Annotated in this window: 41 protein-coding genes and 1 other RNA gene (1 of these 42 running past the window's edge); 21 read left to right on the top strand and 21 right to left on the bottom strand. The window is 72.7% G+C overall.

Annotated elements, in window-relative coordinates; genetic code table 11:
- Positions 1–490, top strand: partial view of a ribosome hibernation-promoting factor, HPF/YfiA family gene (gene hpf / locus ACZ5GT_RS11135; protein ID WP_469018922.1) — the 3' portion only. Its footprint begins 203 nt before the window's first position; only the last 490 of its 693 coding nucleotides appear in the window; the start codon falls outside the window, past its left edge; its stop codon occupies positions 488–490.
- A gap of 204 nt (positions 491–694) precedes the next feature.
- The gene (locus ACZ5GT_RS11130) at positions 695–1,441 is read left to right on the top strand and encodes a response regulator (protein ID WP_469018918.1); all 747 of its coding nucleotides are present in this window, start codon (positions 695–697) and stop codon (positions 1,439–1,441) included.
- Between the two features lie 16 nt (positions 1,442–1,457).
- Here the strand turns inward: ACZ5GT_RS11130 and ACZ5GT_RS11125 are convergent, their stop codons facing one another.
- Together ACZ5GT_RS11125 and ACZ5GT_RS11120 are read right to left on the bottom strand one after the other, a co-directional pair.
- Entirely contained in the window at positions 1,458–2,654 is a 1,197-nt protein-coding gene (locus tag ACZ5GT_RS11125; RefSeq protein ID WP_469018915.1) for a winged helix-turn-helix domain-containing protein, read from the bottom strand.
- Positions 2,655–2,743: 89 nt separating this feature from the next.
- Positions 2,744–3,313, bottom strand: a complete 570-nt coding sequence (locus tag ACZ5GT_RS11120; protein WP_469018912.1) for a GNAT family N-acetyltransferase — start codon at positions 3,311–3,313, stop codon at positions 2,744–2,746.
- 278 nt (positions 3,314–3,591) lie between these two features.
- Here ACZ5GT_RS11120 and secA point away from each other — a divergent pair, with 278 nt between their 5' ends.
- Positions 3,592–6,405 (top strand): preprotein translocase subunit SecA, encoded by a 2,814-nt coding sequence (gene secA, locus ACZ5GT_RS11115; protein ID WP_469018905.1) that lies wholly within the window; start codon positions 3,592–3,594, stop codon positions 6,403–6,405.
- A 156-nt stretch (positions 6,406–6,561) separates the two neighbouring features.
- On the opposite strand, the gene ACZ5GT_RS11110 is transcribed toward secA, so the two are convergent.
- Positions 6,562–7,272, bottom strand: coding sequence for an Rv3235 family protein (locus ACZ5GT_RS11110; RefSeq protein WP_469018898.1), 711 nt, complete (start codon positions 7,270–7,272; stop codon positions 6,562–6,564).
- A 335-nt stretch (positions 7,273–7,607) separates the two neighbouring features.
- Between ACZ5GT_RS11110 and ACZ5GT_RS11105 the strand changes: the two genes are divergently transcribed.
- Both ACZ5GT_RS11105 and ACZ5GT_RS11100 read left to right on the top strand, forming a co-directional pair.
- The gene (locus ACZ5GT_RS11105; RefSeq protein ID WP_469018893.1) at positions 7,608–8,120 is read left to right on the top strand and encodes a DUF6912 family protein; all 513 of its coding nucleotides are present in this window, start codon (positions 7,608–7,610) and stop codon (positions 8,118–8,120) included.
- A gap of 43 nt (positions 8,121–8,163) precedes the next feature.
- Positions 8,164–8,829, top strand: a complete 666-nt coding sequence (locus ACZ5GT_RS11100) for an HAD family hydrolase (protein WP_469018888.1) — start codon at positions 8,164–8,166, stop codon at positions 8,827–8,829.
- A gap of 440 nt (positions 8,830–9,269) precedes the next feature.
- Here ACZ5GT_RS11100 and ACZ5GT_RS11095 read toward each other — a convergent pair whose 3' ends face one another.
- Positions 9,270–9,836 (bottom strand): DJ-1/PfpI family protein, encoded by a 567-nt coding sequence (locus ACZ5GT_RS11095; protein WP_324784184.1) that lies wholly within the window; start codon positions 9,834–9,836, stop codon positions 9,270–9,272.
- A 509-nt stretch (positions 9,837–10,345) separates the two neighbouring features.
- Here ACZ5GT_RS11095 and ACZ5GT_RS11090 point away from each other — a divergent pair.
- Positions 10,346–15,301, top strand: coding sequence for an NAD-glutamate dehydrogenase (locus tag ACZ5GT_RS11090; protein ID WP_469018881.1), 4,956 nt, complete (start codon positions 10,346–10,348; stop codon positions 15,299–15,301).
- A gap of 75 nt (positions 15,302–15,376) precedes the next feature.
- Here the strand turns inward: ACZ5GT_RS11090 and ACZ5GT_RS11085 are convergent, their stop codons facing one another.
- Positions 15,377–16,231, bottom strand: a complete 855-nt coding sequence (locus ACZ5GT_RS11085) for an ABC transporter ATP-binding protein (protein WP_469018878.1) — start codon at positions 16,229–16,231, stop codon at positions 15,377–15,379.
- On the bottom strand, positions 16,224–17,138 hold the full coding sequence (locus ACZ5GT_RS11080) for an ABC transporter permease (protein WP_469018874.1): 915 nt from the start codon (positions 17,136–17,138) through the stop codon (positions 16,224–16,226). Before ACZ5GT_RS11080 ends, ACZ5GT_RS11085 begins: the two co-directional genes overlap by 8 nt.
- 276 nt (positions 17,139–17,414) lie before the next feature.
- On the opposite strand from ACZ5GT_RS11080, the gene ACZ5GT_RS11075 reads away from it, so the two are divergent.
- Positions 17,415–18,041, top strand: coding sequence for a TetR/AcrR family transcriptional regulator (locus tag ACZ5GT_RS11075; protein ID WP_469018869.1), 627 nt, complete (start codon positions 17,415–17,417; stop codon positions 18,039–18,041).
- A gap of 27 nt (positions 18,042–18,068) precedes the next feature.
- On the opposite strand, the gene galE is transcribed toward ACZ5GT_RS11075, so the two are convergent.
- Positions 18,069–19,049, bottom strand: coding sequence for a UDP-glucose 4-epimerase GalE (gene galE, locus ACZ5GT_RS11070; RefSeq protein WP_469018865.1), 981 nt, complete (start codon positions 19,047–19,049; stop codon positions 18,069–18,071).
- Between the two features lie 287 nt (positions 19,050–19,336).
- On the opposite strand from galE, the gene ACZ5GT_RS11065 reads away from it, so the two are divergent.
- Positions 19,337–21,280: a glycosyltransferase family 39 protein gene (locus ACZ5GT_RS11065; RefSeq protein ID WP_469019012.1), complete on the top strand. Its 1,944-nt coding sequence runs from the start codon at positions 19,337–19,339 to the stop codon at positions 21,278–21,280.
- 46 nt (positions 21,281–21,326) lie between these two features.
- On the opposite strand, the gene ACZ5GT_RS11060 is transcribed toward ACZ5GT_RS11065, so the two are convergent.
- Positions 21,327–21,821, bottom strand: coding sequence for a MarR family winged helix-turn-helix transcriptional regulator (locus ACZ5GT_RS11060; protein WP_469018861.1), 495 nt, complete (start codon positions 21,819–21,821; stop codon positions 21,327–21,329).
- 120 nt (positions 21,822–21,941) lie between these two features.
- Between ACZ5GT_RS11060 and ACZ5GT_RS11055 the strand changes: the two genes are divergently transcribed.
- Positions 21,942–22,355 (top strand): organic hydroperoxide resistance protein, encoded by a 414-nt coding sequence (locus ACZ5GT_RS11055; RefSeq protein ID WP_469018856.1) that lies wholly within the window; start codon positions 21,942–21,944, stop codon positions 22,353–22,355.
- Between the two features lie 52 nt (positions 22,356–22,407).
- Here the strand turns inward: ACZ5GT_RS11055 and ACZ5GT_RS11050 are convergent, their stop codons facing one another.
- The 7 genes from ACZ5GT_RS11050 to ACZ5GT_RS11020 all read right to left on the bottom strand — a co-directional run bounded on the left by ACZ5GT_RS11050 (position 22,408) and on the right by ACZ5GT_RS11020 (position 34,826).
- Positions 22,408–23,973 (bottom strand): hypothetical protein, encoded by a 1,566-nt coding sequence (locus ACZ5GT_RS11050; RefSeq protein ID WP_469018851.1) that lies wholly within the window; start codon positions 23,971–23,973, stop codon positions 22,408–22,410.
- A gap of 79 nt (positions 23,974–24,052) precedes the next feature.
- The gene (locus ACZ5GT_RS11045) at positions 24,053–26,314 is read right to left on the bottom strand and encodes a bifunctional glycosyltransferase/CDP-glycerol:glycerophosphate glycerophosphotransferase (RefSeq protein ID WP_469018848.1); all 2,262 of its coding nucleotides are present in this window, start codon (positions 26,312–26,314) and stop codon (positions 24,053–24,055) included.
- 8 nt (positions 26,315–26,322) lie between these two features.
- A complete protein-coding gene (locus ACZ5GT_RS11040) occupies positions 26,323–28,554 on the bottom strand; it encodes a bifunctional glycosyltransferase/CDP-glycerol:glycerophosphate glycerophosphotransferase (protein ID WP_469018845.1) in 2,232 nt (743 codons plus the stop codon).
- Positions 28,555–28,708: 154 nt separating this feature from the next.
- The gene (locus tag ACZ5GT_RS11035; protein ID WP_469018841.1) at positions 28,709–30,994 is read right to left on the bottom strand and encodes a bifunctional glycosyltransferase/CDP-glycerol:glycerophosphate glycerophosphotransferase; all 2,286 of its coding nucleotides are present in this window, start codon (positions 30,992–30,994) and stop codon (positions 28,709–28,711) included.
- 152 nt (positions 30,995–31,146) lie between these two features.
- A complete protein-coding gene (locus tag ACZ5GT_RS11030) occupies positions 31,147–32,064 on the bottom strand; it encodes a carbohydrate ABC transporter permease (RefSeq protein WP_469018837.1) in 918 nt (305 codons plus the stop codon).
- Positions 32,061–33,413, bottom strand: coding sequence for a carbohydrate ABC transporter permease (locus tag ACZ5GT_RS11025; protein WP_469018834.1), 1,353 nt, complete (start codon positions 33,411–33,413; stop codon positions 32,061–32,063). Before ACZ5GT_RS11025 ends, ACZ5GT_RS11030 begins: the two co-directional genes overlap by 4 nt.
- Positions 33,414–33,455: 42 nt before the next feature.
- Positions 33,456–34,826, bottom strand: coding sequence for an ABC transporter substrate-binding protein (locus ACZ5GT_RS11020; protein ID WP_469018828.1), 1,371 nt, complete (start codon positions 34,824–34,826; stop codon positions 33,456–33,458).
- Between the two features lie 310 nt (positions 34,827–35,136).
- Between ACZ5GT_RS11020 and ACZ5GT_RS11015 the strand changes: the two genes are divergently transcribed.
- The gene (locus tag ACZ5GT_RS11015) at positions 35,137–36,111 is read left to right on the top strand and encodes an alpha/beta hydrolase (protein ID WP_469018822.1); all 975 of its coding nucleotides are present in this window, start codon (positions 35,137–35,139) and stop codon (positions 36,109–36,111) included.
- 149 nt (positions 36,112–36,260) lie between these two features.
- Positions 36,261–37,253, top strand: a complete 993-nt coding sequence (locus ACZ5GT_RS11010) for a helix-turn-helix domain-containing protein (RefSeq protein WP_469018817.1) — start codon at positions 36,261–36,263, stop codon at positions 37,251–37,253.
- A 238-nt stretch (positions 37,254–37,491) separates the two neighbouring features.
- Here the strand turns inward: ACZ5GT_RS11010 and ACZ5GT_RS11005 are convergent, their stop codons facing one another.
- Positions 37,492–41,031, bottom strand: a complete 3,540-nt coding sequence (locus tag ACZ5GT_RS11005; protein ID WP_469019008.1) for an FtsK/SpoIIIE domain-containing protein — start codon at positions 41,029–41,031, stop codon at positions 37,492–37,494.
- Positions 41,032–41,384: 353 nt separating this feature from the next.
- Here ACZ5GT_RS11005 and ACZ5GT_RS11000 point away from each other — a divergent pair, with 353 nt between their 5' ends.
- The 4 genes from ACZ5GT_RS11000 (at position 41,385) to ACZ5GT_RS10985 (ending at position 46,606) form a co-directional block, all read left to right on the top strand.
- Positions 41,385–43,088 (top strand): serine/threonine-protein kinase, encoded by a 1,704-nt coding sequence (locus ACZ5GT_RS11000; protein ID WP_469018812.1) that lies wholly within the window; start codon positions 41,385–41,387, stop codon positions 43,086–43,088.
- A gap of 203 nt (positions 43,089–43,291) precedes the next feature.
- Positions 43,292–44,524, top strand: coding sequence for a serine/threonine-protein kinase (locus tag ACZ5GT_RS10995; protein ID WP_469018808.1), 1,233 nt, complete (start codon positions 43,292–43,294; stop codon positions 44,522–44,524).
- 67 nt (positions 44,525–44,591) lie between these two features.
- Entirely contained in the window at positions 44,592–45,698 is a 1,107-nt protein-coding gene (prfB, locus tag ACZ5GT_RS10990) for a peptide chain release factor 2 (RefSeq protein WP_469018803.1), read from the top strand.
- 305 nt (positions 45,699–46,003) lie between these two features.
- Entirely contained in the window at positions 46,004–46,606 is a 603-nt protein-coding gene (locus ACZ5GT_RS10985) for a hypothetical protein (protein ID WP_469018800.1), read from the top strand.
- Positions 46,607–46,813: 207 nt separating this feature from the next.
- On the opposite strand, the gene ACZ5GT_RS10980 is transcribed toward ACZ5GT_RS10985, so the two are convergent.
- Positions 46,814–47,005: a hypothetical protein gene (locus ACZ5GT_RS10980; protein WP_016438128.1), complete on the bottom strand. Its 192-nt coding sequence runs from the start codon at positions 47,003–47,005 to the stop codon at positions 46,814–46,816.
- 311 nt (positions 47,006–47,316) lie between these two features.
- Between ACZ5GT_RS10980 and ftsE the strand changes: the two genes are divergently transcribed.
- From ftsE to ACZ5GT_RS10950, 6 genes are all read left to right on the top strand, one after another.
- On the top strand, positions 47,317–48,006 hold the full coding sequence (gene ftsE, locus ACZ5GT_RS10975) for a cell division ATP-binding protein FtsE (protein WP_110628513.1): 690 nt from the start codon (positions 47,317–47,319) through the stop codon (positions 48,004–48,006).
- Between the two features lie 41 nt (positions 48,007–48,047).
- A complete protein-coding gene (ftsX, locus tag ACZ5GT_RS10970) occupies positions 48,048–48,965 on the top strand; it encodes a permease-like cell division protein FtsX (RefSeq protein ID WP_469018793.1) in 918 nt (305 codons plus the stop codon).
- Between the two features lie 68 nt (positions 48,966–49,033).
- Positions 49,034–50,212, top strand: coding sequence for a S41 family peptidase (locus ACZ5GT_RS10965; RefSeq protein ID WP_469018790.1), 1,179 nt, complete (start codon positions 49,034–49,036; stop codon positions 50,210–50,212).
- 45 nt (positions 50,213–50,257) lie between these two features.
- The gene (gene smpB, locus ACZ5GT_RS10960; RefSeq protein WP_469018787.1) at positions 50,258–50,737 is read left to right on the top strand and encodes an SsrA-binding protein SmpB; all 480 of its coding nucleotides are present in this window, start codon (positions 50,258–50,260) and stop codon (positions 50,735–50,737) included.
- A 116-nt stretch (positions 50,738–50,853) separates the two neighbouring features.
- Positions 50,854–51,253, top strand: a transfer-messenger RNA (tmRNA) gene (ssrA, locus tag ACZ5GT_RS10955).
- A 305-nt stretch (positions 51,254–51,558) separates the two neighbouring features.
- Positions 51,559–52,539, top strand: a complete 981-nt coding sequence (locus ACZ5GT_RS10950) for an extracellular catalytic domain type 1 short-chain-length polyhydroxyalkanoate depolymerase (RefSeq protein WP_469018784.1) — start codon at positions 51,559–51,561, stop codon at positions 52,537–52,539.
- 57 nt (positions 52,540–52,596) lie between these two features.
- On the opposite strand, the gene ACZ5GT_RS10945 is transcribed toward ACZ5GT_RS10950, so the two are convergent.
- The 4 genes from ACZ5GT_RS10945 to ACZ5GT_RS10930 are packed head-to-tail and all read right to left on the bottom strand — an operon-like array spanning position 52,597 to position 57,658.
- A complete protein-coding gene (locus ACZ5GT_RS10945; RefSeq protein ID WP_469018781.1) occupies positions 52,597–53,607 on the bottom strand; it encodes a LacI family DNA-binding transcriptional regulator in 1,011 nt (336 codons plus the stop codon).
- Positions 53,607–55,856, bottom strand: coding sequence for an alpha-xylosidase (gene yicI, locus ACZ5GT_RS10940; protein ID WP_469018776.1), 2,250 nt, complete (start codon positions 55,854–55,856; stop codon positions 53,607–53,609). Before yicI ends, ACZ5GT_RS10945 begins: the two co-directional genes overlap by 1 nt.
- A gap of 12 nt (positions 55,857–55,868) precedes the next feature.
- Positions 55,869–56,693 (bottom strand): carbohydrate ABC transporter permease, encoded by an 825-nt coding sequence (locus ACZ5GT_RS10935; protein ID WP_469018771.1) that lies wholly within the window; start codon positions 56,691–56,693, stop codon positions 55,869–55,871.
- Positions 56,690–57,658 carry a carbohydrate ABC transporter permease gene (locus tag ACZ5GT_RS10930; RefSeq protein ID WP_469019005.1) on the bottom strand — a complete coding sequence of 323 codons (969 nt, stop codon included), beginning with the start codon at positions 57,656–57,658 and terminating at the stop codon, positions 56,690–56,692. The genes ACZ5GT_RS10935 and ACZ5GT_RS10930 overlap by 4 nt, the downstream gene beginning before the upstream one ends.
- Between the last annotated feature and the right edge of the window lie 13 nt (positions 57,659–57,671).

Raw genomic sequence — 57,671 nt, 5'->3', positions numbered from 1 at the left:
GATCCGGGCGGAGGCGGCGGCCAGCGACCCGTACGCGGCTCTCGACCTGGCCGCGGAGAAGTTGGACGCCCGGCTGCGCAAGCAGCACGACAAGCGGTTCTCGCGTCGTGGCGCACGCAGGATCTCGGCAGCCGAGGTCCCCGATCACGTCCCGGACGCGGCGACGCTCAACGGGAACGGCGGCACCGTCTACGAGGAGGAGTCGGACGGTGTGCCCACGAAGAAGATCGGCTCGCTGGAAGTGAAGGGGGAAGGACCCCTCGTCGTACGCGAGAAGACCCATGTTGCCTCCCCGATGACGCTCGACCAGGCCCTCTACGAGATGGAACTGGTCGGCCACGACTTCTATCTGTTCGTCGACTCCGAGACCAAGGAACCGAGTGTCGTCTACCGGCGGCACGCCTATGACTACGGCGTCATCCACCTCAACACCGACCCGATGGTCGCCCAGGCGCAAAACCCCGGCGCGGGCGGCACCGTGGGTGAGTGACCGCGCGGAAGAGCGGTGAACCGGTGCCCCTGGAGCGCGTGTGCGCCCCCAGGGGCACCTGCGTGCGACCGCTCCGCACCCTGCTGCGTCACCGCGTTGCCGCCCAGGCATGGAATCATGGCGGTAACGGCCCAACCGGTGGGCCGTTACCTTGGGTTGGCGATGGCACAGGACCACAGGCCTCAGCCTTCAGGGGGAGGAACGATGGCGGACAGCTTCGGACCGATGCATGACGAGGATGCCGACGACGGCGTCGTCGGCATGGGCCCGGACGCGGGCACTTCACGCAAGGAGCCGATCAGAGTCCTTGTCGTGGACGACCACGCCCTGTTCCGCCGTGGTCTGGAGATCGTGCTCGCCGCCGAGGAGGACATCCAGGTCGTCGGCGAGGCGGGAGACGGCGCGGAGGCCGTCGACAAGGCCGCCGACCTGCTGCCGGACATCGTGCTGATGGACGTCCGCATGCCGAAGCGGGGCGGGATCGAGGCCTGCACCTCGATCAAGGAGGTGGCCCCCAGCGCCAAGATCATCATGCTGACGATCAGCGACGAGGAAGCCGACCTCTACGACGCGATCAAGGCGGGCGCGACCGGTTACCTGCTGAAGGAGATCTCCACCGACGAGGTGGCCACGGCCATTCGCGCCGTCGCCGACGGGCAGTCGCAGATCAGTCCCTCGATGGCGTCGAAGCTCCTCACCGAGTTCAAGTCGATGATCCAGCGGACCGACGAGCGCCGGCTGGTACCGGCGCCGCGTCTGACCGACCGTGAGCTGGAGGTCCTCAAGCTCGTCGCCACGGGCATGAACAACCGGGACATCGCCAAGGAGTTGTTCATCTCCGAGAACACCGTGAAGAACCACGTGCGCAACATCCTGGAGAAGCTGCAGCTGCACTCCAGGATGGAGGCGGTGGTCTACGCGATGCGGGAGAAGATCCTCGAGATCCGCTGAGGGGCGGCAGCCGCGGTCAGCGCATGGCTGTGGCCAGGGCCCGGCTCACCTCCTTGGTGAGGGGCCCGAGCAGCTCGGGCGCGTCGACGCGCTCCACGCGCACGCTCGTGCAGTCCACCCAGCTCGCGGCCTCGACCAGTGCCTCCGCGACGGCCGGCACCGCCTTCGGGCCGTCCAGGGTGACCTGCTTGGCGACCAGCGTCGCGCCCTCCCGGGCGGGGTCCACCCGGCCGACCAGGCGGCCGCCGGCGAGCACCGGCATGGCGAAGTAGCCGTACACCCGCTTCGGTTTGGGGACGTAGGCCTCCAGGCGGTGGGTGAAGCCGAAGATCCGTTCCGTGCGCGCCCGTTCCCAGATCAGGGAGTCGAAGGGGGACAGCAAAGTGGTGCGGTGGCGGCCGCGCGGGGGCGTCTCGAGGGCCGCGGGGTCGGCCCAGGCCGGCTTGGACCAGCCCTGGACCGTGACCGGCACCAGACCTGAGTCCGCGATCACCGCGTCGACCTGCTCGCCCTTGAGGCGGTGGTAGTCGGCGATGTCCGCGCGCGTGCCGACCCCGAGGGACTGCCCCGCCAGGCGGACCAGGCGGCGCAGGCACTCCGCGTCGTCCAGACCGTCGTGCAGCAGCGGGCCGGGGATCGCGCGCTCGGCGAGGTCGTACACCCGCTTCCAGCCGCGGCGGCGCACGCACACCACCTCGCCGTACATCAGCGCACGCTCGACGGCGACCTTGGAGCCGGACCAGTCCCACCACTCGCCGGTCCGCTTCGCGCCGCCCAACTCGGTGGCCGTCAGCGGGCCTTCGGCCTGCAACTGCTTGATCACCCGGTCGTAGGCGCCGTCCGGGAGGGCGTGGTTCCAGTGCGGGCGGCCACGGTAGGCGCGGCGGCGGAAGGCGAAGTGCGGCCACTCCTCGACCGGGAGTATGCACGCCGCGTGCGACCAGTACTCGAAGGAGTGCGCCTGCACGGTGGGCGCGGCCCAGTAGGCCTCCTCGACGGTCCGGCGGCCCACCGCGCCGAGCCGGGCGTAGGGGATGAGCTCGTGGGAGCGGGCCAGGACGGAGATCGTGTCCAGCTGGACCGCGCCCAGGTGGCGCAGGATGCCGCGGACGCCGGCTCTCCGGTCGGGCGAGCCGAGGAGGCCCTGGGCGCGCAGGGCGATGCGGCGGGCCTCGTCGGCCGAGAGGTCGGTGGAGGGGCGCGGGGTCGTCATGGTCCGCACGATAGGGGCCGGCACTGACAGCGCGGCGCGAACTGCGGCTTCCGGCGAGGTACCGGGACCGCGCCGGTGGCGGGAAGGCGCTATGACCGCGCCGGGACGTAGGGGGCCGTGGACGGCAGCCCCAGGTCCGACGGGAGCAGGGACCCCACCCAGCAGTCGCGTCGCACCCCCTTGTTGTCGACGGCGGAGCGCAGGGTGCCCTCGATGGTGAAGCCCGCGCGCCGGGCCACCGCCAGGGAGGCGTCGTTGCCGACCTCCGCCCGCCACTCCACGCGGTCGACCGGCACGCGGGTGACGGCCCAGCGGGACGCGGCGAGGACGGCCTCGGTGACGTAGCCGTTGCCGCGGTGCTCCTTGGTGGCCCAGAAACCGATCTCGCCCACGCCCATGGAGCGCATCGTGATGCCGAGCATGCCGACCAGGGCGCCGTCGGGCAGGAAGACGCCGAAGGTGAACATGGAGCCGTTCGCCCAGCCGTCGGGTGCCGCCTGCCGGGTGAAGCTCCGCGCGTGCTCGGGCAGGTAGGGGGAAGGGATGGTGGTCCAGCGCTGGATGTCCGGGTCCTGCGCCGCGGCGTACACGGCGTCGGCGTCCTGCGGGCCGACGGTGCGCAGGAGGAGGCGGGGCGTCGTGAGCGTCACGGGTTCCATCGGCCGATTCTGCGGCTCAGCCGGCGAGGACGCCATCCATTTCCGTCCGTGAGCGGGTGATCACCATTCGCGCAATTCCTCGGCGTGGCGCGGCACCATCCGCGGGGCCCGGCCGTTGTTCCCTTTGAAGAAGATTTGAATCAGTCCGCCGAGCGGCGCCGAGTCGTCGTGGTGGCAGGCCTCCCGGCCCGGCCGTGTCCTCGCATACGATGGCCGTTGCTCAGTAAGTCAATGGAAACCGACCGTCCCAGGCCCGACCGGCAAGGAGACCAACCCCCGTGTCCGTCCTCTCGAAGATCATGCGTGCAGGCGAAGGCAAGATCCTGCGCAAGCTGCACCGCATCGCGGACCAGGTCAACTCCATCGAAGAGGACTTCGTCGACCTCTCCGACGCCGAGCTGCGGGCCCTCACCGATGAGTACAAGCAGCGGTACGCCGACGGCGAGAGTCTTGACGACCTGCTGCCCGAGGCGTTCGCCACGGTCCGCGAGGCCGCCAAGCGGGTCCTCGGCCAGCGGCACTACGACGTGCAGATGATGGGCGGTGCGGCCCTGCACCTCGGCTACGTCGCCGAGATGAAGACCGGTGAGGGCAAGACCCTGGTCGGCACGCTCCCCGCGTACCTGAACGCCCTTTCGGGGGACGGCGTCCACCTCATCACGGTCAACGACTACCTGGCCGAGCGCGACTCCGAGATGATGGGCCGCGTCCACAAGTTCCTCGGCCTGACGGTCGGTTGCATCCTCGCCAACATGACGCCGGCCCAGCGCCGCGAGCAGTACCTGTGCGACATCACGTACGGCACGAACAACGAGTTCGGCTTCGACTACCTGCGCGACAACATGGCGTGGGCCAAGGACGAGCTCGTCCAGCGCGGCCACAACTTCGCCATCGTCGACGAGGTCGACTCCATCCTCGTCGACGAGGCCCGTACGCCGCTGATCATCTCCGGCCCGGCCGACCAGGCCACCAAGTGGTACGGCGACTTCGCCAAGCTGGTCACGCGGCTGAAGAAGGGCGAGGCCGGCAACCCCCTGAAGGGCCTCGAGGAGACCGGCGACTACGACGTCGACGAGAAGAAGCGCACGGTCGCCATCCACGAGTCCGGCGTCTCCAAGGTCGAGGACTGGCTGGGCATCGACAACCTGTACGAGTCGGTGAACACGCCGCTGGTGGGCTACCTGAACAACGCCATCAAGGCCAAGGAACTGTTCAAGAAGGACAAGGACTACGTCGTCATCGACGGCGAGGTCATGATCGTCGACGAGCACACCGGCCGTATCCTCGCCGGCCGCCGCTACAACGAGGGCATGCACCAGGCGATCGAGGCGAAGGAAGGGGTGGACATCAAGGACGAGAACCAGACGCTCGCCACGATCACCCTGCAGAACTTCTTCCGCCTCTACGGCAAGCTCTCCGGCATGACCGGTACGGCGATGACCGAGGCCGCCGAGTTCCACCAGATCTACAAGCTCGGCGTGGTCCCGATCCCGACCAACAAGCCGATGATCCGCAAGGACCAGTCGGACCTGATCTACCGCACCGAGGTCGCCAAGTTCGAGGCGGTCGTCGACGACATCGCGGAGAAGCACGAGAAGGGCCAGCCGATCCTCGTCGGCACGACGTCCGTCGAGAAGTCGGAGTACCTCTCGCAGCAGCTCAGCAAGCGCGGCATCCAGCACGAGGTGCTGAACGCCAAGCACCACGAGCGTGAGGCGCAGATCGTGGCGCAGGCCGGCCGCAAGGGCGCCGTGACGGTCGCCACCAACATGGCCGGCCGTGGTACGGACATCAAGCTCGGCGGCAACCCGGAAGACCTCGCCGAGGCGGAGCTGCGCCAGCGCGGCCTCGACCCCGAGGAGCACATCGAGGAGTGGGCCGCGGCCCTGCCGGCCGCCCTGGAGCGCGCCGAGGCGGCCGTCAAGGCCGAGAAGGAAGAGGTCGAGTCGCTCGGCGGTCTGTACGTGCTCGGCACCGAGCGGCACGAGTCGCGCCGTATCGACAACCAGCTGCGCGGTCGTTCCGGCCGTCAGGGCGACCCGGGCGAGTCCCGCTTCTACCTGTCGCTGGGTGACGATCTGATGCGCCTGTTCAAGGCCCAGATGGTCGAGCGCGTGATGTCCATGGCGAACGTGCCGGACGACGTGCCGATCGAGAACAAGATGGTCACGCGCGCCATCGCGTCCGCGCAGTCGCAGGTGGAGCAGCAGAACTTCGAGACCCGTAAGAACGTCCTGAAGTACGACGAAGTCCTCAACCGCCAGCGTGAGGTCATCTACGGCGAGCGGCGCCGCGTCCTGGAGGGCGAGGACCTGCACGAGCAGGTACAGCACTTCATGGACGACACGATCGACGCCTACATCGCGGCGGAGACCGCCGAGGGCTTCCCGGAGGACTGGGACCTGGACCGGCTGTGGGGCGCGTTCAAGCAGCTCTACCCGGTGAAGGTCACCGTGGAGGAGCTCGAGGAGGCGGCCGGCGACCGGGCGGGCCTGACCGCGGAGTTCATCTCCGAGTCCATCAAGGACGACGTCCACGAGCAGTACGAGGCGCGCGAGACGCAGCTCGGCTCCGAGATCATGCGTGAACTGGAGCGCCGGGTCGTGCTGTCGGTCCTGGACCGCAAGTGGCGCGAGCACCTCTACGAGATGGACTACCTCCAGGAGGGCATCGGCCTGCGCGCGATGGCGCAGAAGGACCCGCTGGTCGAGTACCAGCGCGAGGGCTTCGACATGTTCCAGGCCATGATGGAGGGCATCAAGGAGGAGTCCGTCGGCTACCTGTTCAACCTGGAGGTCCAGGTCGAGCAGCAGGTCGAGGAGGTCCCGGTCGAAGACGCGGCCCCGGTCGACATGCAGAAGCAGGACGCGGTGCCGGCGCAGGCGGGCGGACGCCCGGAGATCCGGGCCAAGGGCCTGGACGCCCCGCTCCGCCGCAACCTGCACTTCTCCGCGCCCACGGTGGACGGCGAGGGCGGCACCATCGAGGGCGACTTCGCCGGCGACGACGAGCCCGTGCGCTCCGAGGCCGACGGCCTCACGCGCGCGGAGCGGCGCAAGCAGGCCCGGGGCGGCCGTCGCCGCAAGAAGTGACGTGACGGTGCCGACGGCACCGTAGCGGCTCGGAGGGCCGGGTCACCCTGGGGGGTGGCCCGGCCTTCGGCTTGTGCCGGCGCGTGCTGGCTTGTGCGGGCGCGTGCAGGGGCGCGTGCTCGGCGGTGCGGTCGGCGCGTCACCCGGGGTGTGCCTTCAGTGGCCGTCCCCGGCGGCCCGCGCCGGGCGTGGGCCGCCCATCTCCACCGCCGTGCAGCGCCAGCGCAGGTCGGGGCCCTGTTCCAGGCGGAAGGCCAGGGCCCGCAGCTGGTCCCCGGCTCCGATGCGGGCGAAGGCCTCGATGGCGCCCGGGCGGGGCACGAAGTAGCCGATGTCGCGGACGACGGGCCGGGTGCGGCGGGTGCGCAGCGGGCCGCGCTCGGCGAGCCTGACGAGTTCGTCGTAGGCGCGGCCCGCGGTGTGCCGGAGCATCCAGTGGACCGGCCGCTGTCCGCTCAGCACGGCGAGCAGACGGTCGGCGAAGACGTCCGTGGGGCGGGGCGGCACCGCGGGTGCGGTGGCTGGGAGCGTGCGGGGCGGCAGTGGGCCGCCGGCCGGGCCGGGGGCCGCGGCACGGGCGTCGGCAGCGGCACGGGTGTCGGCAGCGGCAGCGGCGCGGGCGCGGGTGCCGGACGCGGTGGAGCCCGGGGTTCTGCCGGGCCCCGGCGCGGGGCGGGCGTCGGCCGGCCCGCTGACCGCGGCGGGGCCGCTGCCGCGCGCTCCGGGCGGCCGGCCGTCGCCGGGCGCGGTGCGGCCCGGGCCGCCGCCGGGCGTACGGGGCGGGGCGCCGCCCGGGCGGCGGGAGTCGTGGCGGCCCGGCGGGCGGGCGCCCGGACGGTGCTGTGCCCTGGTCATGACCTTGTGCATGCGTCTCCCCGTTCCACGGGCCCCGGCGATACCGGGAGGTAACTTTGGCGGTGGGGCTCTTGTACGGCTCAGGGGACGGCAGGGGCAAGGAACCCGGACCACGCGTCGGGGCAGCGGGGAAGTTCACCTATCAGGGTGACCAGGGGCTGTCCCGGCCCGCCGCCACGGGGTCGGACCGGGTGAATTCCGGGACGGGGGTTGACGCCCGTGGGCGGCTGCGGAGGAACTCGAAAGGGGACCGCCGCACGTATCCTGAAGGCCCTCCGGGGACGCGGTGCGCCCTCGGGGACTCCAGCGGAGCACCGAGCCACCGACCACGAAAGAAGCGGCCGCCCATGCGCGTCTACGTCCCTCTGACCCTCCCCGGTCTCGCCGAGGCGTACAGGACGGGCGAGCTGGGGACCGCGCCCCTCGCCGCCTACGCCGTCACGCCGGCGCTGCGCGAGTGGTACCTCTCCGACGACATCGAGGAGCTGGAGTACGCCGCGCTGAACCGGGCCGCGCTCGCCTCGCTGCGCCTGCTCGCGGCCGACCCGGCGGCGCCGCGGCGCCGGGTCGTGGTGGCCGTCGACGTGCCCGACGGCACCGCCTCCGCCGACCCCGACCGGGGGCTCGACCCGGCGGCGCTCGGCGAGGTGCGGGTCGCCCGGGCCGTTCCGCTGGCGAAGGCGGCGTCGGTGCACGTCGACGCCGACGACGCGGAGGCGGACGTGACCGCCGCGGCCGGGGCGTTGCCGGCGGCGGACGACGGGGACGACGACGCCCAGTTCGTGGTGGACGGGGCCGAGGACCACGAGCTGCTGTGGTACGCCACGCAGGAGATCCCCAACCTGGTCGGCCTCGGCTGAGCTCGTGTCCGTGATTGTCAGCGGCGGCGGGTAGCTTTTTGGCATGGGGAAGCAGACTGGGGCGCACATCGTCTGGGACTGGAACGGCACGCTGTTCCACGACAACGACGCGATCATCGGCGCGACGAACGCGGCGTTCGCCGAGCTGGGGCTCGAGCCGATCACGATCGAGCAGTACCGCGAGCTGTACTGCGTGCCGGTGCCGAAGTTCTACGAGCGGCTGATGGGGCGGCTGCCGACGGACGCCGAGTGGGAGGTCATGGACGAGGTCTTCCACCGGTACTACGCCGAGCACCGGGTGCGGTGCGGGCTCACCGAGGGCGTGGTGGACCTGCTCACCGGGTGGCGGTCGGCGGGCCGCAGCCAGTCCCTGCTGAGCATGTACGTGCACGACGAACTCGTCCCGCTGGTACGGGGGTTCGGGATAGAGGCGCACTTCGTACGGGTGGACGGGCGGACCGGTCCGTCCGGGGGCAGCAAGGCCGAGCACATGGTGCGCCACCTCGCCTCCCTCACCGGTGTGGACCCCGCTCGCACGGTGGTGATCGGGGACGCCGCCGACGACGCGCTGGCCGCGCGGCACGTGGGAGCGCAGGCTGTGCTCTACACCGGCGGCTCGCACGGCCGGGCCAGTCTCGAGGCGGCGGGCGCACCGGTGGTCGACACGCTGGCCGAGGCGGTCGCGGAGGCGGCGCGGCTGGCGGCGTAAGCACGCCGCGGCTGCGGTGCACGCCACGCCACGCTGCGGCGCGCGTGTCGGCGCGGAAGGAACACCTCGTCCGGCGGGCGCGCCGCGCCTGGCGGGCCTGCCGCGTCCGGCGAACCTGCTGTCCCTGGCGGGCCTGCGGTGCCCGGCCGGCCTGCTGCCCCTGGCCGACCTGTTGTGCCGGCCGGGTCGGGGTCCTTGGCGCGCACCGCCGTCGGTCTGCTCCGGGACGGAGGCCGCCTGGTCGGACGCGTCGTCTCCGATACCCGGCGCCCCGGCGCCCCGGCGTGCGTGCCCGCGCGTCGGACCCACCGCGCGCCGACGGCGGGTGCGCCGTTCCGGGCACCCCGCGCCCGGCGCGCGCCGACGGCGGACGTGTCGCTACGACCACTCGCGCCCGGCGCACGTATGCCGCACGCACGTACGCGCGTGCGGCGGTGGGATCAGGTCACCGGTGCCTTCGCGCGCAGGACCGTGAGGAACTCCCGCATCCAGGCGGAGTGGTCCGGCCAGGCGCGCGAGGAGACCAGCGTGCCGTCGACGACCGCCTCGGCGTCCTGGAAGGAGGCACCGGCGGCCTGCATGTCCGGCTCCAGCGCGGGGTACGCCGTGACGCGCCGGCCCCGCAGGCCGTCCACCGCCGCCGTCAGCAGGGGGCCGTGGCAGATCTGTGCGACGGGCTTGTCCGCGTCGAAGAACGACTTGAGGATCTTGCGCAGCTCGGGATCGTTGCGCAGGTACTCCGGGGCCCGCCCGCCCGGGATGACCAGGGCCGCGTACTGGCCGGGCTCGACGTCGGCGAAGGCGAGGTCGGCGGGCCAGGTGTAGCCCGGCTTCTCGGTGTAGGTGTCGAAGCCGGGCTCGAAGTCGTGGACGACGAACCGCAGCTTCTTGCGGGTCGGGGCCGCGATGTGGACCTCGTAGCCCTCCTCGCGCAGCCGCTGGTAGGGGTACAGGACTTCCAGGGACTCCGCCGCGTCACCGGTGACGATCAGGATTTTGGCTGTCATGGCGGCAACCTGCCCCGCACGGGCCCGATTGCCAAGGGGGCACGCACGATTGCGCCGATTACGCCGTCTCGGCCGCCTTCGCCCTGTGCAGAACGTCAAACTTCCACCCCTGGTTTTGTACACATACGGCTCATGACGACCCCCCTGTGATGAGCGATAGCCTGGTGGCGTGATCAGCGCGATAGCTCGCGGGGGCAGCGTCGCCCCTGCCCTGAGCCCGGCGCCCACGGACGACATCCGTGGCCGGGCGGCCTCCGCTGGTCCGCGCGGGCGGGACGGGGGTGCGACAGTCCCCAGGGCGCCGCGCACACCCCGGGAGACGACGCGGCAGAGAGCAGCGTCACACCCGTCGGGAACCTCAACATTGACTCATATCCCCCCGCTCATCTCACCTTGCGGCATAGCGTCGGAGCAGACCGGACACCCCGCGTCGCGGCGTCACGTCACCGGGGAAGAGACCGTACTTCCTTCTACGTCACGCAACGGCGCGCGACAGGAGCCAGAGGACAATGCAGACCAAGCTGGACGAAGCCAAGGCCGAGCTGCTCGAGAGGGCCGCTCGGGTAGCTGAGAACAGCCCGGTCGGGGGGCACCTACCGACCGGGACGACGGAACAGGGCACGCCGGGCACCCCGGACAGTGAGACCGTGCTCGCGTTCCTCCAGCGCTACTACCTGCACACCGCCCCGGAGGACCTCGCCGACCGCGACCCGGTGGACGTCTTCGGAGCCGCCTTCTCGCACTACCGGCTGGCCGAGAACCGCCCCCAGGGCACGGCCAGCGTGCGGGTCCACACCCCGACAGTCGAGGAGAACGGCTGGACCTGCAGCCACTCCGTCGTCGAGGTGGTCACCGACGACATGCCCTTCCTCGTCGACTCCGTCACCAACGAGCTCACCCGGCAGAACCGCGGCATCCACGCGGTGATCCACCCGCAGTTCGTGGTCCGCCGCGACGTCACCGGCAAGCTCATCGAGGTGCTCAGCACGCCGCCGAAGGAGCCCCTGCCGCACGACGCGCACACCGAGTCCTGGATCCACGTCGAGATCGACCGCGAGACCGACCGCTCCGACCTCAAGCAGATCACCTCCGACCTGCTGCGGGTGCTGTCCGACGTCCGCGAGGCCGTCGAGGACTGGGAGAAGATGCGGGACTCCGCGATCCGCATCGCCGAGGAGATGCCCGACGAGCCGGTCCCCGGCGACCTGCCCGCATCGCAGGTCGAGGAGGCCCGTGAGCTGCTGCGCTGGCTGGCCGCCGACCACTTCACCTTCCTCGGCTACCGCGAGTACCAACTGCGCGACGACGACTCGCTGGCCGCCGTGCCCGGCACCGGACTCGGCATACTGCGCTCCGACCCGCACCACTCCGGCGACGACGAACACCCGGTCAGCCCGTCCTTCGAGCGGCTGCCCGCCGACGCGCGCGCCAAGGCCCGCGAGCACAAGCTCCTCGTGCTGACCAAGGCCAACAGCCGTGCCACCGTGCACCGGCCGTCGTACCTGGACTACATCGGCGTCAAGAAGTTCGACGCGGACGGCAACGTGGTCGGCGAGCGCCGCTTCCTGGGGCTGTTCTCCTCCGCCGCGTACACCGAGTCGGTGCGCCGGGTCCCGGTCATCCGCCGCAAGGTCGAGGACGTCCTGCAGCGCGCCGGCTTCTCGCCCCACAGCCACGACGGCCGCGACCTGCTGCAGATCCTGGAGACGTACCCGCGCGACGAGCTCTTCCAGACGCCGGCCGACGAACTGCAGGCCATCGTCACCTCCGTCCTGTACCTGCAGGAGCGCCGACGGCTGCGCCTGTACCTGCGCCAGGACGAGTACGGCCGCTACTACTCCGCCCTCGTCTACCTCCCGCGCGACCGCTACACCACCGGCGTGCGCCTGCGGATCATCGACATCCTCAAGGAGGAGCTGGGCGGCGTCAGCGTCGACTTCACCGCCTGGAACACCGAGTCGATCCTGTCCCGGCTGCACTTCGTCGTCCGCGTGCCGCAGGGCACCGAGCTGCCGGAGCTGTCCGACGCCGACCGGGAGCGCATCGAGGTCCGCCTGGTCGAGGCCGCCCGCTCCTGGGCCGACGGCTTCGCCGAAGCGCTCACCGCCGAGCTGGGCGAGGAGCGGGCGGCCGAGCTGCTGCGCCGCTACCACAACGCCTTCCCCGAGGGCTACAAGGCCGACCACACCCCGCGCGCCGCGGTCGCCGACCTGGTCAACATCGAGCAGCTCAGCGACTCCCACGACAAGGGCGGCAAGGACTTCGCGCTCAGCCTCTACGAGCCGGTGGGCGCCGCCCCCGACGAGCGCCGGTTCAAGATCTACCGCAAGGGCGGCGCCATCTCGCTGTCCGCGGTGCTCCCGGTGCTCAGCCAGCTCGGCGTCGAGGTGATCGACGAGCGGCCGTACGAACTGCGCTGCTCCGACCGCAGTGTCGCGTGGATCTACGACTTCGGCCTGCGCATGCCCAAGGCGCAGGTCGGCGGCGGCGACTACGCCGGCGACGACGCCCGCGGGCGCTTCCAGGAGGCCTTCGCCGCCGCCTGGACCGGCCGGGCGGAGAACGACGGCTTCAACGCCCTCGTGCTGAGCGCCGGCCTGACCTGGCGGCAGGCGATGGTGCTGCGGGCGTACGCGAAGTACCTGCGGCAGGCCGGTTCCACCTTCAGCCAGGACTACATGGAGGACACCCTCCGCAACAACGTCCACACCACCCGGCTGCTGGTCTCCCTGTTCGAGGCGCGGATGTCGCCGGACCGGCAGCGCGCCGGGCTCGAGATCGTCGACGCCCTCCTCGAGGAGGTCGACGCCGCCCTCGACCAGGTCGCCAGCCTGGACGAGGACCGCATCCTGCGGTCCTTCCTGACCGTCATCAAGGCGACCCTCAGGACGAACTTCTTCCAGCGGGCGACCGGCGGCAAGCCGCACGACTACGTCTCCATGAAGTTCGACCCGCAGGCGATCCCCGATCTGCCGGCCCCCCGCCCGGCGTTCGAGATCTGGGTGTACTCGCCACGCGTCGAGGGCGTGCACCTGCGCTTCGGCAAGGTCGCCCGAGGCGGTCTGCGCTGGTCCGACCGGCGTGAGGACTTCCGCACCGAGATCCTCGGCCTGGTCAAGGCGCAGATGGTGAAGAACACCGTCATCGTGCCGGTCGGCGCCAAGGGCGGCTTCGTCGCCAAGCAGCTGCCCGACCCGGGCGTCGACCGGGACGCGTGGCTGGCCGAGGGCATCGCCAGCTACAAGACCTTCATCTCGGCGCTGCTCGACATCACCGACAACATGGTCGCCGGAGAGGTGGTTCCGCCGCAGGACGTCGTCCGGCACGACGAGGACGACACCTACCTGGTGGTCGCCGCCGACAAGGGCACCGCGACGTTCTCCGACATCGCCAACGAGGTCGCCCAGTCGTACAACTTCTGGCTCGGCGACGCCTTCGCCTCCGGCGGCTCCGCGGGCTACGACCACAAGGGCATGGGCATCACGGCCCGCGGCGCCTGGGAGTCGGTCAAGCGGCACTTCCGCGAACTCGGCGTCGACACACAGACCGAGGACTTCACGGTCGTCGGCATCGGCGACATGTCCGGCGACGTTTTCGGCAACGGCATGCTGCTGAGCGAGCACATCCGCCTGGTGGCCGCCTTCGACCACCGGCACATCTTCATCGACCCCGAGCCGGACGCGGCCGTCTCCTACGCCGAACGCCGCCGCCTCTTCGAGCTCCCGCGCTCCAGCTGGGCCGACTACGACACCGCGCTCATCTCCGCCGGCGGCGGCGTGTTCCCGCGCACCGCCAAGGCCATCCCGATCGGCGGCCACATCCGCGAGGCCCTCGGCATCGAGGGCAAGGTCACCAAGATGACCCCGGCCGACCTGATGAAGGCCATCCTCCAGGCGCCGGTGGACCTGCTGTGGAACGGCGGCATCGGCACGTACGTCAAGGCGTCCACCGAGACGCACGCCGACGTCGGCGACAAGGCCAACGACGCGATCCGGGTGGACGGCGCCGACCTCCAGGTCAAGGTCGTCGGCGAGGGCGGCAACCTGGGCCTGACCCAGCTCGGCCGGATCGAGTTCGCCCTGCACGGCGGCAAGATCAACACCGACGCCATCGACAACAGCGCGGGCGTGGACACCTCCGACCACGAGGTGAACATCAAGATCCTGCTCAACGGCCTGGTCACGGACGGCGACATGACCGTCAAGCAGCGCAACAAGCTGCTCGCCGAGATGACCGACGAGGTCGGCGGCCTGGTGCTGCGCAACAACTACGCGCAGAACACGGCCATCGCCAACGCGCTCGCCCAGTCCAAGGACATGCTCCACGCGCAGCAGCGCTTCATGCGGCACCTGGTGCGCGAGGGCCACCTCGACCGGGCGCTGGAGTTCCTGCCGACCGACCGGCAGATCCGCGAGCGCCTCGGCTCCGGTCAGGGCCTGACCGGCCCGGAGACCGCCGTCCTGCTGGCGTACACGAAGATCACGGTCGCGGAGGAGCTGCTGCACACCTCGCTGCCGGACGACCCGTACCTGCGCGGCCTGCTGCACGCCTACTTCCCGACCGCGCTGCGCGAGCAGTTCACCGACCGCATCGACGGTCACCCGCTGCGCCGCGAGATCACCACCACCGTGCTGGTCAACGACACGGTCAACACGGGCGGTACGACGTATCTGCACCGGCTGCGCGAGGAGACCGGCGCCTCCCTGGAGGAGATCGTCCGGGCGCAGACCGTGGCCCGCGCGATCTTCCGCTCGGCGCCGGTGTGGGACGCGGTGGAGTCCCTGGACAACCGGGTCGAGGCGGGCGTCCAGACCCGTATCCGCCTGCACTCGCGCCGTCTGGTCGAGCGCGGCACGCGCTGGCTGCTGAACAACCGGCCGCAGCCGCTGCAGCTCGCCGAGACGGTGGACTTCTTCGCCGAGCGCGTCGAGCAGGTGTGGCAGCAGCTGCCGAAGCTGCTGCGCGGCGTGGACCTGGACTGGTGGCAGCAGATCTACGACGAGCTGACCGGCGCCGGCGTCCCGGACGAAGCGGCCACCCGCGTGGCCGGGTTCTCCTCCGCCTTCCCGGCGCTGGACATCGTCTCGGTGGCCGACCGCATGGGCAAGGAGCCGCTGGACGTCGCCGACGTGTACTACGACCTCGCCGACCGTCTGCACATCACCCGGCTGATGGACCGCATCATCGAGCTCCCGCGCGCCGATCGCTGGCAGTCCATGGCCCGTGCGTCCATCCGCGAGGACCTGTACGCGGCCCACGCGGCCCTGACCGCGGACGTGCTCGCCGTCGGCAACGGAACCTCGACTCCCGAGCAGCGCTTCGTGGCCTGGGAGGAGAAGAACGCGGCGATCCTGGGGCGGGCGCGCACCACGCTGGAGGAGATCCGCAGCTCGGAGACGTTCGACCTGGCCAACCTGTCGGTGGCGATGCGCACGATGCGGACGCTGCTGCGCACGCACTCGTAGGCGGCGAAGCCAGAGCGCCCCGGACCGCAGTGGTCCGGGGCGCTTTTGCCTGGGGGAGGCCGGGCCTGGGGGAGGTCAGGCCGGCACGGTCGTCTGCGGTGCCTTCGGCTTGGGCTTGGCCTTCTTCGCCGCCGCCTTGTCGCTCTTGTCGCCGGTGAAGGCCTCGTACTCCTTCAGGACGTCCTCGGTCGGGCCGTCCATGCGCAGCTCGCCGCGCTCCAGCCACAGCACGCGGTCGCAGGTGTCGCGGATGGACTTGTTGTTGTGGCTGACGAGGAAGACCGTGCCCGCCTGCTCGCGCAGCGCGCGGATCCGCGCCTCGGAACGCTTGCGGAAGGCCGCGTCGCCGGTGGCCAGCGCCTCGTCGATGAGCAGCACGTCGTGGTCCTTGGCGGCGGCGATGGAGAAACGCAGCCGGGCCGCCATGCCGGAGGAGTAGGTGCGCATCGGCAGGGTGATGAAGTCGCCCTTGTCGTTGATGCCGGAGAAGTCGACGATCTCCTGGTAGCGCTCCTTGACCTGCTCGCGGGACATGCCCATGGCGAGACCGCCGAGGAAGACGTTGCGCTCGCCGGTCAGGTCGTTCATCAGCGCCGCGTTGACGCCGAGCAGGGAGGGCTGGCCGTCGGTGAAGATGCGGCCGTTCTCCACGGGGAGCAGCCCGGCGACGGCCTTGAGGAGGGTCGACTTGCCGGAGCCGTTGGTGCCGATCAGGCCGATCGCCTCGCCCCGGTAGGCGACGAAGGACACGTTCTTGACCGCGTGCACCTTGCGCACGCCCGACGCCTTCTCGGCCTGCTTGCGGCGCAGCATGCGGTTGAGGGCGGCGGTCGCGGAGCCGCGTCCGGCGCCGGTGCCGTTGACGCGGTAGACGATGTCGACGCCGTCGGCGACGACGGTGGGGACCGTCTCGTTGGTGTGCTCAGCCACGGCCGTAGGTCTCCTCAGCCTTCCAGAAGTAGATGAAGCCGCCGACCCCGGCGAGCAGGGCCCAGCCCAGCGCGATCAGCCACACGTGCGGCGGCAGCTGGCTCGAGTGGAAGCTGTCGATCAGCGCGAAGCGCATCAGGTCGATGTAGACGGCGGCCGGGTTGGCCTGCAGCGCGACGGTCACCGCGTGCGGCAGGTGGTCGCGGCTGGTCAGCTTGTCGATGCTCCACATGACGCCCGAGACGTACATCCAGGTGCGCAGCACGAACGGCATCAGCTGCGCGATGTCCGGCGTCTTCGCCCCCATCCGGGCCATGATCATCGCCATGCCGGCGTTGAACGTGAACTGCAGCAGCAGCGCCGGGACCGCGAGCAGCCAGGAGGCGGCGACCGGCACGCCGAAGAACAGCAGGATGACGACCAGGGCGCACATCGAGAACAGCAGTTGCTGGAGCTGCTGGAGGCAGAAGGAGATCGGCAGCGCGGCCCTCGGGAAGTGCAGCGCGCGGACGAGGCCGAGGTTGCCGGAGATCGCGCGGGTGCCCGAAAGGATCGAGCTCTGCGTGAACGTCCAGACGAACACGCCCGTCACCAGGAACGGGATGTAGTCCGGCACGCCCCGCTTGGTGCCCAGCAGGATGCCGAAGATGAAGTAGTAGACCGCCGCGTTCAGCAGCGGGGTCATCACCTGCCAGACCTGGCCCAGCTTCGCCTGGCTGTACTGGGAGGTGAGCTTGGCGGTCGAGAAGGCGGCGATGAAGTGGCGCCGGGCCCACAGCCGGCGGACGTAGTCGGGCAGCGAGGGGCGGGCGCCGCTGACCGAGAGGCCGTGGCGGGCGGCGAGGGCCGCGAGGTCGCCGTCGGCGGAGGCCGACGTCGGGGGCGGTGTGTGGAGGACCTGGCTCACATCCGCTGCTTTCGCTCGGGGGGAGGGGGGTTGCGCCGGGGGTGCCGTGCGGTGGTGCCGCGGACGCCGTGTCCCGCCACCCGGCGTTTCCTTACGCTTCTCTTCACGTTTTCTTACGTCGGGACGGGACCGTATCGTCGCAACGTGAGCGTAGGCCGAGTTGGCGTCGGGACGCAACCGTTTCGTCGTGACGTGCGGCGTCGGGACGGGCCCGTTTCGTCGTGACGTATTGCGTGGGGACGGGACCGTATCGTCGCAACGCCCTATGCTGGTCGCATGACGACGAACGCCGACGAACCCCGGACGGGGACGCGCCGCCGGGCCCCCGCCGGAGCGGCCGTGCTCCGGGAGGACGTGACGGAAGCCATCCGGGCGGCCGTCTTCGAGGAGCTCGCGGCCGTCGGCTACGCGCGGATGTCCATCGAGGGGATCGCGCGCCGCGCGGGCGTCGGCAAGACGGCCGTGTACCGCCGCTGGCGCTCCAAACTGCACCTGGTGCTCGACGTGGTATCGGCGCTCGCGGTGCAGGGTCTGCCGGTGCCCGACACCGGCACCCTGGAGGGCGACCTGCGCCTGCTGTACGAGTTCACCTCCCGCGCCCTGCGCCACCCCGTGGCCTCGCAGATCATCCCCGATCTCCAGGCGGAGGCGGCCCGCAACCCCGACATCGCCGAGGCGATGCAGAAGGCGCTGCGCGAGGGGCAGGAGGGCGTCGCCAGCAAGATCGTCCTGGCGGCGCAGCGGCGGGGCGAGATCGGCCCGGGCTTCGACGAGGACCTGGCGCTCGACCTGATCTCGGGCCCCCTCTACTGGCGCTCCGTGGTGATCCGCGGCCCCAAGTTGCCGAAGGGATACCTGGACGCCCTGGCCCGAGCCACCGCGCAGGCGCTCAAGGCCCTGTGAGGGACGGCCTGCGATGAGGGGTCGTCCCTAGCCCCGCGCCGCCTCCGGGTGCAGGCGCAGCCAGCCTGCCCAGGCCGAGGTGATCATGTCCTGGACGTCGTGCCTGGCCTTCCAGGCCAGTTCGGTGGCGGCGCGGGCGGCGGAGGCGACGACGCGGGCCGGGTCGCCGGGGCGTCGCGCGGTGACCGTCGGGGGGCGGTCGTGGCCGGTGACGGCGTTGATGCGGTCGATCATCTCGCGCACGGAGACGCCCTCGCCGCGGCCGATGTTGAGGGTGAGGTCGCGGCCCGGCGACGCCGCCAGGGCGCGGGCGGCGGCCACGTGGGCCTCGGCCACGTCCACCACGTGGATGTAGTCGCGGACGCAGGTGCCGTCGGGGGTCGGATAGTCGTCGCCGAAGATGTGCGGCGGCGCGTTCTGCGTGAGCTTCTCGAACACCATCGGGATCAGGTTGTGGACGCCGGTGTCCGCCAGGTGCGGGGTGGCCGCGCCCGCCACGTTGAAGTAGCGCAGGCAGGCGGTGGACAGGCCGGTCGCCCGGCCCGTCGCCCGCACCAGCCACTCCCCGGCCAGCTTGGTCTCGCCGTACGGCGACAGGGGCGCGCAGGGCGTGTCCTCGGTGACCAGCTCCACGTCCGGCATGCCGTAGACCGCGGCGGAGGACGAGAAGACGAAGGAGGGGACACCGGCCGCCGTGACCGCCTCCAGCAGGACACGCAGGCCCTCGACGTTCTCCCGGTAGTAGTGCAGGGGCCGCGCCACCGACTCGCCCACCTGCTTCTTCGCCGCGAGGTGGACGACGCCGGTCACCGTGTGGTCGGCGAGCGCGCGCGCCACGCGCTCGGCGTCCAGGGTGGAGCCCACGACCAGCGGCACGCCCTCCGGCACCCGCGCGGCGTCGCCCGTCGACAGGTCGTCGTAGACCACGGCGCCGCCGCCCGCCTCGGTCATCGCCCGTACGACGTGCGCCCCGATGTAACCGGCGCCGCCGGTGATCAGCCAGGTCATGTGCGGCCGTCCCCTCGTTCCTGCCCTCGTGTGCCGCGTATCAGTGAAGCAGGCACCCGGTGGAGCGGGCCGCACGGCGGAGCGGGCCACGCGGACTTTCCGGCGTACGGGTGCCATCGGACCGTCAATCTCCGTTGACCGCCCGCCCACGGCACACAATCGGCTGCGTGGACAGCGAGGACGGCATGGACGGCGTGGGCAGCAAGGGCGGCGAGGGCACGGAGCGGGCGACGGGCCGGTGGTGGGTGCGGCCGGACGTCGTGGCGGTGGCGGTGCCCACGGCCGTGATGCTCGTCATCGGTCTGTGGGGCCTGGACCGCGGCGGCATGTGGGGCGACGAGGGCGTCACCTTCCTGGTCGGGCAGCGCTCGCTGCCGCAGATCTGGCGGTTCCTGCACGGCATGGACGCGGTGCACGGCCTGTACTACCTGTTCATGCACGCCGTCCTGGCCGTCCGTCCCGACGAGGTCGTGCTGCGTCTGCCGTCCGTGTGCGCGGCGGCCGCGACGGCCGGTCTGGTCGCGGCCCTCGGCGTCCGGCTGGCCCGCCCGCGGGTCGGGCTGTGGGCCGGTCTGCTGTACGCGGCCACCCCGATGGCCGGCCACTACGCGCAGGAGGGACGCTCGTACGCGCTCGTCGCTGCGGGCGTGGCCGCGGCGACGCTGCTGCTGGTGCGGGCGCTGGAGGAGCGGCCGCCGCGGTGGTGGCCGTACGGAATCGTCGTCGCCGTGACCTGTCTGCTGCACGAGTTGGCCGTGCTGGCCCTGTGCGCGCACGCCGTGACGCTGGCGCTGTTGCGGGTGCCGGGGCGGGTGTGGGCCGGCTGGGGGCGCGCGGCCGGCGCGGCGGGGCTGGTTCTGTTACCGCTGGTCTGGGCGTCGCGGCGGCAGTCGGCACAGGTGGCGTGGCTGGTGGTGCCGGGGTGGGAACAGGCCGGGCGGCTGGTGCGGGACTTCGCCGTCGCCCCGCAGGGCCTGGCGTTCTGGGCTGCGGTGCTGCTGATGGCGGCGGGGCTGGGCGCGGGCAGGACGGGAGCGGTCGCGGGTCCGTTGCTGTTGGTGCCGCCGGGCGTCCTGATGGTCCTCTCCCAGGTGCGGCCGCTGTACCACGAGCGGTACGTGCTCTACGCGCTCGCGGGCGCGTCGCTGCTGACGGCCGCCGGCGCGGACCGGTGCGCGCGGGCCATGGAGCGCCCACGACCGCCTCATCCGCGCCCGGCGCAGGCGTCGTACTCGCCGCCTCCGGTGCACACGCCGTACCCGCCGCGTCCGGTGCACGCGCCGTACCCGCCGCCTCGGGGGCACGCGTCGTACCCGCCGCCGCCTCCGGCGTACCCGCCGCGCCCGGTGCGCGGGACGGCGCAGCCGTCGTCCCCGCCTCCGGGCCCGGGCCCGACGTCGGGTACAGGCGCGTCGCCATCGCCCACGCGACCGTCGTCCGCGCGACCGTCGTCCGCGCTACCGGGTACGGGCGCGCCGTCGTCGTCCGCGCAGCCGCGCCCGCCCGCGCCGCGCCCGCCCGCGCCGCGCCCGCCCGCGCCGCGCGGGGCCGCGCGGTCGCGGGGCGCCCTGGCCGGGGTCGTCGCGGTCGCCGTCGTCTTCATGTACCACCTGCCCCTGTACCGGCACGACCGGTCCGCCGCACAGCGTCCCGAGAATCTCGCCGCCGTCGCCGCCCTCGCCGCCCGTGAGATCCGCCCCGGCGACCCGGTGCTGTTCGTGCCGTCGGTCTGGCGGCTGACGGCGCTGGCATACCCGCAGGGTTTCCGCGGGGCCCGCGACATCGCCCTGCTGGAGTCCGGGCCCAGGTCCGGGACGCTGAGCGGACGCGAGACCACGCCCGAGCAACTGCGCCAACGCCTCGCCTCGGCGGACCGCGTCTGGGTGCTCGCCGAGTCGCGTCTGCTGCAGACGCCCGCCGACCCGGGCGACCCGACCGAGCGCGCCAAGCTCGCGCTGGTCGGCGAGCAGTTCGAGCCCCAGGACCAGTACGTCAGCGGCCGCATCACCCTCCGCCTCTACGTGCGCCGCCCCGCCACCACAGCCACGCCGGACACGCCGACAGCCACGCCGGACACGACAGCCACGCCGGGCATGACGCCCACGCCGGGCACGACAGCCACGCCGGGAGCCACCCCGGACATGACAGCCACGCCGGGCGCCACGCCAGGCATGACAGCCACGCCGGGCACGACGCCCACGCCAGGCATGACAGCAACGCCGGGCATGTGAACCGCCGCCGCCGCCACCGCCACCGCCGCCACGGGCGCCGCCGGCGCTACCGGCGTTCCGCCTGCGCCCCCTGCTCGTCCTGCGCCCCCTGCGCCGCGGCCCTGTCCAGCGCGGCGGTGAGCCGGTCCAGGCGGAGGCGCAGGTCGCCGATCTCGTCGAGGTCGAGGCCGGTGGACTCCGCGATCCGGCGCGGCACCTCCAGCGCGCGCTCGCGCAGCGCGGCCCCCTCGTCGGTCAGCCGCACCTCCACCGAGCGCTCGTCGCGGACGCTGCGCTCGCGCCGGACGAGGCCGGCCGCCTCCAGACGCTTGAGCAGCGGGGACAGGGTGCCGGAGTCGAGGCGCAGGTGTTCGCCCAGCCGCTTCACGGGCAGTTCGCCGTGCTCCCACAGCACCATCATCACCAGGTACTGCGGGTAGGTGAGCCCGAGGTCCTTGAGCACCACGCGGTAGACGCCGTTGAAGGCGCGCGAGGCGGCGTGCAGGGAGAAGCAGACCTGCTGGTCGAGGCGGAGCCAGTCGGTGGCGGGAGTGGTGGCCATGCTCCGAGGATAGCCCTCCTCGCCATTCAGTTGCGCACAATTCAATTGCGTGCTCTACTTGTGGTCGTGAGGCGGCCGCAGCGAGGCCGCCGGTACGTGACTCGAGAGGGATGGTCTTCCATGGACGCGCTCTACACCGCCGTCGCCACCGCCACCCACGGCCGCGAAGGCCGTGCCGTCAGCTCCGACGGCAAGATCGACCTCCCGCTGTCGTTCCCGGTGGAGATGGGCGGCAACGGTCAGGGCACCAACCCCGAGCAGCTGTTCGCCGCCGGTTACGCCGCCTGTTTCGGCAGCGCCCTCGGTCTCGTCGGCCGCCAGGCCAAGGTCGACGTCACCGACGCCGCCGTCACCGCCGAGGTCGGCATCGGCAAGCAGGGCGAGGGCTTCGGCCTGAAGGTGACGCTCCGCGTCGAACTGCCCGACGGCCTGGACGAGGAGACCGGCCGCAAGCTGGTCGAGCAGGCCCACCAGGTCTGCCCGTACTCCAACGCCACCCGCGGCAACATCGACGTCGACCTCGTCATCGAGTGACGATCGGCTGACGGCCGCGAGGTGATCGGCTGACGCCGGAGGGGGCGGGCCCTCACCTCCCCGCCCCGACCCGTGCCAGCACCTCCCCGGTCCGCCGGCTCCGCGCCACCACCACCGCCTCCGCGGGCACCGGCCGGCCGCGCGTCAGCAGCAGCCAGCGCACGTGGTAGCGGCGGACCAGGGCGGCCCGCCGGGCGGGGGTCGCGTCGGGGGCGAAGTAGGCGCGGACGTCGGCACTGCGGCGTCCGCGCTCCCGCTCGTCCAGCGCGGGGTCCGGCCAGATCGGCGCGGCGAGGTTCGGGCCGTACCCGGCGATGAGGTGCGAGGCGGTGTAGTCGTCGGTGAGCACCACCTCGCCGCGCCCGATGTACCGCGCCGCCCAGCCGTACGTCGGCCAGCGTGGCGGCTGCTCGAACCCCACGGGGTCCAGCGCGCGCGGCACCACCGCGCCGGCGTGCACGGTGAAGAACCCCACGCACGCCCACACCGCCGCCGTCGCCCCCAGCACCTTCCGCGCCGTCCCCCACGGCCGGGGCGCCGCCAGTTCCACCGCGAGCGCGAACTGCAGCGGCACCAGCGCCGCCCACAACGCCCGCGCGTACGTGTAGTGCCCGCTCACCCAGCCGTACGCCAGCACCAGGCACCCCAGCGCGAACATCAGCACCAGCGGATCACGCGCCGAGTGCCGGGCCCGCCACCACAGCGCGGGCGCCCCGATCAGCGCCAGCCACGAGTTGCCCGCCAGGTGCTCGTACAGCCGCCGGTGCATCCCGTCCATGCCCGTGTCGCCGCTCAGCGACAGCACGTCGTAGTACGGCCACACCAGCGCGAGAGCCAGCGCCGACGCGGCCGCCAGCGCCCACCGGGCCGCGACCGGCGCCCGCCAGTCGCGCTGCCGCGCCGCCACGACCGCCACCGCGCCGGTCGCCGCGGAGACGGCCGTGACCGGATGGATCAGCAGGATCAGGCCGTACAGGGCGCCGATCCCGGCGTAGCCCCACCAGCCGCCGAGGCCGCTCGGACCGACGTAGCGGACCGGCGCCCCCCGCTCGCAGGCGCGCCGGCCGGTCAGCGCCCACGCCCAGAACGTCAGCCCGATCGCGAACGCCGACGGATAGCTGATGTTCGTCGTCATCGACATCAGGCCCAGATAGCCGCTCCACAGGATCCGCTCGGTGCCCCACAGCAGCGTCATCGCGGGCAGCGCCAGCACCGGAGCCCACGGGCGGGGCGTGAGCACCCGCACGAAACGGCCGACCCCGGTCAGCAGCACCGCCAGGTGCAGCGGACCCGCGAGCCGCAGGACCGCCCACCCGGACAGCCCCGTCAGCCGGGCGAACACGCCCTGCGCGACGGCGTACGGGCCGTAGTACGGGCTGCCCGTGCCCGGCAGGTCCGCCATCGAGTGGGCGGGGTGCAGCAGGTCGGCCCGCAGCCGCTCGACGACCGCCGCGTGCTGGCCGGCGTCGCAGCACAGCGGGATCCGCCAGAACGCCAGCGTCATCACCAGCCAGAACAGGCCGCCGAAGACCTGGTACGGGCTCGGCCGCCGGAGCCGGCCGACGGGCAGCGCCGTCGCGCCGCGCAGGGTCCGCCGGACGAGGACGCCGGCGCTCACAGGGCGGCCGGCCGGGCGAAGGTCTTGGGCATGGGCCGTATGTTTCCCGCCGGAAGCGACACCGTGGCCGTCCGTCACCTCAACGGGTGAGACGGTGTGTCGGGACCTCCCGGTCGCCTCCGGTGGCTGGGGCGGGGGCGGGGGCGGGGACGACGGGGGACGGCTCCGCGCCGGGCATCGGCTCGCCCAGCATCAGCGTCCGCACCACCCGCTCGGCGGCCCGGCCGTCGTCGAACTCGCAGAACCGCTCCCGGAACGCCGCCCGCAGCTTCGCCGACTCCTCGTCCCGCCAGCCGCCCGACGCCAGCAGCCACGCCAGCTCCCGGTAGGAGCGCGACACATGGCCCGGCGGCTCGGCCGTGACATCGAAGTAGACGCCCCGGCTCGCCGTGTACGCGCCCCAGTCGTCGGCGTGCACCACGATCGGCCGGTCCAGGTTGGCGTAGTCGAACATCAGCGCGGAGTAGTCGGTGACCAGCACGTCGGAGGCGAGCATCACGTCCTCGACGTGCGGCTCGTCCGTCGCGTCCACCACCACCCCCCGCCGGTGCAGGTCGGCCAGGCCCAGGCCGCGCGCGATGCCCGCGGCGAGCGAGGGGTGCAGCCGCACCACCAGGGTGTGGCCGGGGCCCAGATCGGCGGCGAACCGGGCCAGGTCGATCCGGTCCACATGGCCGCCGCGCCGGTACTCCCGCCGGGTCGGCGCGTACAGCACGACCGTGTCGCCGTCGGGGATGCCGAGCCGCGCGCGGACCGCACGGCCGCGTTCCGGATCGGGGGAGACCAGGACGTCGTTGCGCGGGCTGCCGGTGCGCAGCGAGGTGAAGTGACAGGGGTAGGCCCGCTCCCACGCCAGCTCGGAGTGGCGGTTGGCGACCAGGCTGTAGTCCCAGCGGTCGGCGCGGCGCAGCATCTGCGGCACGCTGAAACCGTGCCGGGCGCCGGGCTTGTCCAGCAGGTCGGCGCCCATGAACTTCAGCGGAGTGCCCTGGTGGGTGTGGACGTGGACGCTGCCGGGCCGCTTGACCAGGCTGCCCGGCCAGTTGACGTTGTTCACCCAGTAGGTGGCCCGCGCCATGACCGCGTGGTAGCGAGCCGAGCCCGGCGTCACGTACTCGATGCCCGGCGGCAGCGTCTCCACCGCGTCCTCCCGCACCACCCACACCCCGCGGATGTGCGGGGCCAGCTCGCGGGCCTTGGCGTGGATCGCCGCCGGGTCGCCGGACACCCCCCGGTGGTGGTCGGAGGAGTAGACGGCCAGGTGCGGATCGAGGGGCAGCCGCGACCCGGCCCGGTACAGGACCCGCCGGGAGCGCGCCGAGACGGTCCGCGCCGTGCGCCCCGCCGCCTTCCCGGCGAGGGCGCGCGCCCCGCGCACGCCCCGCAGCGCCGCGTACGCCGGGTAGGGCGAGGACGCCAGCAGCCGCATCTCGGTGCCGCGCGGGCCGTCCGGCGGGGTGAAGCCCGCCGGGAGGTGCCGGCGGTGGAAGGAACGGATCTCGCGGTGGAAGGCGGCCCGGTGACCGGGCGTCACCCGGTCCTCGCGGGCCAGCACGTACAGCATGTGGTCCAGCGCCCGCTCGAACAGCAGTGGCCACGCCCAGGCCAGGTCCGCGCGCTCCTCCAGGAACGCGAACAGGCCCTCGTACTGGGCGAAGATGTCGAAGTGGCGGCGCCCCGGCGTCTTGGTGATCGCCCCCTGCCGGCGCTGCCGGTACTCGACGCCGATCCGGTTCAGGCAGGCGATGCGCTCCGCGAGGACCATCGACCGGTAGGTGACCGGCGCGTCCTCGTAGAGGCCGGGCGCGTACCGCAGCCCGTGCCCCTGGAAGAACGCGCGCCGGTAGGCCTTGTTCCAGGCCACCAGGAACAGGTGCACGTACTCGGGGCTGTCGCGCAGGCTGAAGGTGTCCGGGCCCGCAGCCTGGAGCAGGGCGGCGGAGTCGCTGCGCCCGCCGCGCCCCCACCAGTGCGTGCGGACGTGGTCGAAGACCAGGATGTCGGGGTCGCCGGCCGACTCCAGCCGGCCGGCGACGGCGGCCAGCAGGCCCGGCGTGTAGGCGTCGTCGCTGTCGAGGAAGAGGACGTAGTCGCCGCCCGCCCGCTCCAGGCCGGCGTTGCGGGCCCGGCCGAGACCGACGTTCTCCGGCAGGTGCAGCACCCGCACCCGAGGGTCGCGCGCGGCGTACTCGTCGAGGATCGCGCCGCAGCCGTCGGGCGAGCGGTCGTCGACGGCGACCACCTCGAAGTCGCCGTACGACTGCCCGAGCACCGAGTCGAGGCACTCGCGCAGGTAGCCCTGCACCTTGTAGACGGGGACGATGATGCTGAAGCGGGGCACGGCTGACGTCAGCTCCTTACGAGGGGGGAGGCGGCCGGGGCCGGGACGCGCTCCGCGAGCGGGAGAACGGGCGGGATCGACTCGGGCGGCTCGCCGAGCAGCACCCGGCGCACGACCCGTTCGGCGGCGCGCCCGTCGTCGAACTGGCAGAACCGCTCCCGGAAGGCGGCCCGCGCCGCGGCGGCCTCCGGCCCCGCCCAGGAACCGTCGGCGAAGACCCGCGCCAGCTCGTCGGGCGTACGGGCCACCGCGCCCGGCGGGGTCTCCATCAGGTCGAAGTAGACGCCGCGGGTCTCCCGGTAGACGTCCCAGTCGTCCGCGTACACCACGATCGGCCGGTCCAGGTTGGCGTAGTCGAACATGATCGACGAGTAGTCGGTGATCAGCGCGTCGGCGGCCAGGCACACGTCCTCGGAGGAGCGGTGCGAGGACACGTCGATGATGCGGCTGATGCGGCCTTCCCTGCCGCCCCGGCCGGTGTCCGGACTGCCGCCGCGGTCGTAGAAGTAGTGGGCGCGCAGCAGCACGACGACGTTCTCGCCGGCCGCCTCGCAGAACGCCTCCAGGTCCAGGCCGGTCTCGAAGCCGGTGCGGTAGTCGCGGTGGGTGGGCGCGTACAGGACGGCCGTGCTGCCCTCCGGCACGCCCAGCTCCCGGCGCACCCGCGCCACGTCGTCCGCCGTCGCCGTCAGGTAGACGTCGTTGCGCGGATAGCCGTACTCCAGGGTCTCGTGCGCGCCGGGGAAGGCCCGCTCCCACATCTCGGTGGAGTGGCGGTTGGAGGTGAGGTTGTAGTCCCAGCGGTCCACGCGGGCCAGCAGCCTGGCGAAGCTGCCGGTCGCCGCCGCGACCACGGGGTACGCCACCTGGTCGACGCCCATCTTCTTCAGCGGGGTGCCGTGCTGGGTCTGCACGTGCACGCTGCCGGGCCGTTTGACGACGGCGTCCGCGAAGTTGGCGTTGTTGACCAGGTAGGTGGCGCGGGCCAGCACGTCCCAGTAGCGGCGGCTGCCGATCACCGCGTACTCGACGTCCGCCGGCATGGTGTGCGCCTGGTCCGGCTCCACCACCCACACCCCGCGGATGTGCGGGGCCAGTTGGCGCGCCTTGGCGTGGATCGCCGCCGGGCTGCAGGCGTAACCGCGGCCCCAGTAGGCGCAGTACACCGCGAGGTGGGGATCCAGCGGGCGGCGCAGGGCGCGCGCGTAGCGCAGCCGGGTGCGCAGCCCCTTCGGGCGTGGCAGGCGCTCCCGCGCCCCGGCCGCCGCCCGGTTGACGGAGCGCAGGGTGCGGAAGGCCGTGTACGCCCCGGCCGCCAGCAGTCGGTGCTGCACGCCGACGCTGCCGCCCGGCGGGCGGAAACCGGCCGGGCGGTGGCGCCGGTAGAGCCTGCTCGCCCGCCGGAAGAAGGCCCGGCGCCTGGCCGGCAGCCGCCGGGGATGCGCGGCGGTCTTCAGGATCACGGCGAAGAGCTGCGCGAACAGCGGCCCCGACCGCTCGGCGGGAAGCCCCAGTTCGGCGGCGCGGGTGAGCACCAGGTCGGCCTGGTCGAGCAGTTCGAAGTGGTGCTCGCCCGGCAGGGACGTCCGGCTGCCCTGCCGCCGCACCAGGTGCCGTACCACGACCCGGCGCAGCACTGCGGCCCGCTCGGCGTGCAGCGCGACCAGCCCGCCGAAACCGACGTCGGTGAAGTGGCCGCCGGGGAAGAGCAGTTCGTGCTCCAGGAGGAAGGCGCGGCGGTGGGCGGCGCTCCACGCCGGCAGCTGCACCCCGGTCAGCCGCGGCACCTGGCCGGGAGCGAAGGCGCCGTCCGGGACCGTCCGCGGCCACAGCGGCGCGGCCGGGTTGGTCGGCTCGCCCTCCCACCAGGGGGCCCGCTCGTGCTCGAAGTACAGCACGTCGACGTCGCCGGTGTCGGCCAGGCGGGCGTCGAGCGCCGTCAGCGCGCCCGGCACGAAGGTGTCGTCGCCGTCGAGGAACAGCACGTACGCGCCGGTCGCCGCCCGCATCCCGGTGTTGCGCGCCCCGGCCAGGCCGGCCGACGGGGGCGAGTGCACCGGGACCACCCGGGGGTCCCGCTCGGCGTACCGGGCGGCGACGTCCGCCGCGGGCGAGCCGGGGGCGTCGCAGACCGGGATCAGCTCGACGTCGCCGAAGGACTGCGCGAGGACCGAGTCCAGCGCCTGGGACAGCCGGCCCGCCACACCGTGGGACGGGACGATGATGCTGAAGCGGGGCATTCTGATCTTCCTGTCGATGTTCTGCACGGGCTCGGGCGCCTCAGGCGGCGCGGCCTCGCCCCGGACGCCCGGCGGGACGCCGGCTGTACGGCCTGCTCGGGGTGGGCCGCGACGGACTGGAGGGCATGCGAACTTCCCGGAGTGACAACGGCGTTCAGTGGCTGTCGGTGACGGTCAGCGGGCCGGCCGGTTGCGGCACCGTGGTCTGCGGGACGCGCGCGGGGGCCGCCGCCGACGGCACCGGGCGGCGCTCGGCGAGCGGCACGACCGGCGGCAGGTCCGCCCCGCGCTCACCCAGCACCACGTGCCGGACCACGCGTTCGGCGGCGCGCCCGTCGTCGTACGGGCAGAAGCGCTCCCGGAACTCCGCGCGCAGCCGCGCCGAGCGGGCGTCGTGCCAGCGTCCGGCCGCGAAGACCTCGATCAGCTCGTCCTCGCCGCGGACGACCGGGCCCGGCGGGGTGTCACGCAGGTCGAAGTAGGCGCCGCTGGACGCCTCGAACGCCTCCCAGTCCGCGGCGTGGATCACGATCGGCCGGTCCAGCCCAGCGTAGTCGAACATGATCGACGAGTAGTCGGTGACCAGGGCGTCCGAGGCGAGGCAGACGTCCTCGACGCTCGGGTGCCCGGTGACGTCGATGATCCGCGCGCCCCGCGGCAGCGGGCCGGTGTGCCCGGGGTGGGCGCGCAGCAGGACCACGAACCGCGGCCCGAGCCGGCGCGCGACGCGCTCCACGTCCAGGGCCGGTCGCTGGGTGCGCCGGTGGTCGCGGCAGGTGGGCGCGTACAGGACCGCCACCGCGTCCGCGGGGACGCCGAACAGCTCGCGCAGCCGCGCCACGTCCGCCGGGGTCGCGCGCTGGAAGACGTCGTTGCGCGGGGCGCCGTACTCCAGCGTGGTGTAGGCGCCCGGGAAGACGCGTTCGAAGGTCAGGGTGGAGTGGCGGTTGGCGGACAGCAGGTAGTCCCAGGTGTCGACGCCGCGCAGCAGGGCGGCGAAGTCGGTGTCGCGGGCGGCGGCCGGGCGCTCCTGGAGGTCGAGGCCCCGGTGCCTGAGCGGGGTGCCGTGCCGGGCCTGCACCACGATCTGACCGGGGCGTTTGACCAGGTGCCGGTCGAGGTCGGCGCCGTCGACGAGGTACTTGGAGCGGGCGAGCGCCGTGAAGTACCCGGCCGTGTCCGGGCTGACCCGCGGGGCGGCCCCGGGGACGGGGTGCCGGTGTCCGGGGCGGGCGACCCAGGTCGTGCGGATGTGCGGAGCCAGGGCGCGGAACGCCTCCTCCAGCGCCTCCGGGTCGCAGCCGTGGCCGCGGCCGGCGGAGGTGGAGAAGACGGCGCGGTCGGCGCGCAGGGGCAGGCACCGCTGGAAGCGGTAGTGCAGCCGGAGGCCGGCCGCTCGCACCGCCCTGAGCAGGCGCGCGGCGAGCTTGCCGGTCCTGCGGTGCGCCGCCGACGCCAGCCGCAGGGCGCGGTACGTGCGGTGCAGGCCCCAGCGGACCAGGGCGTGCCGCAGCGGAACGCGGCCGCCGGGGCTGCCGGGGCTGCCGGGGCCGCCGGGGCCGACGGGAACCCGGTAACGGCGGTAGTACGCGCGGGCCTTGCGCAGGAACTCGGCGCGGGCCTCGCGCGGCAGCCGGTCGCGCCGGGAGAACACCACGATCAGATGGTCGACCATGCGGCGGAACAACACCGGCCGCCAGCGGGCCAGTTCGGGGTGGTGCTCGACGTAGGCGAAGACGCGGTCGTACTGCTCGAAGACGTCGAAGTGCCGGCGGCTGGTGGTGGTGAGGATGTTGCCCCGGCGGCGCTGCCGGTAGTGGACGCACACCCGGTCCAGGGTGGCGAGCGACCCGGCCGCCATCAGCGCCGGGAACGTCCACGGGGTGTCCTCGTAGTAGCCGGGTGGGAAGGCGAGCCCCTCGCGCTCGACGAACTCCCGCTTGTACGCCTTGTTCCAGGCCACCATCAGCAGGCGCAGCAGGCCCGGCCGGTCCGCCAGCCGGAAGGGCGCCGGGCCCTGCTCGGTGAGCTGGGCGGCGGCCTGGTTGCGGACCGTCTCGCCCGTCCAGAAGGTGCGCGCGTAGTCGTAGACCAGCACATCCGGGTCGCCGGTCTCCGCCAGCCGGTCGGCGATCGCCCGCAGCGCGTCCGGGGCGAGGGTGTCGTCGCCGTCCAGGAACACCACGTAGTCGCCGGCCGCCCGCGCCAGACCGGCGTTGCGGGCGGGGCCGAGGCCCCCGTTCTCGGCCAGGTGCACGGGGCGCACGCGCGGGTCGCGCCGCGCGAACTCGTCGATGATCTCGCCGCAGGCGTCCGGCGAGCGGTCGTCCACCGCGATCACCTCGAGATCGGAGTACGACTGGGTCAGCACCGATTCCAGGCATGCGTGCAGATACGCCTGAACCTCGTACGCGGGGACGATGACACTGAACCTGGGCAAGGCACATCCAAGTTGGCTCGGCGCGGGGGGTCCTGCCCAGGAACGGCCAATGGAGTGACCTGGTTACGGTTTGTACGGCATACGGGGGATACCGGGTGAACGAGAGGGGGCGGGGCCGTGACGCCCCGCCCCCTCGGGCGTTGTTCACACAGTCACTTGACGGCGCCGGCCATCACGCCGGACACGAACTGCCGCTGGAACGCGAAGAACACGGCCAGCGGGATCACCATCGAGATGAACGCGCCGGGCGCCAGCACGTCGACGTTGTTGCCGAACTGCCGCACCTGCGTCTGCAGGGCCACCGTGATGGGCTGGGTGCCCGCCTTGGTGAACACCAGGGCGACCAGCATGTCGTTCCACACCCACAGGAACTGGAAGATGCCCAGGCTCGCGATCGCGGGCCCGCCGAGCGGCATCACCACGCGGGCGAACAGGCGCAGTTCGCCGGCCCCGTCGAGCCGGGCGGCCTCCAGCAGCTCCCGCGGGATCTCCGCGAAGAAGTTCCGCAGCAGGAACACCGCGAAGGGCAGCCCGAAGCCCACATGGAACAGGATCACCCCGAAGATCGTCCCGAACAGGCCGATGTTGCCGAAGAGTTCGGCGATCGGGATGAGCGCCACCTGCACCGGCACCACCAGCAGGCCGACCACGCCCAGGAACCACCAGTCGCGGCCCGGGAACTCCATCCACGCGAAGGCGTAACCCGCGAGGGCGCCGATGACGACGACCAGGACCGTCGCCGGAACCGTGATCAGGACCGTGTTCCACAGGGAGTTGGTGATGTCGCTGTTTTCGAGCAGCTTCTGGTAGCTGTCGAAGGTGATCCGCGAGGGCTCGCTGAAGACGTTCCACCAGCCGTTCGCCGCCATGTCCTCGGGGGAGCGCAGCGACGACAGCAGCAGGCCGATCGTCGGCACCAGCCAGAACAGGGCCACGACCAGGAGGAAGGCGCGCAGCACGCCGCCGCTGACCGCGCCCGCGAGCCGTGTGCCGAGCGACTCGCGCGCCTTGACGGGCCGGACGGGCGCGACGGGCGCCGCCTCGGGGAGACTTCCGGCTTCCGCGGTCATCGCCGCACCTCCCGCCGCAGCCTGCGGACGTTGAACAGCATCACCGGGATGACCAGCAGCAGCAGGAACACCGAGATCGCGCTGGCGATGCCGGGCTGGTCCTCGGAGAAGCCCTTGCGGTACAGCTCCAGGGCCAGCACGTCGGCGTCGTCCTGGGAGCTGTTCGGGGCGATGATGAAGACCAGGTCGAAGATCTTCAGGACGTTGATCATCAGGGTGACGACGACGACCGCGAGGACCGGCGCCAGCAGCGGCACGGTGATCCTGCGGAACACCTGCCACTCGCCCGCGCCGTCGACGCGGGCCGCCTCCAGCAGCTCCCGCGGGATGCCCGCGAGCCCGGCCGCGATCAGGACCATCGCGAAGCCCGCCCACATCCACACGTAACTGCCGATGATCGCCGGTGTGACCAGCGACGGGCCGAGCCAGTCGAGGCCGTTGTACGGCTCCCTGAAGTTGGACGCGGGCAGCCGCAGGCGCGCCCCGTCGGCCTTCGCGGGCAGCGTGAAGGTGCCGTCGTCCGCGGCCTTCGCCGTCGCCACCACCTTGCCGTCCTTGACGGCCTCGATCCTCATGCCGGGGTAGCCCAGCTCGGAGGCGTCGACGGCGCCGAGCTTGCCGACGCCCTTGCCGCGGGTGAAGTCCTGCCAGGTCGTGCCGGTGATCTTCCCCGGGTCGGGCTTGGCCTGTACGGCGTGCTTCGCGCTGCCGGGCATCTGGTCGGGGGCGACACCGACCAGCGGGAGGGCGACGGACTCCCCGGTGCGGACGGCCGCCTTGGTGACGAATCCGCCGCCCTGCGCCGTCAGCGGTGACTCGCGGCCCGGGTGCGCCTTCGGGAACGCGGAGGACTCGGCGAAGGTGTCGTGCACCCCGACCCACACCGCGTTCGCCACGCCCTTGTCGGGGTCCTGGTCGTAGACCAGGCGGAAGATGATGCCGGCCGCCAGCATCGAGATCGCCATCGGCATGAAGACGACCAGCTTGAACGCCGTTCCCCAGCGCACCCGTTCGGTGAGCACCGCGAAGATCAGGCCGAGCGCGGTCGCCACGGTGGGCGCGAACACCACCCAGACGATGTTGTTCTTCAGGGCGGTGCGGATGCCGTCGTCGGTGAACAGGGCCCGGTAGTTGTCGAATCCGGCGAAGCCGTCGCCGGAGGCGTTGTAGAAGCTGCGGACGACCGAGTACCCGATCGGGTAGACCACGAGCGCGCCGAGCAGCACCAGGGCGGGCAGCAGGAAGAGCGCTGCCACCGTCCTGCGGGTGCCGGTCACACTCTTGCGCGGACGGGGAGCGGAGGGTCTCGCCCCGTTCTTGGCGACACCCTCCGCGGCGGCCGACGTCATCGCCGGCTCCACCCCACTGTGACGTGTCCGGTCATCGCCCGGTCAGCCCCCGTACGCCTTCGCCGCGTCCGCCTCGAGCTTCGCCTGCGCGCCCGCCACGTCCTTCGGGTTCTTCAGGAAGTCCTGGAGGTCCTTCCACTCGCCCTTGCCGGGCGTGCCGCCGAAGGACTGCGGGGCCTGGTCGGACATGTCGAACCGGAAGTCGTCGCCGGCCGCGACGAGCGACTTGGCGATCTTCTGCTGGACCGGGTTCGGGTACGCCGAGTTCGGCACGTTCTTGTTCGGCGAGAGGTAGCCGCCCAGCTTGGCCTGGATGGTCGCCGCGTCGGGCGAGGCCAGGAAGGTGACCAGGGCCTGCGCGGCCTTGGAGTCCTTCAGGATCACGGCCGCGTCACCGCCGGAGACCACCGGCGGGCTGTCACCGACCGCCGGGAACGGGAACACCTTCGCGTCGGTGCCCACCTTCGCCTTGGTCTCCTGGATGTTGACCTGCACGAAGTCGCCCTCGTAGACCATGGACGCCTTGGGCTGGGAGCCGCCGGTGAAGGTCTGTGTGACGGAGGCGGGAAACTCCGTCTGCAGGGCGCCGGAGCCGCCGCCCGCCACGTAGTCCTTCTTGCCCCAGATCTGGGCGAGCGTGGTCAGGGCCTCCTTCACGGAGGGGTCCGTCCACTTGATCTTGTGCTGGGCGAGCTGGTCGTACTTCTCCGGGCCCGCCTGGGAGAGGTAGACGTTCTCGAACCAGTCGGTCAGCGGCCAGCCGTCCGCGCCGGCGACGGAGAACGGCGTCACACCGGAGTCGTAGACCGTCTGGGCGGTGCTCAGCAGGTCCTTCCACGTCTTCGGCTCGGAGGCGCCCGCGTTCTCGAAGACCTTGGCGTTGTACCAGATCAGCGACTTGTTGGCGGCCTTGTAGTAGGCGCCGTACTGCTTGCCGTCGACCTTGCCGATGTCCTGCCAGCCCTGGGCGTAGTTCTTCTTCAGCTCCGCCACGGCCTCGGCGCCGAGGGGCTTGGCCCAGCCCTTGTCGACGGCCTGCTTGATGGCGCCCGGCTGCGGCAGCAGCGCGACGTCCGGCGGCTGCCCGCCCGCGATCTTCGAGCCGAGGAAGTTGATGATCGGGTCCTGGGCGGGCACGAAGGTGACCTTGGCGCCCGTGCGCTTCTCGAATTCGGCCAGGACCTTCTTGAAGTTCTTCTGCTCGCCGCCGGTCCAGACGGCGGCGACCTCCAGGCTCGCGCCGTTCAGCTTCGGGAGGGTGACGGTGGAGCCCGTCTCCTTGCCGCCGCCTGTGTCGTCCTTGCTCTTGTCGTTGTCGTCGCCGCCGCAGGCGGTGAGCGACAGGGTGAGCGCCCCTAAGAGGAGCGCGGCGGCCGTCCTCGCGGCCCTGCGGTTCTTGCTCGTGCTGTGCATTCACTGCCCCGTTCTTCGATCTTCGTCGAACGACCGAGCGCTGTCCCGTCCGTCTGGTCTACGCCCGTGCGCAGGGGTCGGCAAGAGCGCCTCCCGTGTCAAGCGGCGATTCGTGACCGCGTCGTGACCGAGTGTGCGGACGGGCCTGCACACGGGAGCACGGACGGGGACGAGGAGCGCCGCTGTCACCCGCCGGGCGGCGGACAGGTACCGCCGAACGGCGGTACCCGGGCGGACGGCGGATGCACAGATCATGGGCCGCACGAGCCGCCGCGCATCCACGCTCTGCGCTCCGCGTGAGGAGAAGCCCATGACGTCCGTACCACCGCCCTTCGACCCCGAACTCGACGCCGCCCTGGAACTCGTCCGGGAGGTGATCCAGCCGGGGCTGGCCCCCGAGGACATCGAAGCCGTCCGCCAAGGGCCGGCGATAGTCCCGCTCGCCGACCTGGACCTGACCGTGGGCGGGGCTTTCGAGGTGGAGGACCGGACGGTGCCGGGGCCCGACAACTCCCCCGAGATCTCGCTGCTGATCTGTCGGCCCACGTCACCGGCTCCGGACCGCCCGCGTCCGGTCGTCTACTACGTGCACGGCGGCGGCATGGTTTTCGGCAACAACCGCGTCGGTGTGGACGTGGCCCTGGACTGGGCGCGGGAACTGGACATGGTCGTGGTGTCCGTGGAGTACCGACTGGCTCCCGAACACCCGCATCCGGCGCCCGTCGAGGACGTGTACGCCGGCCTGCTGTGGACGGCGGAGCACGCGGGGGAACTGGGCGCGGACCCCGAGCGGATCGTGGTCGCCGGGGCCAGTGCGGGCGGCGGCCTCAGCGCCGCGCTCGCCCTGCTGTCGCGTGACCGGAAGGGACCGCAGCTGCTCGGCCAACTGCTGATGTGCCCGATGCTGGACGACCGCAACGACACCTTCTCCAGCCACCAGATGGCCGGCCTCGGCGTCTGGGACCGCACGGCCAACGAGACCGGGTGGACGGCCCTGCTCGGCGAGCGGCGCGGCGGCCCGGCCGTCTCCCCCTACGCGGCGCCCGCCCGTGCCGAGGACCTGTCCGGGCTGCCGCCGGCCTTTTTCGACGTGGGTTCCGCCGAGACGTTCCGGGACGAGGCCGTGGCCTACGCCTCCCGGATCTGGCGGGCCGGCGGGGTCGCGGAACTGCACGTCTGGCCGGGCGGTTTCCACGGCTTCGACGCCATCGCGCCGCAGGCCGCACTGTCCAGGTCGGCCCGGGCGGCCCACCGGGACTGGCTGCGCAGGCTGCTCGCGGAGTAGTGCCCGGCCGGGCCACCGCCCCGGACCACCACTGTCTCAGCGGCATTCGAACCCCCACGGAGCTCGCGGAGCCGTCGCCGACGGCGGAACCGCAGCGGAGGCCGTACACCCCTCTCCTTGCCGGTGCTGGAGTGGCGCATCATGGCGGTATGAAAGAGCTGGCCGGACGCCTGACCGCGCTGGACCCGGACGCCGGTGCCGCCGTGCGGGTCATCGCCTACTTCGACCGGCTGGCAGAGTCGCGGGCCGGGGTGGAGGCGCTCGTGCGCGGCGCCGCGGTGCTCGCCGGGGTGCCCGCGCGGCTCGTCGACGCCGACCGGCGGGTACGGGTCCGGGTGGAGCCCGACGGCACGCGCCGGGACACGGAGCTGCCGCCGGATCCTGACTGGCCGTCCACCGCGCTCACACCCGACGGCGTTCCCGCGCTGTGGCTGGAACGCGCCGGTGCTGCCCCCAGCGTCGTGGACGCCGTGATCCTGGAACGGGCAGCCGGCGCAGTACGCGTCGTGCTCGACCGTACCCGCGGACGGGCGCCGCTCGACGATCCCGCGCTGGTCGAGACCCTCCTGGACGCCACGGCCGCCGAACCGGCCCGGCTGCACGCAGCCCGCCGCCTCGGCCTCGGTTCCGCGGCCTCGGCCCGTGCTCTGGCCACGCCCGGGGGCCGGCCTCGGGTGCTGTCCGCGTCCGCGGACGCGGACGCGATTCCGGCCGGCCGGGTGGGGATCGGACCCGCCGTGCCCGTCCCGGACCTGCCCCGCTCATGGGCGGCGGCCCGCACCGCGCTGCGCTTCACCGCGGACGGCACCGCGCAGGACCCGGGCTCCCGCGTCGTGTACGCCGACGAGCTCGGTGGCCTCGCACTGCTGGCCGCCCTCGTGGTGCCAGGGGCTGAACCACCGCCGGACGTCTACGCGCTCGAGGCGGCCGCCGGCGACGCTCCGTGGCTGCTCACCACCCTGCACGCGGTCGCCGTCACCGGGAGTCTGCGGGCGGCGGCGGCCGAGGCGAACGTCCACCACTCAACCCTCCAGGACCGGCTGGCCCACGCCGAGCACCTGCTGGGTTGGCCGGTGCGCACGCCCCAGGGCCGACTGCGGCTGCACCTGGCGCTGACGATGCGGCGGCTGGCACGGCCGTAGCGGCGCATCTCGGGTAAGGGGAGCGCATCGAGGCGATCGGCGCCGCCCCTGACCCTGCACCGGCCGTCGGCCCCAGCGCCATGGCAGGGCCCGACCGGCCGGGCACGGGGCGGATCGACGGCCGGAGCCGTGGGCGCGCCCGGCGGGTCCGGCGGGCGTGGCGAGCCGGACGGATGCCGGACGGATGCCGGTCGGGTGTCGGTCGGGTGTCGGACGGGGTGCGGGTGGTCGGCCGGGGCTACAGCAGTGACGGGACGTGCGCCGCCGACACCTCTCGTGCGGCTCTCTCCAGCGCGCTGGCGAGCAGGGCGAGGTCAGTCGGGCCGTTGCCCAGTTCCCGTACGGGGCGGCGGGCGGGCGGGTCGCCCATGCGCTGCCACTCCAGGGGGACGACCGTCGGGCGCAGCGTCGCCGTCCGGGGTATGCGGCCCGTGACCCGGCCGCCCTGGAAGGCCGTGGCCCGTCCGTCCGCCCAGGTCAGGTGGCCCCGGCCGGGAGCCGGCTGGTCCGGTCCGGCGCCGGGCGCGTCCAGCGTCACGCGCAGGCCGGCCCGGCGGGCCGGTTCGGTCTCCGCGGTACGGCCGCCCGGCCCGGCCGCCGCCACCAGGTGCACGCCGAGCCGCTCGCCCTCCCGGGCCACCGCCTCCAGCGCCCGCATCACCGAACCGGCCGCGGGCCGGCCGGGTGATCCCAGCGCGGGGGAGACGAGGGCGTCCAGGTCGTCGACGACCACGACCAGCCGGGGCAGCGGTGGCGGCGCGTCCTCCGCCCGCCGGCGGGCGGCTGCCGGGCGCAGCCGCAGGGTCGAGCTGGGCGGGGTGTCCAGGTCGGCGGCCCCGGCCCCGGCCCCCGCCGGACCGGTGGCCCGGCCTCCGGCCGCCACGGCCGCCGCGCCAGATGCCACCGCGGCGGTGCCGGCGGTGGTGCCGGGCGCGGCGGCGGGTGCGGTGCGGGCCGTCGCCGCGCGCTGGGGGACGATCCGGCCCGCCGCCGCCCGTCCGGCGTGCCACTCGTCGAAGTCGCAGCGGCCCAGCAGTTCGGCCCGCCGCTTCAGCTCGGCGCTCAGGGACTGCGCGAACTCCCGCATCCGCACGGGGTCGTTGGCGGTGAGGTGGGTGGTGACGTGCGGGACGTCGGTGCACACGCGCAGGCCCTCGCCGGGCCCGCCGGGCGCGCCCGTGCCGTCCCGGCCGTCGATCAGGACGATGGCCAGCCGGTCGGGGCGTTCGGCGGCGGCGAGCGAGGCGACCACGGCCCGCAGCAGTTCGGTGCGTCCGCTGCCCGCCGGTCCCTCGATGAGCAGGTGCTGCCCGTCCGCCGCGAGGTCCGCGCTGACCGGCCCGCGCGGACCGGCGCCGAGCACGGCCCACGCCCGCCCGCCGAGCGAATCCGCGTCGTCCGCCGCGTCCGCCCAGCGCGCCATCAGCGACGCCGGGGTGGCCCGGGCCAGCCCCAGCTCGTCCAGCAGCCGTGCCGCCTGGGGCAGCGGCACGGACACGCGGGTGTGCCGCTCGGCCGGGGAACCGTCCAGGCGCAACGGCGCGAGCGCCCGCGCGAACCGCTCGGCCCACGCGAGCGACACGGCGTCCACGGCGGCCGTCGTGCCGGGGCCCACGGGGCCGGCGTGCGCCGGGGCGGGCGCGGCGGAGCGGCCGGGGGCGGTGGGGCGGTCGCCGGGGGCCGGAGCGGTCCGGGCCACGCGCATCAGACGCAGCGCCGTGGCCACGTCGCCGCTGAGCAGCGCGACGGCGCCGCAGTCCCGGAACACCGGGGCCACCGCGCACGCCGCCTCGTAGGTCTCGGTGACCGGCGAGGCCGTCGGCGCGGACTCCGTCTCGGCGAGGCACACGACGTGTATCCCGGCCGCCGGTCCCGCCAGCGCCAGCCGCGTCACCGCCTCGCGCACGGCGGTGGATCCGGGGTCGCCGTCTACGACCACCACGGTGTACGGGCCGGTGAAGCGGTCCGCCGGGTCCTCGTCGTCGTCCCGGGCCCAGGACGGGCGCCGGGAGGCTGCGGCGAGACCGGGGGCCGGGGCGGCCGGCCGGGCTCCGGGACGGGCGTCCGCCGACCGGTCCTCCAGGCGCCGGATCAGCTCGTCGGTGCGCGCCGAGGCCTGGTCGTGGTCGTAGGCGAGCAGGAGACGGCAGTCCTGGCCGTGTGCGGGGCGCACATGGGGGAGCCAGCCGAGCCAGGACCACTCCGCGGCGCGCTCCTGCACGGGGCGGGAGCGGTCCGCGCTGATCAGGACGATCTCCAGCAGTTCGGGGGAGTGCAGCGCGGCGAGCTGGGCCACCACCGCGCGGGCCAGCCCGGACAGGCGCGCGCGGGGGCCGGCCAGTCCCAGGGCGCCGGCCTCGCGCAGGTTCGCGGTCACCGGCACGGCGGGCAGCAGGCCGGAGCCGTCCGGCGCCGCCCGGTCGGCCGTGCCGAGCCGGACGGTGAGCGTCTCCGGGTGTCCCGGCCCGCGCTCCCACAGCCGGGGGCCCGGACCGAGCGCCGTCAGCAGCAGCGCCGCCGGGTCCGGCCAGGTCTCCGGCAGCCGGGAACCGCCGGCGGGCGGGGGCGCCGCCGCGCCGGGGGCGTCCTGGGCGCCGTACGCCTCGCCGGCGGCCGCGTCCTGCTCGCCGCGGCCGCCGGCCAGCCGCCGGGCCCAGGCCGTGAGTCCGCCGCGCCTGCGCGCGCCCTGGGCGGCCGTGCCGCCACGCGCGCGCCCGCCGTCGTCCACCGGGCTCTGGTCCGCCGAGCCGTGGTCCACCGCGCCGTAGTCCATCGGGGCGTGGTCCGCCGGGCCGCGATGCGCCGCGTCGTGGGCGGCCGGTGCGCCCGGGTGCCGGGCGACCGCGCCGGGATGGCCGCCGTGGGTGTCCCCGGCCGTCCCGGCCATGTAGTGGGTCGGCCCGGACGGTGGCGGCGGGCTGCTCTCGATCCGCGGCGCCCCGCCCTGCTCCGGCACCACCGGGGCGTGGCCCTGGGCGCCGGGCGCCTCCCGCAGGGCCGCGGCCGTACCGCCGCCGTCCGCCACGCGCGCGTGGGACGCCACCGGAGCCTGCGCGGCGGACCCGGACCCGGCCGGGCCCGCGCCGGCCGGCGCCGGCCGGTCCGCCCCCGAGGGCACCCGTATGTGACCCTCCCCGTCCGGGGCGGTCACCACCCGCTCCTGCGGCCGCGCGGCGGGGGCCAGCCGCAGCGCCGACTCGCCGACCCGCAGCAGTCCGCCCGGGGCGAAGGGCACCGGGCGGGCGCCGACGCGGGCGCCGTCCAGGACCGTGCCGTTGGTGGAGCCGAGGTCGGCCACCGATACGCGGCCGTCGGCGGCGACCGTGACCGCGCAGTGCAGCCGGGAGACGTCCGGGTCGTCGAGCGGGACGTCGGCGTCGGCGGAGCGGCCGACGCGGATCTCGCCGCCGTGCAGCAGGTGCACCCCGCCAGCGTCGGGCCCGGCGACCACGTGCAGCTGGGTCGGGGCGTCGGCCGGCTCCGGGTGCGGTTCGGGGTCGGCGGGGGCGCCCAGGGACAGCACCGCGCCGTCGATCAGCGGAGGCTCGCCGAGGGTGCTGCGGCGGTCGTCGAGGCGCTCGGCGCCCGTGTACAGCACGGGGACGCCGCCGGACGCGGCCGCGCTCCCCTCGCCGGAGACCGCCGAGGCCAGCGCCGACGCCACCGCGGCCAGGGCCGTGCCGGCGGGTGCCGTGACCAGCACGTCGCGGCTCGCGGTGCGGCCCCGGGCCCGGTCGGGCGGGCCCAGCGGGTCAACGACGGTCAGCCGGATCTGCATCGCCGTCAGCGGTCCCTTCTGCGCGGGCGCGGACTTCCCCCCACCCCACACGAGCACATCGGCCAGTACTGCAGGCATCCTCGCACCTGCCGCCGACAACACGCCCGTCCCCGGAAGGCAAGTGATCTTGATTGGTCGGCTCTGCCCGCAAAAGTGCCTGACGGCCGCCCTCCCGGCGACCGCTTGAGATCGGTCACGACCGCTTTCGGCAACCGACGGACCGGGTCGAGCGTCTTTCCTTCGCACAGGCGCGGGAATCTCGTACGCGAGACGCCGGTGCGAGGACCGCCGGTGGCGCCCTTCGCGCCATTACAGTGGGTCGGAACGTAAGCAAGCAGCAGGGAGCCCATGACGTGCGGCCGGTAGGGAGCAAGTACCTGCTCGAGGAACCGCTCGGACGCGGCGCCACGGGCACCGTCTGGCGAGCCCGCCAGCGCGAGACCGCGGGGGCCGAGGCCGCCGTGCCGGGCCAGCCCGGCGAGACCGTCGCCATCAAGGTCCTCAAAGAGGAACTGGCGAGCGACCCGGACATCGTGATGCGCTTCCTCAGGGAGCGCTCCGTCCTGCTGCGGCTGACCCACCCGAACATCGTCCGGGTCCGCGACCTGGTCGTCGAGGGCGACCTGCTGGCGCTGGTGATGGACCTCATCGACGGTCCCGACCTGCACCGCTACCTGCGCGAGAACGGTCCCCTCACCCCCGTGGGCGCCGCCCTGCTCACCGCCCAGATCGCCGACGCGCTGGCCGCCAGCCACGCCGACGGGGTGGTCCACCGCGACCTCAAGCCCGCCAACGTCCTGCTGGCGCAGGCCGGCGGCCAGATGCACCCGATGCTGACCGACTTCGGCATCGCGCGCCTCGCCGACTCCCCGGGCCTGACCCGGACCCAGGAGTTCGTCGGCACGCCCGCGTACATCGCGCCGGAGTCCGCCGAGGGCCGCCCGCAGACCTCCGCCGTCGACATCTACGGCGCCGGCATCCTGCTGTACGAGCTGGTCACCGGCCGCCCGCCGTTCGCCGGCGCCACCGCCCTGGAGGTGCTGCACCAGCACCTCAGCGCCGAACCGCGCCGCCCCTCCACGGTCCCCGACCCGCTGTGGACGGTCATCGAGCGCTGCCTGCGCAAGAACCCCGACGAACGGCCCGGCGCCGAGAACCTCGCCCGCGGCCTGCGCGTCGTCGCCGAGGGCGTCGGCGTCCACGCGAGCAGCGCCCAGATCGCCGCCGCGGACGCCGTCGGGAGCCTGCTGGCCCCGGACTCGTCCCCGGCCGCCGTCCCCGGCTCGGCGGACGCGACCCAGGTGCTGCAGCACGGCGCGGGCGCCTTCGACCCGAACGCCGCGACCAGCTTCCTGCCGCACACCGGCGCCCCCGGCCCGGCGGGCGCCGCGGACCCCACCGCCGTCCTGCCGCAGACCGGCGCCGCCGATCCGACGGCCGTCCTGCCGCCGGTCCCGCAGGGACAGCCCGGGCAGCCGGACCGGCCGTCCGGCGACCCGGAGCAGCCGCACCCCTGGCAGAGCCAGCTGCGCGCCGCCCGCGACCGCAACGAGCAGACCCAGGTGCAGTACCTCGACCCCGGCGAGGATCCGCTGCGCCGCCGCCCCCAGCGCCAGGTCGCGCGCCCGCAGCAGCCCCAGCAGCGCCCGCAGCAGCAGCGCCCCCCGCAGCCCGGCCCCGGCTACGGCTACCCGCACCAGCCGCAGCAGTACGCCGGCCCGCCCCAGCAGTACGCCGCCCCGCCGCAGCACCAGCGCCCCCGGCAGCAGCAGCCGCAGCGGTACGCACCCGAGCCGCAGCAGCCCGCCCGCGAGCCCCGGCAGCCGCGGCAGCGCAGCGCCAACCCGATGAAGATCCCCGGCCTCGGCTGCCTGAAGGGGTGCCTGTTCACCATCCTCATCCTGTTCGTCGCGAGCTGGCTGATCTGGGAACTGAGCCCGCTGCAGGACTGGATCGGCACCGGCAAGGGCTACTTCGCGCAGCTCAAGGACTGGTTCGACACCGTGTCCACGTGGATCGGCGACCTGGGGAGCTCGGTCTCCGGCAACGGCGCCTGACACCCCGGGCGCGGGGGGCACCGGACGGGGTGCCCCGAATCGGGGTGCGCCGGACCGCGCTGCGCAGGACCGCGCTGCGCCGGTCCGATGACGCGTCGGACTGGGGATTTGTCGACTTCTGGCGGGTGATTTCCGTCTCCGCGGTGAAGGCCGGCTCCCCGGACGCGTAGTTTTGGCGACAACACGCGTCGGTAGGAGCAGTCTTGGCACGGAAGATCGGCAGCCGGTACACCGCCAACCAGATCCTGGGGCGGGGCAGCGCCGGCACGGTGTGGCTGGGCGAGGGGCCGGACGGTCCCGTGGCCATCAAGCTGCTGCGCGAGGACCTGGCCTCCGACGAGGAGCTCGTCGGGCGCTTCGTGCAGGAGCGCACCGCGCTGCTCGGTCTGGAGGACCCGCACATCGTCTCCGTCCGCGACCTGGTCGTGGACGGCAACGACCTCGCGCTCGTGATGGACCTGGTCCGCGGCACCGACCTGCGCACCCGTCTCGACCGCGACCGGCGGCTCGCGCCGGAGGCGGCGGTCGCGATCGTCGCCGATGTCGCCGACGGGCTCGCGGCGGCGCACGCGGCCGGGGTCGTGCACCGGGACGTGAAGCCGGAGAACGTGCTCCTCGACATGCAGGGCCCGCTGGGCCCGGGAGGCGCCCACCCCGCGCTGCTGACCGACTTCGGGGTGGCGAAGCTGATCGACTCCCCCCGCCGGACCCGCGCGACGAAGATCATCGGCACCCCGGACTACCTGGCGCCGGAGATCGTGGAGGGCCTGCCCCCGCGGGCGGCCGTCGACATCTACGCCCTCGCCACGGTGCTGTACGAGCTGCTGGCGGGCTTCACGCCGTTCGGCGGCGGCCATCCCGGCGCGGTGCTGCGCCGCCACGTCACGGAGACCGTGGCCCCGCTGCCCGGCATCCCGGACGAGCTGTGGCAGCTGATCGTGCAGTGCCTGGCCAAGGCGCCTGCCTCGCGGCTGCGGGCCTCGGAGCTCGGCGCCCGGCTGCGCGAGCTGCTGCCCATGCTCGCGGGGATGCCGCCGCTGGACGTCGACGAGCCGGACGTGGAACCCGCCCCTCAGGACGCCCCGCCGCCGGAGCCGGCGCCCGCGGGCGGCACGCGCCGCGGCGCGGTGCCACTGGTCCCGGGCTCCCGGCCGGCCGACTCCAACCGGGACACGCACACCTCGATGCGGGTGCCGGGGCCGGACGAGCTGGCCGGCGGCGCCCGCGGCACGGCCCGGGTGCCCAGGGCCGCCGGAGCCCCGCGGCCCGGTTCGGCGAGGCACCGGGCGATCGCCCGGCGGCGCCGGATCGTCCTCGGAGCGGCGGCCCTGCTCCTGGCCGCGGCGGCCGGGGTCGGCACCTGGCTGGCCGCGTCCGGCGACGACGCGGGCGCCACCCCGGGGGACCCGGGGACCTCGGTGCCGGCCGCCCCGTGACCGGCCGGGCCCGGGTGCGCCGTGGTCACCGGCGCTGCCCGGTTGGCGGAACAGTTACGCTGGAGGCGTGGCAGTCGTCGATGTATCCGAAGAGCTAAAGTCCCTCTCCTCGACCATGGAGTCGATCGAGGCCGTTCTGGACCTCGACAAGCTGAGGGCAGACATCGCCGTGCTCGAGGAGCAGGCGGCCGCGCCGTCCCTGTGGGACAACCCGGACGAGGCGCAGAAGATCACCAGCAAGCTGAGCCATCTGCAGGCCGAGGTCAGGAAGGCCGAGGCGCTGCGCGGGCGGATCGACGATCTCTCTGTGCTCTTCGAGATGGCCGAGGAGGAGGACGACCCGGACACCCGCGCCGAGGCCGAGTCCGAGCTCGCCGCCGTCAAGAAGGCGCTGGACGAGATGGAGGTCCGCACCCTGCTCAGCGGGGAGTACGACGCCCGTGAGGCGCTCGTGAACATCCGCGCCGAGGCCGGCGGCGTCGACGCCGCCGACTTCGCCGAGAAGCTCCAGCGGATGTACCTGCGCTGGGCCGAGCGCCACGGCTACAAGACCGAGGTCTACGAGACGTCGTACGCGGAGGAGGCCGGCATCAAGTCGACCACCTTCGCCGTGCAGGTGCCGTACGCCTACGGCACGCTCTCCGTGGAACAGGGCACGCACCGGCTCGTGCGCATCTCGCCCTTCGACAACCAGGGGCGCCGGCAGACCTCCTTCGCGGGCGTAGAGGTGCTCCCGGTGGTCGAGCAGACCGACCACATCGAGATCGACGAGTCCGAGCTGCGCGTGGACGTCTACCGCTCCTCCGGTCCCGGCGGCCAGGGCGTGAACACCACCGACTCCGCGGTGCGCCTCACCCACCTGCCCACCGGCATCGTCGTCTCCTGCCAGAACGAGCGGTCGCAGATCCAGAACAAGGCCACCGCGATGAACGTCCTCCAGGCCAAGCTGCTCGAGCGGCGCCGCCAGGAGGAGCAGGCCAGGATGGACGCCCTCAAGGGCGACGGCGGCAACAGCTGGGGCAACCAGATGCGGTCGTACGTGCTGCACCCGTACCAGATGGTCAAGGACCTGCGCACGGACTGTGAGGTCGGCAACCCCGAGGCCGTCTTCAACGGCGAGATCGACGGATTCCTCGAGGCCGGGATTCGCTGGCGCAAGCAGCAGGAGAAGTAACCGCGAACAGCTTTGTCGACTTGGCAACTGCCGCCCCACGGGCGGCAGTTGCCTTTTGTGTAGGCATCGTGTCTGGGGTTTACGTCACACTCACAGACTCCAACTCCCGGCAAAGAAGGCCGAATTCAGACATTGCGCGCGCAACGGCCTTGACGTTGCTGTGAAAAGTGGGAAGGGTGAAGCCTCGGCATGCGTATCTCTGGGGCGCATGTGAACCGGGGGGCTCCTTCCAGGCGGCCGTCCCCGTCGATCACGGCCCCCGAGCGCCGCCTCACTGACGATGAGCTACTGGGGGTAGCAACCAGATGACCAACAAGATGCGCGTCCGCGTCGCGCGGATCGCCGCGGGTGCCGTGATCGCCGCGGGCGCCTCGCTGACCGCCGCGGGCGTCGCGGCCGCCGACGACTGCGATCTCCTCGACATCTGCGTCACGCCGGAGCCGACCCCGACCGACCCGGCGCCGACCGAGACCACGCTGCCGACGGAGCAGCCCACCGAACAGCCCACGGCGTCCGACGAGCCGACCGACCCCACGGAGGAGCCCACCGAGCCCACCGAGGAGCCGACCGACGACCCGACCTCGCAGCCCACCGACCCGGGCAACGGCAACGGCGGTGGCAACGGGAACGGCAACGGCAACGGGAACAACGGGGGCGGCAACAGCAACACCGACCCCGACGGTGGTTCCGGCACCTCCGCGCAGGAGGAGGGCACCTCCGCCCTCACCGACACCGGCACGGACGCCTCTAACGGCACGGCGGCCCAGGGCGGCGGCGACGAGCTCGCCGAGACCGGTGCCGGCCAGACCGTCTTCCTGGTGATCGGCGCCGCCACGATGATCGCCGGCGGTGTCGGCTTCCGCGTCCTGCCGCGCCTGGTGGGCGGCCGCGGCGGCGCCGCCGCCTGACCCGGACCGGCGGGCGCCGCCGCCTGACCCGGACCGACGGCGGCCGCCCGCGCACGGAGCGTGCGCGGGCCGTCGGCGGACGGACCACGCGCGGGACGTCGGCACACCGTGGGACAGCGCAGGCCAGGGGGCCCGGAGCGAGTCACTCGCTCCGGGCCCCTGCCGTGTCTGTGTTCCGGGGTCCCGCGCACGGTCCCGGTCGCCGCGCTACGCGGTCTGGTGCGCCAGCAGCGCCACCGCGGCGATCAGCACCGCGAGCAGCGCGATCAGCGCCATGGGGTTCAGCCCCGCGAAGAAGTTCTCCTGCTGCAGCCGCTCGCGGTTCGCACGGCACACGGGGCACCGGCCCTCGCTCACGGGCGCCGCGCAGTTCGCGCACACCAGCCGGTCGTACGTCATGCGCTCGCCCTCCTTGCCCGACGGTTCCACCGGGTGAACGCCCGAAGGTCCCCGGACGTTCCCCCTCCACTGTGCCAGGTTCGCCCCGGCGGTGCCCGGGGTCGTCCGTCCCGGGGCAGGTGAGGCTCGTCTCGCCGGGGCCGGCCGACGGGCGTCCGGCGCCCCGTACCGCCTCCTCGCGGTCCCCCGGAGGCTCCCCCGTGCGGTACAAAACCACACATCCGCTGCGCAACCGTCACCGGTGCCTGCGCTCACGCACCCGACTCGCGTATGGTCACGCTCATCTACCCCCGGCGACCCGTGGTGCATCCGTGATCCGATTCGACAACGTCTCCAAGGTCTACCCCAAGCAGAGCCGTCCTGCACTCAGGGATGTCTCCCTGGAAGTGGAGAAGGGCGAGTTCGTCTTCCTCGTGGGGTCCTCCGGCTCCGGAAAGTCCACCTTCCTGCGGCTGATCCTCCGCGAGGAGCGGGCCAGCCACGGACAGGTGCACGTCCTCGGCAAGGACCTCGCCCGCCTGTCCAACTGGAAGGTGCCGCACATGCGCCGCCAACTGGGCACGGTCTTCCAGGACTTCCGCCTCCTGCCGAACAAGACGGTGGCGGAGAACGTCGCCTTCGCGCAGGAGGTCATCGGCAAGTCGCGCGGCGAGATCCGCAAGTCCGTGCCGCAGGTGCTCGACCTGGTCGGCCTCGGCGGCAAGGAGGACCGCATGCCCGGCGAGCTGTCCGGCGGTGAGCAGCAGCGCGTGGCCATCGCCCGGGCGTTCGTCAACCGGCCGAAGCTGCTCATCGCCGACGAGCCCACCGGCAACCTCGACCCGCAGACCTCCGTCGGCATCATGAAGCTGCTCGACCGGATCAACCGCACCGGCACGACCGTCGTGATGGCCACGCACGACCAGAACATCGTGGACCAGATGCGCAAGCGCGTCATCGAGCTGGAGAAGGGCCGCCTCGTCCGCGACCAGGCCCGCGGCGTCTACGGCTACCAGCACTGACCGCGTCCCGACCCGTCCACGGAAAGGCTTGATCCGACGCCATGCGCGCCCAGTTCGTCCTGTCGGAGATCGGTGTCGGTCTCCGTCGCAACCTGACGATGACCTTCGCGGTCATCGTCTCCGTCGCCCTGTCCCTGGCCCTCTTCGGCGGCTCGCTGCTGATGAGCGACCAGGTGAGCACCATGAAGGGCTACTGGTACGACAAGGTCAACGTCTCGATCTTCCTCTGCAACAAGAGCGACGCCGAGTCGGACCCCAACTGCGCCAAGGGCGCGGTGACCGAGGACCAGAAGAAGCAGATCATGGCCGACCTCGACAAGATGTCGGTCGTCCAGAAGGTCACGCACGAGTCGCAGGACGAGGCGTACAAGCACTACAAGGAGCAGTTCGGCGACTCCCCGCTGGCCAGCTCCCTCACGCCGGACCAGATGCAGGAGTCGTACCGCATCAAGCTGAAGGACCCGCAGAAGTACCAGGTCATCGCGACCGCCTTCGACGGGCGCGACGGCGTGCAGTCGGTGCAGGACCAGAAGGGCATCCTGGACAACCTCTTCGAGCTGCTCAACGGCATGAACTGGGCGGCGCGGGCGGTCATGGCGCTGATGCTCGTGGTGGCGCTGATGCTGATCGTCAACACCGTGCGGGTGTCGGCGTTCAGCCGACGGCGTGAAACCGGCATCATGCGCCTGGTCGGCGCCTCGGGCTTCTACATCCAGGCGCCGTTCATCGCGGAGGCCGCGGTCGCCGGGCTGATCGGCGGGACGGTCGCGTGCGGATTCCTGCTGGTCGCCCGCTACTTCATCATCGACCACGGGCTCGCCCTGTCGGAGAAGCTGAACCTGATCAACTTCATCGGCTGGGACGCCGTCCTGACGAAGCTGCCCCTCATCCTCGCCACCAGCCTGCTGATGCCCGCACTGGCCGCGTTCTTCGCGTTGCGCAAGTACTTGAAGGTGTGACGCACGCCAAGAGGGTCGTACGGTCAACGGGCCGTGCGGCCCTCTTGCGTTGTCCTAGACTCACCGGCATGTCAGGCCGTGACCTGTTCTGCCAGCCCCGCCGCGTCCGCCGCGGGGCCGCCCTGACATTGGTCTTCGCGAGCGTGCTGGTGGCCGGCGCGGCGACCGGCTCGCTCCCCGGCCCCGACCGGAAATCCGCCTCGGGCGCGGCCCGTCCGGCCGCCCCCGTCAGTCATCACGAGGACGTCGCCGAGGCCGCCCGGCAGGCCATGGCGGACGGCAAGTCCCCCATGGAGGCCGCCGAGCACGCCGTCAGCCGCAGCGGGGACCGCTGGGGGGCCGTGTACTCGCAGGGCGACTACGAGGAGTTCGAGGAGGCCCTCGACGGCCGCTACACCGGCGTCGGGCTGTGGGCGCGGCGCGAGCGGGACGGCCGCGTCGAGGTGACCCGGGTCCGGCCGGGCTCGCCGGCGGCCGCTGCCGGGATCCGCAAGGGCGACCGGCTGCGCACCGTCGACGGCCGGAAGGTGGACGGCCTGCCGGTCACCGAGGTCGTCGCCCTGCTGCGCGGCGACGCCACCGACGCGCCCGCCGGCACGACGGTCACGCTCGGCCTGCAGCGGGGCACGCGGGGGTGGCAGGAGACGGTGCGGCGGGCCCGGCTGTCCACGGACTCCGTCACCGTCCAGCGGCTGCCCGGCGGGGTGACCGTCATCCGCATCGACGCGTTCACCAAGGGCTCCGGCGACGCCGTCCGCACCGCGGTCCGGCAGGCCCCGGCCGACGCCGGCGTCATCCTCGACCTGCGCGGCAACTCCGGCGGCCTGGTCTCCGAGGCCGTCACCGCCGCCTCCGCCTTCCTCGACGGCGGCCTGGTCGCCACCTACGACGTGGACGGCGACCAGCGCGCCCTGCACGCCGAACCGGGCGGCGACACCACCCGACCCCTGGTCACGCTCGTCGACGGCGGCACCATGAGCGCGGCCGAGCTGCTCACGGGCGCCCTGCAGGACCGCGGCCGCGCGGTCGTCGTGGGCTCCCGCACCTTCGGCAAGGGCTCGGTGCAGATGCCGAGCCGGCTGCCCGGCGGCTCCGTCGCCGAGCTGACCGTCGGCCACTACCGCACCCCGTCCGGGCGCGGGGTGGACGGCCGGGGCATCACCCCCGACCTGGAGGTCGAGCAGGGCGACCGGCAGGTCCTCCAGCGGGCCGAGACGGTGCTGAGCGGTCTGGGCGACGCGGATTAAGGACTGGCCCGGACACCCCCGCGCAGTGCGAAAATGGTCGGCACTATGGTTAAGGAAAAAGGGCGCAAGCTGATCGCGCAGAACAAGAAGGCGCGGCACGACTACCACATCCTCGACACCTACGAGGCCGGTCTCGTGCTCACCGGGACCGAGGTGAAGTCGCTGCGCCAGGGACGGGCCTCGCTGGTCGACGGCTTCGTCCAGCTCGACGGGAACGAGGCGTGGCTGTACAACGTGCACGTGCCGGAGTACAGCCAGGGCACCTGGACCAACCACACCGCCCGCCGCAAGCGGAAGCTGCTCCTGCACCGCGAGGAGATCGACAAGCTGGAGTCGAAGTCCCAGGAGACGGGTCACACGATCGTGCCCCTGGCCCTGTACTTCAAGGACGGCCGGGCCAAGGTCGAGATCGCGCTGGCGCGCGGCAAGAAGGAGTACGACAAGCGGCAGACGCTGCGCGAGAAGCAGGACCGGCGCGAGGCGGAGCGGGCGATGTCGGCGGTGCGGCGCAAGCAGCGGGCGTGACCTCGCCGCCGCGTCGTCCCGCGGCCGCCGGGAATATGCTGGCACGCGGGTGTGTTGGTCACGTACGATGGCATCAGCACCGGCCACGGCCGGGGTGAGCATTGAAAAATCAACATGGGGATGATCGGTTTCGACAGCGGCTGTCGAAGCAGGGGAAGCGTGTCGAGGAAGCGGCCATGATCTCGTAAACCACAGGCCGAAAAAAATAATCGCCAACATCAAGCGCGATTCCTCCCAGCAGGCCTTCGCCCTCGCTGCCTGATCTCAGGTAGCGAAGCGAGCCTCCTACTAAGGGAGTGTCAGCCCGGGGCTGTTCCCGACCCGGATCCTGGCATCAGCTAGGGGACTAAACCTTGATCCCGGTCACGGGGTGAAGAGGGAAACCAAACAGTGACTGAGCCCGTCGGAGACTTGTCCGCGTGATCTCCGGGGCCGAGAAAAGCGAAGCGGACTGCACACGGAGAAGCCCTGATTCCGCACCGTTGGACGCGGGTTCGATTCCCGCCATCTCCACGAAGACGACAGGCGACGTGTGCCCGCGACAGCGCGGGCCACGTCGCCTTCGTCGTTCTCTGCGCGGCTTCGCCGCGCGGGCGGGGGCTTTGCCACCCGCACCCCCTTGGCGACGACAGGCGACGTGTGCCCGCGACAGCGCGGGCCACGTCGCCTTCGTCGTTCTCTGCGCGACTTCGCCGCGCGGGCGGGGGCTTCGCCACCCGCACCCCCTTGGTGGACGCGGCGCGCCCCCACAGTCCGGGGCGCCCGCTTGTGGGGCCCGGGGCCATATCGGGAGGTCGTTCACGCTTCTACGGTCCATGTTCATGACACAGACCAGAGCCGCACGCCGCCTCACCGTCCTGGCGACCCTGCTGGTCGCCCTGCTCGCCCTCGTCCAGCCGGGGCGGGCGCACGCCGCCGCCTCCCTGGAGGAGGTCACCGGCTTCGGGTCCGACCCCGGCGCCCTGCGCATGTTCCGCTACGTCCCCGCCGGCCTGCCCGCCGGACGCCCCGTCGTCGTCGCCCTGCACGGCTGCACACAGGACGCCGCCGGCTACGGCGCCGGCAGCGGCTGGCTCCAGCTCGCCGACCGCTGGGGCTTCTCCGTCGTGCTGCCGCAGCAGCAGACCGCGAACAACGCCTCCAACTGCTTCGACTGGTTCCAGAGCGGCGACATCGCGCGCGGGCAGGGCGAGGCCGCCTCCATCGCGCAGATGGTCGACCGGCAGCTCGCCGACGTCTCCGGCGACGCCGGGCGCGTGTACGTGACGGGGCTGTCAGCCGGGGGCGCGATGACGGCAGTGATGATGGCCGCGTACCCGGAGAAGTTCGCCGCGGGCGGCATCGCCGCCGGGCTGCCGTACGGCTGCGCGCAGGCCGCCGGATCGCCGTACGTGTGCATGTACGTCGGCGCCACCCAGACCCCGCAGCAGTGGGGCGACCGGGTGCGGGCCGCCCGGCCCGGCTACGGCGGGCCCTGGCCGACGCTCACCGTCTTCCAGGGCACCGCCGACTACACCGTCAAGCCCGTCAACATGAACGACCTGATGAAGCAGTGGACGAACGTGCACGGCGCCGACCAGACCGCCGACGTCAGCGACACCGTCGCCGGCTACCCGCACCAGGTCTTCCGGGACCCGGCCGGTGACCCGGTCGTCGAGACCTACAGCATCACCGGCATGGGCCACGGACAGCCCGTCGATCCGGGCAGCGGCGACACGCAGTGCGGGACCGCCGGCGCTTACCTCCTCGACGTGAACCTGTGCGCCGCCTACCGGCTCGGGCTGGCCTGGGGACTCGGCTGAGCCGGTCCCCACGTTCCGGTCCGCACCCCGGTCCGCACCCTCCGGCCGGCGCCTGGGTCACGGCGCGTCGCGCGGTGCCGTGCTCGCCCGGTCCGTCAGCCGGGGCGGCAGCAGCGTGGCCCCGGGCACGGGCGTGCCGTCCAGCTTCCGCATCAGCAGCTCCACCGCCCGCTCGCCCACCTCGGCGGACGGCAGGGCGACGGAGGTGACGGGGACCCGCAACGACTCGGCCAGCTCGTCCGGGCAGATCGCGGTGACGGACAGGTCACCCGGGACGCGCAGGCCGAGCTGTTCGAAGGCGTCGATCAGCGGCTCCAGGACGGGCTCGTTGTGGACCACGACGCCGGTCAGCGCGGGCTGCTCGCGCAGCAGCCGCTCGGCGACCAGGCGGGCGGCCGCGGGGGAGGCTTCGCAGGGGTGGACGGAGGAGGCGAGACCGCAGCGGTCGGCGGCCGCGGTGAAGCCCTGGACGACGCGCTGGGCGAACGCCGTCTGCCGCACGTACACCTCCGGCGGCGACCCGACCAGGGCGACCACCCGGTGCCCCAGCCGCGCCAGATGCTCCACGCAACGCTCGCCGGCCGCCATGAAGTCCAGGTCGATGCAGGTCAGCCCGTCCGGATCGGCGGGGAAGCCGATGGCCACCGACGGCCGGTCCAGCGAACGCAGCAACGGCAGCCGCGGATCGTGGAGCTGGACGTCCATCAGGATCAGCGCGTCCACCAGCGCCGTGTCGGCGACCCGCCGGAGCCCCTCCTCGCCCTCCTCCTGGGTGAGCAGCAGCACGTCGTGGTCGTGCCGGCGGGCGGCGGTGACCACCGACACGGCGAACTGCATGACCACCGGCACATGGATCCCGGTGCGTAACGGGATCACCAGCGCCAGCACGTTGGACCGGCTGCTGGCCAGCGCCCGGGCGCCGGCGTGCGGCCGGTAGCCCAGCTCGCGGATGGCCTCCTCGACCCGGCGCCGGGTCTCCTCGGAGATCGGGCGCTTGCCGCTGAGCGCGTAGGAGACGGTGCTGGGGGAGACGCCGGCCCGCCGCGCCACATCCGTGATCTTTACCATCAGGACAGCTCCAGGGAGAGGAATCCGGTACCCGCCTGTGCTCGCGCCGTCCGCTCCCCGGCCGCCAGGTTCCACGGGGCCGCCGGATCACTGCACGACGCCCGCAGTGTGTCCCCCTCGCGCACGACCGTGAAGACCACCTCCCCGACCCGCACTGTCACCTGGGCGCCCCGCCCGAGCTCGTACGCCCGCAGCGTCACCCCGTCGGCGTGGTCGTAGTCGGGCCGGTCGGCCACCGCCCCCACCGGGATCACCGCTCCCGGCCTCACCAGCAGCGGCACGCCGAGGAAGCCGTGCCGCTCGCGTACCCAGCGCGGGCCGGTCACCGTCTGCCCGCTGACCAGATGGGTCCAGGTGCCGGCCGGGCAGTAGTACGCCACGTCGCCCTCGTCGTCGAAGACCGGCGCCACCAGCAGGTCCGGGCCCAGCATGTACTGCCGCTCCAGATGCGCGCACCCGGGATCGTCCGGGAACTCCAGCACCATGGCCCGCATCACCGGCACGCCCTCGGCGTGGGCGGCGCGGGCGGCCTCGTACAGGTACGGCATGAGGCTGAGCTTGAGCCGGGTGAAGTGCCGCAGCACGTCCACCGACTCCTCGTCGAACAGCCACGGCACCCGGTAGCTGGAGCTGCCGTGCAGGCGGCTGTGCGAGGACAGCAGCCCGAAGGCCAGCCACCGCTTGAACAGTGCCGGCGTCGGGGTGCCCTCGAACCCGCCGATGTCGTGGCTCCAGTAGCCGAAGCCGGACAGGCCGAGCGACAGCCCGCCGCGCAGCGACTCGGCCATCGACTCGTACGTCGCCTCGCAGTCGCCGCCCCAGTGCACCGGGAACTGCTGGCTCCCGGCCGTCGCCGACCGGGCGAAGACGACCGCCTCGCCCTCGCCTCGATGCCTGCGCAGCACGTCGAAGACGGTGCGGTTGTAGAGGTGCGCGTAGTAGTTGTGCATCCGCTCCGGGTCGGAGCCGTCCGACCAGCTCACGTCGACCGGGACCCGCTCGCCGAAGTCGGTCTTGAAGCAGTCGACGCCCTGCGCGAGCAGCGCCTCCAGCTTGGAGGCGTACCAGTCGCGGGCCGCCGGGCTGGTGAAGTCGACCAGCGCCATGCCCGGTTGCCACAGGTCCCACTGCCAGACGCTGCCGTCCGGCCGCCGCAGCAGGTGGCCGAGCGCCTTGCCCTCGGCGAAGAGCGGGGAGCGCTGGGCGATGTACGGGTTGATCCACACGCAGATGTGCAGGCCCCGGGCCTTCAGCCGGGCCAGCATGCCCTCCGGGTCCGGGAAGACCCGCGGGTCCCAGCTGAAGTCGCACCAGTTGAACTCGCGCATCCAGAAGCAGTCGAAGTGGAACACCGACAGCGGCAGTTCCCGCTCCCGCATGCCCTCGATGAACGACGTCACCGTCTCCTCGTCGTAGGAGGTGGTGAACGACGTCGACAGCCACAGCCCGAACGACCAGGCGGGCGGCAGCGCCGGGCGGCCGGTCAGCGCGGTGTACTTGCGCAGCACGTCCTTAGGGGTCGGGCCGTAGATGACGTAGTACGTCAACTGCTGCGACTCCACGCTGAACTGCACCCGCGAGACCGCCTCCGAGCCCACCTCGAAGGACACCTTGCCCGGGTGGTCCACGAAGACGCCGTAGCCCGCGTCGGTCAGGTAGAACGGGGCGTTCTTGTAGGCCTGTTCGGTGGCCGTGCCGCCGTCGGCGTTCCAGATGTCGACGACCTGGCCGTTCTTGACCAGCGGGCCGAAGCGTTCGCCCAGCCCGTACACCGACGCGCCCACCCCGAGGTCGAGTTGCTCGCGCAGGTAGTGCGCCCCGGCCGCGTCCCGCATGATGCCCATGCCCTTGCGTCCGCTGCCGGTGAGCCTGCGGCCGTGGGCGAGGAAGTCGACGTGCCAGGGGCCGGTGCGGGCCACCCGGACCGACAGCGCGCCGGAGGTGAGGGTGGCGTGCTCGTCGTCGTAGGACAGTTGGGGTGTGAACTCCTCCTCGTGCAGCTCGAATTCGGGGCCGGGCGGCTGCTCGCCGGTGAAGTGGGTGAGGGTGACGCCGACGACGTCGGGCATCGGGGCGTGCGCGGTGATCGTCACGACCGGTCCCTTCAGCAGGTCACCGCGGTGGCGGATGGGCCGGGTCGGCGCGTGGATCTCCAGCGCGCCGCCGGACTCGACGACGTCGTGGACCTCGGCCGGGTGGGCCGCGGTGACACCCTCGCGCAGCAGCCAGTAGCCGTCGGTGAACTTCACAGGCGCACCCCTTTACTTGACGGCGCCCACGGCGATGCCGCGGGTGAGCGTCCGCTGGAAGACGAGGAAGAAGACGATCGCGGGCAGCACGCCCAGCAGCGCGGCGGCATTGGTCATCGTGGCGTCCATCAGGCGCTGGCCCTGCAGGACGCCGAGCGCCACCGACACGGTCTGGTTGTCGTTGGAGATCAGCATCACCAGCGGGAGCAGGAACTCGTTCCAGGTCCAGATGAAGAAGAACACCAGCAGCACGCCGAGGGTGGGCCGGCTGACCGGGACCACGATCCGCCACAGCACCTGCCACTTGTTCGCGCCGTCGATCCGGGCGGCCTCGATGATCTCGAGCGGGAACTGTCCGAGGACCGAGGAGAGGAGATACGTGCCGAAGGCCGCCTGGATCACCGTGAACACGATGATCACGCTGAGCCGGGTGTCGTACAGGCCGACCTGCTTGCTCAGGTAGTAGACCGGGTAGACCAGCGCCTCCTGCGGGAGCATGTTGGCGAGGACGAAGAAGGCCAGGATCCAGGTCCGGCCCTTCATCCGGCCGATGCCGATCGCATAGGCGTTGAGCACCGACAGGGCGGCGGCGAGCACGGCCACGCAGCCGCTGATCAGTACCGAGTTGAAGAGTTTCTGGCCGTAGTCGACCCGCTGCCAGAAGTCCTTGAGGCCGTCCAGATAGAGGCCCTCGGGCAGGCTGAGCGGGCCGTGCGCGGAGTACTCGGCCGGCGATTTGACCGCGTTGACGGCCACGATCACGAACGGCACCACCATGAACAGGGCGGCGAGGCACAGGGCCAGCAGCACGGGGTAGCGGCGCAGGGCGGCGGTCATGCGCGGGCCCCTTCCTCGGCGTCCTCGGCACGGGTCTGGAGTTTCAGGCCGATCAGGGAGAGGCCCAGGATGATCACGGTGAGGATGGTGGAGATCGCGGCGCCGTAGCCCACCTGGGTCTTCTCGAAGAAGGTGGCGAAGGAGAAGTACGACGGCACGTCCGTCGCACCGCCCGGGCCGCCCTTGGTCAGCACGTACACCGCGCCGAACACCTTCAGCGCCGCGATCGTGCACCAGGTCAGCACCACATAGGTCTCCGGGCGGATCTGCGGCAGCGTGATGTGCCAGAAACGGCGCCACCAGCCGGCTCCGTCCAGCTCGGCCGCCTCGTACAGCTGCGGGTCGACGCGTTGCAGACCCGCCATGAAGACCACCAGCGGAAAACCGATCTGCACCCACACCATCACGCCCATCACGCTGTACAGCGCGAGGTCCGGATCGCCGAGCCAGTCCTGCTGCCAGGAGCCCAGGCCGACCGCCTTGAGCAGTTCGTTGAGGGAGCCGTTGTCGGGGGCGAGGATCCAGCTCCACACGATCCCGGCGACCGCGATCGGCAGCACCTGCGGGAGGTAGAAGCAGGCGCGCAGCACCGCGGCCACCTTGCTGCCGAAGTGCTTGCCGACGTAGTCGAACAGCGCGGCGGCGAGGACGAGCCCGAGCACCGTCGGCACGGCCGCCATGGCGACGACCATGAACATGCTGTGCCGGAAGGACGCCCAGAACTCCGAGTCGTCCATCAGCTCCCGGTAGTTGGCGAGCCCGGTCCACTTCGGGCTGCCGACGCCCTGCCAGTCGGTGAAGCTCACGCCGGTGTTCATCAGGAACGGCAGGACGATGATCGCCAGGAAGGCGAGGATCCCGGGGAGCAGGAAGAGCGTGTACGAATCGCGGGTACGGGGGCGGCGGGGGGGGGGGGGGGGGGGGGTGGCCGGGGAGCCCGTGCGGCAGTTCCACGTGGACCGCACTGGCTTTGCTGTC

This window comes from Streptomyces sp. NPDC031340, assembly GCF_055569945.1.
Note: the sequence above shows the minus strand (reverse complement) of the source record. Positions and strands in the feature narration are given on the sequence as shown.

Bases quoted from the DNA above. Each gene is read 5' to 3' on its own strand.
- ACZ5GT_RS11010 (WP_469018817.1), top strand. From the start codon at position 36,261: ATGAAAGAGCTGGCCGGACGCCTGACCGCGCTGGACCCGGACGCCGGT.
- ACZ5GT_RS10950 (WP_469018784.1), top strand. From the start codon at position 51,559: ATGACACAGACCAGAGCCGCACGCCGCCTCACCGTCCTGGCGACCCTG.
- ACZ5GT_RS11015 (WP_469018822.1), top strand. From the start codon at position 35,137: ATGACGTCCGTACCACCGCCCTTCGACCCCGAACTCGACGCCGCCCTG.
- ACZ5GT_RS11020 (WP_469018828.1), bottom strand. From the start codon at position 34,826: ATGCACAGCACGAGCAAGAACCGCAGGGCCGCGAGGACGGCCGCCGCG.
- ACZ5GT_RS11025 (WP_469018834.1), bottom strand. From the start codon at position 33,413: ATGACGTCGGCCGCCGCGGAGGGTGTCGCCAAGAACGGGGCGAGACCC.
- ACZ5GT_RS11110 (WP_469018898.1), bottom strand. From the start codon at position 7,272: ATGCACAAGGTCATGACCAGGGCACAGCACCGTCCGGGCGCCCGCCCG.
- ACZ5GT_RS10945 (WP_469018781.1), bottom strand. From the start codon at position 53,607: ATGGTAAAGATCACGGATGTGGCGCGGCGGGCCGGCGTCTCCCCCAGC.
- ftsX (WP_469018793.1), top strand. From the start codon at position 48,048: ATGCGCGCCCAGTTCGTCCTGTCGGAGATCGGTGTCGGTCTCCGTCGC.
- galE (WP_469018865.1), bottom strand. From the start codon at position 19,049: ATGACCTGGCTGATCACCGGCGGCGCCGGTTACATCGGGGCGCACGTC.
- ACZ5GT_RS11095 (WP_324784184.1), bottom strand. From the start codon at position 9,836: ATGACAGCCAAAATCCTGATCGTCACCGGTGACGCGGCGGAGTCCCTG.
- ACZ5GT_RS10935 (WP_469018771.1), bottom strand. From the start codon at position 56,693: ATGACCGCCGCCCTGCGCCGCTACCCCGTGCTGCTGGCCCTGTGCCTC.
- ACZ5GT_RS11075 (WP_469018869.1), top strand. From the start codon at position 17,415: ATGACGACGAACGCCGACGAACCCCGGACGGGGACGCGCCGCCGGGCC.
- ACZ5GT_RS11030 (WP_469018837.1), bottom strand. From the start codon at position 32,064: ATGACCGCGGAAGCCGGAAGTCTCCCCGAGGCGGCGCCCGTCGCGCCC.
- ACZ5GT_RS11125 (WP_469018915.1), bottom strand. From the start codon at position 2,654: ATGACGACCCCGCGCCCCTCCACCGACCTCTCGGCCGACGAGGCCCGC.
- ACZ5GT_RS11090 (WP_469018881.1), top strand. From the start codon at position 10,346: ATGCAGACCAAGCTGGACGAAGCCAAGGCCGAGCTGCTCGAGAGGGCC.
- ACZ5GT_RS11065 (WP_469019012.1), top strand. From the start codon at position 19,337: ATGCTCGTCATCGGTCTGTGGGGCCTGGACCGCGGCGGCATGTGGGGC.
- ACZ5GT_RS11040 (WP_469018845.1), bottom strand. From the start codon at position 28,554: ATGCCCCGCTTCAGCATCATCGTCCCGTCCCACGGTGTGGCGGGCCGG.
- ACZ5GT_RS11130 (WP_469018918.1), top strand. From the start codon at position 695: ATGGCGGACAGCTTCGGACCGATGCATGACGAGGATGCCGACGACGGC.
- ACZ5GT_RS11105 (WP_469018893.1), top strand. From the start codon at position 7,608: ATGCGCGTCTACGTCCCTCTGACCCTCCCCGGTCTCGCCGAGGCGTAC.
- ACZ5GT_RS10965 (WP_469018790.1), top strand. From the start codon at position 49,034: ATGTCAGGCCGTGACCTGTTCTGCCAGCCCCGCCGCGTCCGCCGCGGG.
- smpB (WP_469018787.1), top strand. From the start codon at position 50,258: ATGGTTAAGGAAAAAGGGCGCAAGCTGATCGCGCAGAACAAGAAGGCG.
- ACZ5GT_RS10980 (WP_016438128.1), bottom strand. From the start codon at position 47,005: ATGACGTACGACCGGCTGGTGTGCGCGAACTGCGCGGCGCCCGTGAGC.
- ACZ5GT_RS11100 (WP_469018888.1), top strand. From the start codon at position 8,164: ATGGGGAAGCAGACTGGGGCGCACATCGTCTGGGACTGGAACGGCACG.
- ACZ5GT_RS11120 (WP_469018912.1), bottom strand. From the start codon at position 3,313: ATGGAACCCGTGACGCTCACGACGCCCCGCCTCCTCCTGCGCACCGTC.
- ACZ5GT_RS11060 (WP_469018861.1), bottom strand. From the start codon at position 21,821: ATGGCCACCACTCCCGCCACCGACTGGCTCCGCCTCGACCAGCAGGTC.
- ACZ5GT_RS11055 (WP_469018856.1), top strand. From the start codon at position 21,942: ATGGACGCGCTCTACACCGCCGTCGCCACCGCCACCCACGGCCGCGAA.
- ACZ5GT_RS10985 (WP_469018800.1), top strand. From the start codon at position 46,004: ATGACCAACAAGATGCGCGTCCGCGTCGCGCGGATCGCCGCGGGTGCC.
- ACZ5GT_RS11005 (WP_469019008.1), bottom strand. From the start codon at position 41,031: ATGCAGATCCGGCTGACCGTCGTTGACCCGCTGGGCCCGCCCGACCGG.